Origin of the sequence: Mesorhizobium sp. M0166 (genome assembly GCF_040322255.1) — a bacterium.
In the GTDB taxonomy this organism is placed as follows: Bacteria; Pseudomonadota; Alphaproteobacteria; order Rhizobiales; family Rhizobiaceae; genus Mesorhizobium.
The window spans coordinates 1-55,617 of sequence record NZ_JAMYTD010000019.1; the positions used below are offsets into that span (position 1 = coordinate 1).

57 protein-coding genes, 1 tRNA gene and 1 pseudogene (1 of these 59 only partly in view) are annotated in these 55,617 nt (G+C 63.4%); 27 read left to right on the forward strand and 32 right to left on the reverse strand.

Translation table 11 applies throughout. The features are described from left to right. The 5 genes from NKJ46_RS20370 to NKJ46_RS20390 all read left to right on the forward strand — a co-directional run. Nucleotides 1-2,048: cobaltochelatase subunit CobN (locus NKJ46_RS20370; protein WP_502903422.1), on the forward strand; the 2,048-nt coding region annotated here is incomplete at its 5' end. Next, nucleotides 2,045-3,538 carry a precorrin-3B synthase gene (cobG, locus tag NKJ46_RS20375; RefSeq protein ID WP_352666887.1) on the forward strand — a complete coding sequence of 498 codons (1,494 nt, stop codon included), beginning with the start codon at nt 2,045-2,047 and terminating at the stop codon, nt 3,536-3,538. The genes NKJ46_RS20370 and cobG, both read left to right, overlap by 4 nt. After that, on the forward strand, nt 3,535-4,182 hold the full coding sequence (locus tag NKJ46_RS20380) for a precorrin-8X methylmutase (RefSeq protein ID WP_502903423.1): 648 nt from the start codon (nt 3,535-3,537) through the stop codon (nt 4,180-4,182). Before cobG ends, NKJ46_RS20380 begins: the two co-directional genes overlap by 4 nt. Continuing rightward, a complete protein-coding gene (locus tag NKJ46_RS20385; protein WP_352666892.1) occupies nt 4,179-4,937 on the forward strand; it encodes a precorrin-2 C(20)-methyltransferase in 759 nt (252 codons plus the stop codon). Before NKJ46_RS20380 ends, NKJ46_RS20385 begins: the two co-directional genes overlap by 4 nt. Continuing rightward, on the forward strand, nt 4,934-5,698 hold the full coding sequence (locus tag NKJ46_RS20390) for a precorrin-3B C(17)-methyltransferase (RefSeq protein WP_352666895.1): 765 nt from the start codon (nt 4,934-4,936) through the stop codon (nt 5,696-5,698). The genes NKJ46_RS20385 and NKJ46_RS20390 overlap by 4 nt, the downstream gene beginning before the upstream one ends. Here the strand turns inward: NKJ46_RS20390 and NKJ46_RS20395 are convergent. Then, nucleotides 5,662-6,444: a cobalt-precorrin-6A reductase gene (locus tag NKJ46_RS20395; RefSeq protein WP_352666898.1), complete on the reverse strand. Its 783-nt coding sequence runs from the start codon at nt 6,442-6,444 to the stop codon at nt 5,662-5,664. The two genes, NKJ46_RS20390 and NKJ46_RS20395, sit on opposite strands and share 37 nt — an antisense overlap. A 1-nt stretch (nt 6,445) precedes the next feature. Between NKJ46_RS20395 and cbiE the strand changes: the two genes are divergently transcribed. The 8 genes from cbiE to NKJ46_RS20435 are packed head-to-tail and all read left to right on the forward strand — an operon-like array spanning nt 6,446 to nt 13,553. Further along, a complete protein-coding gene (gene cbiE / locus NKJ46_RS20400) occupies nt 6,446-7,687 on the forward strand; it encodes a precorrin-6y C5,15-methyltransferase (decarboxylating) subunit CbiE (RefSeq protein WP_352666901.1) in 1,242 nt (413 codons plus the stop codon). After that, nucleotides 7,684-8,064 (forward strand): cobalamin biosynthesis protein, encoded by a 381-nt coding sequence (locus NKJ46_RS20405; RefSeq protein WP_352666903.1) that lies wholly within the window; start codon nt 7,684-7,686, stop codon nt 8,062-8,064. Before cbiE ends, NKJ46_RS20405 begins: the two co-directional genes overlap by 4 nt. Further along, a complete protein-coding gene (gene cobM, locus NKJ46_RS20410) occupies nt 8,061-8,825 on the forward strand; it encodes a precorrin-4 C(11)-methyltransferase (RefSeq protein WP_352666906.1) in 765 nt (254 codons plus the stop codon). Before NKJ46_RS20405 ends, cobM begins: the two co-directional genes overlap by 4 nt. After that, nucleotides 8,822-9,628, forward strand: coding sequence for a uroporphyrinogen-III C-methyltransferase (cobA, locus tag NKJ46_RS20415; RefSeq protein WP_352666909.1), 807 nt, complete (start codon nt 8,822-8,824; stop codon nt 9,626-9,628). The genes cobM and cobA overlap by 4 nt, the downstream gene beginning before the upstream one ends. Next, a complete protein-coding gene (locus NKJ46_RS20420) occupies nt 9,625-10,974 on the forward strand; it encodes a cobyrinic acid a,c-diamide synthase CobB (protein WP_352666912.1) in 1,350 nt (449 codons plus the stop codon). Before cobA ends, NKJ46_RS20420 begins: the two co-directional genes overlap by 4 nt. A 3-nt stretch (nt 10,975-10,977) precedes the next feature. Further along, nucleotides 10,978-11,751: an adenosylcobinamide-GDP ribazoletransferase gene (cobS, locus tag NKJ46_RS20425; RefSeq protein ID WP_352666914.1), complete on the forward strand. Its 774-nt coding sequence runs from the start codon at nt 10,978-10,980 to the stop codon at nt 11,749-11,751. A gap of 24 nt (nt 11,752-11,775) precedes the next feature. Continuing rightward, entirely contained in the window at nt 11,776-12,786 is a 1,011-nt protein-coding gene (gene cobT / locus NKJ46_RS20430) for a nicotinate-nucleotide--dimethylbenzimidazole phosphoribosyltransferase (RefSeq protein WP_352666917.1), read from the forward strand. A 26-nt stretch (nt 12,787-12,812) separates the two neighbouring features. Continuing rightward, nucleotides 12,813-13,553: a hypothetical protein gene (locus NKJ46_RS20435; RefSeq protein WP_352666920.1), complete on the forward strand. Its 741-nt coding sequence runs from the start codon at nt 12,813-12,815 to the stop codon at nt 13,551-13,553. Between the two features lie 79 nt (nt 13,554-13,632). Here the strand turns inward: NKJ46_RS20435 and NKJ46_RS20440 are convergent. Together NKJ46_RS20440 and NKJ46_RS20445 are read right to left on the reverse strand one after the other, a co-directional pair. Further along, nucleotides 13,633-13,708: transfer RNA gene (locus NKJ46_RS20440), tRNA-Lys, on the reverse strand. Nucleotides 13,709-13,813: 105 nt separating this feature from the next. Continuing rightward, nucleotides 13,814-14,719: a PhzF family phenazine biosynthesis protein gene (locus NKJ46_RS20445; protein WP_352666923.1), complete on the reverse strand. Its 906-nt coding sequence runs from the start codon at nt 14,717-14,719 to the stop codon at nt 13,814-13,816. Between the two features lie 111 nt (nt 14,720-14,830). Here NKJ46_RS20445 and NKJ46_RS20450 point away from each other — a divergent pair, with 111 nt between their 5' ends. Genes NKJ46_RS20450 through NKJ46_RS20460 form a run of 3 tightly spaced genes read left to right on the forward strand, consistent with a single transcriptional unit; the run spans nt 14,831 to nt 18,053 of the window. Next, nucleotides 14,831-16,123, forward strand: a complete 1,293-nt coding sequence (locus NKJ46_RS20450; RefSeq protein ID WP_352666926.1) for an efflux RND transporter periplasmic adaptor subunit — start codon at nt 14,831-14,833, stop codon at nt 16,121-16,123. 2 nt (nt 16,124-16,125) lie between these two features. After that, the gene (locus NKJ46_RS20455) at nt 16,126-16,833 is read left to right on the forward strand and encodes an ABC transporter ATP-binding protein (protein WP_352666928.1); all 708 of its coding nucleotides are present in this window, start codon (nt 16,126-16,128) and stop codon (nt 16,831-16,833) included. Between the two features lie 2 nt (nt 16,834-16,835). Further along, nucleotides 16,836-18,053, forward strand: coding sequence for an ABC transporter permease (locus NKJ46_RS20460; protein WP_352666931.1), 1,218 nt, complete (start codon nt 16,836-16,838; stop codon nt 18,051-18,053). Nucleotides 18,054-18,075: 22 nt separating this feature from the next. Here the strand turns inward: NKJ46_RS20460 and NKJ46_RS20465 are convergent, their stop codons facing one another. Both NKJ46_RS20465 and NKJ46_RS20470 read right to left on the reverse strand, forming a co-directional pair. Then, on the reverse strand, nt 18,076-18,795 hold the full coding sequence (locus NKJ46_RS20465) for a hypothetical protein (protein ID WP_352666933.1): 720 nt from the start codon (nt 18,793-18,795) through the stop codon (nt 18,076-18,078). 7 nt (nt 18,796-18,802) lie between these two features. Continuing rightward, nucleotides 18,803-19,915 carry an endonuclease/exonuclease/phosphatase family protein gene (locus tag NKJ46_RS20470; protein WP_023720773.1) on the reverse strand — a complete coding sequence of 371 codons (1,113 nt, stop codon included), beginning with the start codon at nt 19,913-19,915 and terminating at the stop codon, nt 18,803-18,805. Nucleotides 19,916-20,098: 183 nt separating this feature from the next. On the opposite strand from NKJ46_RS20470, the gene NKJ46_RS20475 reads away from it, so the two are divergent. Then, entirely contained in the window at nt 20,099-20,683 is a 585-nt protein-coding gene (locus NKJ46_RS20475; RefSeq protein ID WP_352666935.1) for a BA14K family protein, read from the forward strand. Between the two features lie 172 nt (nt 20,684-20,855). Then, nucleotides 20,856-21,140, forward strand: coding sequence for a PilZ domain-containing protein (locus NKJ46_RS20480; protein ID WP_352667134.1), 285 nt, complete (start codon nt 20,856-20,858; stop codon nt 21,138-21,140). A gap of 10 nt (nt 21,141-21,150) precedes the next feature. Here NKJ46_RS20480 and NKJ46_RS20485 read toward each other — a convergent pair whose 3' ends face one another. Then, complete coding sequence (locus tag NKJ46_RS20485; RefSeq protein WP_352666938.1) at nt 21,151-21,774, reverse strand: hypothetical protein; 624 nt, start codon at nt 21,772-21,774, stop codon at nt 21,151-21,153. Next, on the reverse strand, nt 21,767-22,288 hold the full coding sequence (locus NKJ46_RS20490; protein WP_352666940.1) for a hypothetical protein: 522 nt from the start codon (nt 22,286-22,288) through the stop codon (nt 21,767-21,769). Before NKJ46_RS20490 ends, NKJ46_RS20485 begins: the two co-directional genes overlap by 8 nt. Nucleotides 22,289-22,333: 45 nt before the next feature. Between NKJ46_RS20490 and NKJ46_RS20495 the strand changes: the two genes are divergently transcribed. Then, complete coding sequence (locus NKJ46_RS20495; RefSeq protein WP_352666942.1) at nt 22,334-22,729, forward strand: hypothetical protein; 396 nt, start codon at nt 22,334-22,336, stop codon at nt 22,727-22,729. A gap of 46 nt (nt 22,730-22,775) precedes the next feature. Here the strand turns inward: NKJ46_RS20495 and NKJ46_RS20500 are convergent, their stop codons facing one another. From NKJ46_RS20500 to NKJ46_RS20510, 3 genes are all read right to left on the reverse strand, one after another. Then, a complete protein-coding gene (locus NKJ46_RS20500; RefSeq protein ID WP_352666945.1) occupies nt 22,776-23,753 on the reverse strand; it encodes a DUF3592 domain-containing protein in 978 nt (325 codons plus the stop codon). Between the two features lie 157 nt (nt 23,754-23,910). Further along, nucleotides 23,911-24,930, reverse strand: a complete 1,020-nt coding sequence (gene ilvC, locus NKJ46_RS20505) for a ketol-acid reductoisomerase (RefSeq protein WP_023676662.1) — start codon at nt 24,928-24,930, stop codon at nt 23,911-23,913. A 67-nt stretch (nt 24,931-24,997) separates the two neighbouring features. Beyond that, nucleotides 24,998-25,720, reverse strand: coding sequence for a TetR/AcrR family transcriptional regulator (locus tag NKJ46_RS20510; RefSeq protein ID WP_352666948.1), 723 nt, complete (start codon nt 25,718-25,720; stop codon nt 24,998-25,000). Between the two features lie 155 nt (nt 25,721-25,875). Here NKJ46_RS20510 and NKJ46_RS20515 point away from each other — a divergent pair, with 155 nt between their 5' ends. Continuing rightward, the gene (locus NKJ46_RS20515) at nt 25,876-26,304 is read left to right on the forward strand and encodes an anthrone oxygenase family protein (protein ID WP_352666951.1); all 429 of its coding nucleotides are present in this window, start codon (nt 25,876-25,878) and stop codon (nt 26,302-26,304) included. Between the two features lie 37 nt (nt 26,305-26,341). On the opposite strand, the gene NKJ46_RS20520 is transcribed toward NKJ46_RS20515, so the two are convergent. Continuing rightward, nucleotides 26,342-26,794, reverse strand: coding sequence for a MarR family winged helix-turn-helix transcriptional regulator (locus NKJ46_RS20520; RefSeq protein WP_352666953.1), 453 nt, complete (start codon nt 26,792-26,794; stop codon nt 26,342-26,344). Nucleotides 26,795-26,894: 100 nt separating this feature from the next. Here NKJ46_RS20520 and NKJ46_RS20525 point away from each other — a divergent pair, with 100 nt between their 5' ends. Both NKJ46_RS20525 and NKJ46_RS20530 read left to right on the forward strand, forming a co-directional pair. Next, the gene (locus NKJ46_RS20525) at nt 26,895-27,200 is read left to right on the forward strand and encodes a Rieske (2Fe-2S) protein (protein WP_352666956.1); all 306 of its coding nucleotides are present in this window, start codon (nt 26,895-26,897) and stop codon (nt 27,198-27,200) included. A 1-nt stretch (nt 27,201) separates the two neighbouring features. Next, entirely contained in the window at nt 27,202-27,927 is a 726-nt protein-coding gene (locus NKJ46_RS20530; protein ID WP_352666958.1) for a glutathione S-transferase family protein, read from the forward strand. Here NKJ46_RS20530 and NKJ46_RS20535 read toward each other — a convergent pair. Both NKJ46_RS20535 and NKJ46_RS20540 read right to left on the reverse strand, forming a co-directional pair. Next, a pseudogene (locus NKJ46_RS20535) lies at nt 27,875-29,112 on the reverse strand (FAD-dependent oxidoreductase). The gene NKJ46_RS20530 and the pseudogene NKJ46_RS20535 overlap by 53 nt on opposite strands. Nucleotides 29,113-29,186: 74 nt before the next feature. Further along, nucleotides 29,187-29,597 (reverse strand): winged helix-turn-helix transcriptional regulator, encoded by a 411-nt coding sequence (locus tag NKJ46_RS20540; RefSeq protein ID WP_352466906.1) that lies wholly within the window; start codon nt 29,595-29,597, stop codon nt 29,187-29,189. Nucleotides 29,598-29,733: 136 nt separating this feature from the next. Between NKJ46_RS20540 and NKJ46_RS20545 the strand changes: the two genes are divergently transcribed. Beyond that, nucleotides 29,734-30,624: an SDR family oxidoreductase gene (locus NKJ46_RS20545; protein ID WP_352666962.1), complete on the forward strand. Its 891-nt coding sequence runs from the start codon at nt 29,734-29,736 to the stop codon at nt 30,622-30,624. A 42-nt stretch (nt 30,625-30,666) separates the two neighbouring features. Here the strand turns inward: NKJ46_RS20545 and NKJ46_RS20550 are convergent, their stop codons facing one another. The 3 genes from NKJ46_RS20550 to NKJ46_RS20560 all read right to left on the reverse strand — a co-directional run bounded on the left by NKJ46_RS20550 (nt 30,667) and on the right by NKJ46_RS20560 (nt 35,494). Continuing rightward, nucleotides 30,667-32,586, reverse strand: coding sequence for a potassium transporter Kup (locus NKJ46_RS20550; RefSeq protein ID WP_352666964.1), 1,920 nt, complete (start codon nt 32,584-32,586; stop codon nt 30,667-30,669). A gap of 156 nt (nt 32,587-32,742) precedes the next feature. After that, the gene (locus NKJ46_RS20555) at nt 32,743-34,656 is read right to left on the reverse strand and encodes a potassium transporter Kup (RefSeq protein ID WP_352666966.1); all 1,914 of its coding nucleotides are present in this window, start codon (nt 34,654-34,656) and stop codon (nt 32,743-32,745) included. 97 nt (nt 34,657-34,753) lie between these two features. After that, entirely contained in the window at nt 34,754-35,494 is a 741-nt protein-coding gene (locus tag NKJ46_RS20560; RefSeq protein WP_352666969.1) for a pyridoxine 5'-phosphate synthase, read from the reverse strand. Nucleotides 35,495-35,608: 114 nt separating this feature from the next. On the opposite strand from NKJ46_RS20560, the gene NKJ46_RS20565 reads away from it, so the two are divergent. Next, on the forward strand, nt 35,609-36,013 hold the full coding sequence (locus NKJ46_RS20565; protein WP_352666971.1) for a SpoIIAA family protein: 405 nt from the start codon (nt 35,609-35,611) through the stop codon (nt 36,011-36,013). A 10-nt stretch (nt 36,014-36,023) separates the two neighbouring features. On the opposite strand, the gene NKJ46_RS20570 is transcribed toward NKJ46_RS20565, so the two are convergent. From NKJ46_RS20570 to NKJ46_RS20625, 12 genes are all read right to left on the reverse strand, one after another. Next, nucleotides 36,024-37,151 (reverse strand): ATP-dependent DNA helicase, encoded by a 1,128-nt coding sequence (locus NKJ46_RS20570; RefSeq protein WP_023720791.1) that lies wholly within the window; start codon nt 37,149-37,151, stop codon nt 36,024-36,026. 147 nt (nt 37,152-37,298) lie between these two features. Next, nucleotides 37,299-37,631: a nitrile hydratase accessory protein gene (locus tag NKJ46_RS20575; protein ID WP_352667136.1), complete on the reverse strand. Its 333-nt coding sequence runs from the start codon at nt 37,629-37,631 to the stop codon at nt 37,299-37,301. Between the two features lie 19 nt (nt 37,632-37,650). Next, entirely contained in the window at nt 37,651-38,310 is a 660-nt protein-coding gene (nthB, locus tag NKJ46_RS20580; RefSeq protein WP_352666974.1) for a nitrile hydratase subunit beta, read from the reverse strand. Beyond that, the gene (gene nthA / locus NKJ46_RS20585) at nt 38,307-38,912 is read right to left on the reverse strand and encodes a nitrile hydratase subunit alpha (RefSeq protein WP_352666977.1); all 606 of its coding nucleotides are present in this window, start codon (nt 38,910-38,912) and stop codon (nt 38,307-38,309) included. The genes nthB and nthA overlap by 4 nt, the downstream gene beginning before the upstream one ends. A gap of 56 nt (nt 38,913-38,968) precedes the next feature. After that, nucleotides 38,969-42,127 carry an efflux RND transporter permease subunit gene (locus NKJ46_RS20590; protein ID WP_352666979.1) on the reverse strand — a complete coding sequence of 1,053 codons (3,159 nt, stop codon included), beginning with the start codon at nt 42,125-42,127 and terminating at the stop codon, nt 38,969-38,971. Then, complete coding sequence (locus NKJ46_RS20595) at nt 42,124-43,371, reverse strand: efflux RND transporter periplasmic adaptor subunit (RefSeq protein ID WP_352666981.1); 1,248 nt, start codon at nt 43,369-43,371, stop codon at nt 42,124-42,126. Before NKJ46_RS20595 ends, NKJ46_RS20590 begins: the two co-directional genes overlap by 4 nt. A gap of 168 nt (nt 43,372-43,539) precedes the next feature. Beyond that, a complete protein-coding gene (locus NKJ46_RS20600) occupies nt 43,540-44,136 on the reverse strand; it encodes a LysE family translocator (RefSeq protein WP_352483004.1) in 597 nt (198 codons plus the stop codon). Between the two features lie 60 nt (nt 44,137-44,196). Continuing rightward, nucleotides 44,197-44,769, reverse strand: a complete 573-nt coding sequence (gene ilvN, locus NKJ46_RS20605; RefSeq protein WP_023676680.1) for an acetolactate synthase small subunit — start codon at nt 44,767-44,769, stop codon at nt 44,197-44,199. A 66-nt stretch (nt 44,770-44,835) separates the two neighbouring features. Further along, nucleotides 44,836-46,587 carry an acetolactate synthase 3 large subunit gene (locus NKJ46_RS20610; protein WP_352564512.1) on the reverse strand — a complete coding sequence of 584 codons (1,752 nt, stop codon included), beginning with the start codon at nt 46,585-46,587 and terminating at the stop codon, nt 44,836-44,838. 276 nt (nt 46,588-46,863) lie between these two features. Next, nucleotides 46,864-47,388 carry a GNAT family N-acetyltransferase gene (locus NKJ46_RS20615; RefSeq protein ID WP_352666983.1) on the reverse strand — a complete coding sequence of 175 codons (525 nt, stop codon included), beginning with the start codon at nt 47,386-47,388 and terminating at the stop codon, nt 46,864-46,866. Between the two features lie 21 nt (nt 47,389-47,409). Further along, a complete protein-coding gene (locus tag NKJ46_RS20620) occupies nt 47,410-47,721 on the reverse strand; it encodes a hypothetical protein (RefSeq protein ID WP_352666985.1) in 312 nt (103 codons plus the stop codon). Between the two features lies 1 nt (nt 47,722). Continuing rightward, nucleotides 47,723-48,289, reverse strand: a complete 567-nt coding sequence (locus NKJ46_RS20625) for a helix-turn-helix domain-containing protein (RefSeq protein WP_352666988.1) — start codon at nt 48,287-48,289, stop codon at nt 47,723-47,725. Nucleotides 48,290-48,442: 153 nt separating this feature from the next. On the opposite strand from NKJ46_RS20625, the gene NKJ46_RS20630 reads away from it, so the two are divergent. Continuing rightward, nucleotides 48,443-50,269 carry an ATP-binding protein gene (locus NKJ46_RS20630; RefSeq protein ID WP_352666991.1) on the forward strand — a complete coding sequence of 609 codons (1,827 nt, stop codon included), beginning with the start codon at nt 48,443-48,445 and terminating at the stop codon, nt 50,267-50,269. A 36-nt stretch (nt 50,270-50,305) separates the two neighbouring features. Here the strand turns inward: NKJ46_RS20630 and NKJ46_RS20635 are convergent, their stop codons facing one another. From NKJ46_RS20635 to miaA, 3 genes are all read right to left on the reverse strand, one after another. Next, on the reverse strand, nt 50,306-50,692 hold the full coding sequence (locus tag NKJ46_RS20635; RefSeq protein ID WP_352666994.1) for an ester cyclase: 387 nt from the start codon (nt 50,690-50,692) through the stop codon (nt 50,306-50,308). 132 nt (nt 50,693-50,824) lie between these two features. Beyond that, nucleotides 50,825-51,619: a GGDEF domain-containing protein gene (locus tag NKJ46_RS20640; RefSeq protein ID WP_352666995.1), complete on the reverse strand. Its 795-nt coding sequence runs from the start codon at nt 51,617-51,619 to the stop codon at nt 50,825-50,827. Nucleotides 51,620-51,723: 104 nt separating this feature from the next. Beyond that, nucleotides 51,724-52,692 (reverse strand): tRNA (adenosine(37)-N6)-dimethylallyltransferase MiaA, encoded by a 969-nt coding sequence (gene miaA / locus NKJ46_RS20645; protein WP_352667139.1) that lies wholly within the window; start codon nt 52,690-52,692, stop codon nt 51,724-51,726. Between miaA and serB the strand changes: the two genes are divergently transcribed. Together serB and NKJ46_RS20655 are read left to right on the forward strand one after the other, a co-directional pair. Next, nucleotides 52,682-53,569: a phosphoserine phosphatase SerB gene (serB, locus tag NKJ46_RS20650; protein WP_352666997.1), complete on the forward strand. Its 888-nt coding sequence runs from the start codon at nt 52,682-52,684 to the stop codon at nt 53,567-53,569. The genes miaA and serB overlap by 11 nt on opposite strands. Beyond that, nucleotides 53,566-54,138 (forward strand): GNAT family N-acetyltransferase, encoded by a 573-nt coding sequence (locus NKJ46_RS20655; protein WP_352667000.1) that lies wholly within the window; start codon nt 53,566-53,568, stop codon nt 54,136-54,138. The genes serB and NKJ46_RS20655 overlap by 4 nt, the downstream gene beginning before the upstream one ends. Nucleotides 54,139-54,185: 47 nt before the next feature. Here NKJ46_RS20655 and NKJ46_RS20660 read toward each other — a convergent pair whose 3' ends face one another. Then, a protein-coding gene (locus NKJ46_RS20660; RefSeq protein ID WP_352667002.1) for a DegQ family serine endoprotease crosses the window boundary here: on the reverse strand, nt 54,186-55,617 show its 3' portion. 86 nt of this gene lie beyond the right edge of the window; 1,432 of the gene's 1,518 nt are visible here — the last part of the coding sequence; the start codon falls outside the window, past its right edge; the stop codon is at nt 54,186-54,188.

Genomic DNA, 55,617 nt, shown 5'->3' on the forward strand with positions numbered 1-55,617 from the left:
GGGGGGGGGGGGTGGTGCCCTCGCCCATACCCCCCCCGGCGCCCGCCCCCCCCCCCCCCCCGCCCCCCCCCCAGCGGCGCGCCCCCACAGAGGGGGGTGTTCAAGCGCCTGCCGCCGCAAAATTCGCCTTCCGCGCAGCCACCTTCGGCAACGTCACCGTGACACTCGCGCCTGACCGCGGGCGCTCAGTTGACCGCCGCGCCGACTATCACGACCCGACGCTGCCGCCGCGCCATGCGCTGGTTGCCTTTGGCCTCTGGCTGCGCAAGTCGCTCGGCATCCATGCAATTGTCCATGTCGGCGCCCACGGCACGCTGGAATGGCTGCCCGGCAAGACCGTCGCGCTCAGCGAAAACTGCTTTCCCGAAATCGTCACCGGCGCCCTGCCCGTCATTTATCCGTTCATCGTCTCCAACCCCGGCGAGGCAGCACAAGCCAAGCGGCGCATTGCCGCCGTCACGCTTGGCCATCTGCCGCCGCCGCTGACCGGCGCCGGGCTGGACGAAAACCAGCACAGGCTTGAACGACTGGTCGACGAATATGCCCAGGCCGACGGGCTCGACCGCCGCCGCCGCGACCGCCTGGCCAAGCTGATCGTCGAGACGGCGGAAAAGACGGGCCTCGCCTCAGAGGCCGGCGTCGCCAGGACCGACGCAGCCGACGAGGCTTTGCGCCGCATCGACGCCTGGCTCTGCGATCTCAAGGATTTCGCCATCAAGGACGGCCTACACATTTACGGCCGCTCACCAGAAGGTGAAACCGATCCGTTGCGCCGGCAAAGCGCGGCAGCTGAAAAGGCCGCACTGCTTGCGGCTCTCGACGGCCGTCACGTCGCCGCCGGTCCGGCCGGTGCACCAGCGCGGGGCCGGCGCGATGTGCTGCCAACCGGCCGCAATTTGTTTACCGCCGACCCGCGCACCATGCCGACGCCGACCGCCTATGATCTGGGCAAGGTGGCAGCGGAAGAAGTCGTCCGCGCCTACATGCAATCGCATGGCGACTGGCCGCGCTCGCTGGTTATCGACCTCTGGGGCTCGGCCTCGCTGCGCACCGGCGGCGAGGAGATCGCGCAAGGCCTGGCGCTGATGGGCTGCCGGCCGCAATGGGATTCCGCCACCGGCCGCATCACCGGCATCGAGGTGCTGCCGCCGGCAACGCTCGGCCGTCCGCGCGTCGACGTCACCTGGCGCATATCAGGCCTGTTCCGCGACATGTTCCCGACCCAGATCGCGCTGATCGATGCCGCGGCCAACGCGGTCGCCGCCCGCGAAGAGGACGATTCGGAAAACCCGCTCGCGGCGAGAACCCGTGAAGACGGCAAGATCAGCCCGCGCATTTTCGGCACCTCACCGGGCACTTACGGCGCCGGCGTCGAGGATTTGTTGTCGAGCGGCGACTGGGCCGCGCGCGAAGAGATCGGCCGCACCTATCTCGCCGCCACCTCGCACGCCTATGGCGGCTCCGAGGGCGAAGGTGTCTCGGCGCCCGGCGCTTTTGAGGGCCGCATCGCTGAGGCCGACCTTCTGGTACATACCGGCGACGACCCCGGCCGCGACATCCTCGAAGGCTCGGCCGACGTCGCCTTCATCGGCGGCTTTTCGGCAGCACTTGCCGCGCTCGGCAAAAACGCCGATGTCATCGTGCTCGACACCACGGACCCGCAAAAGCCGAAGCCGCGCTCGGTTGGCGACGCCGTATCCCGGGTAGTTCGCGCCCGCGCGGTCAACCCGCGCTTCATTGCCGGCCAGATGCGGCACGGGCCGCGCGGTGCTTCGGAATTCGCCGAGACGGTCGACCGGCTTGTCGGCTTTGCCGAAACTACCCATGCCATATCGGGCACGCTGATCGAGGCCGTGCACGACGCCTATCTTGGCGACCCCTTGGTCCGCGCCTTCATCCTGCGCGAGAACCCGGCAGCGGCGAAGGTGATTGCCGAGCGTTTCCTCTCGGCCCGGCGGCGCGGGCTCTGGCACCCCCTGCGCAATTCGATCGATGACGATCTCGCCGCACTGATTGCCGAAGCCCAGGCGCTTGGAGTGGCGGCATGAACGCCTTCTCCCGACGCGGCGCCTGCCCTGCTTTGTCCGCGCCGATGCAGACCGGCGACGGGCTGCTGGTGCGGCTCAATCCGGTCGCTGGAGGATTGTCGCCAAAGTCGTTGATCGGACTCGGCGAATCCGCCCTGCGGCATGGCAACGGCATCATGGAAGTGACCGCGCGTGGCAGCCTGCAGATACGCGGCCTGACGGCGGAGAGCGCGCGGCTGCTGGCGATGGAGGTCGATGCGCTCGGCATCGCGGTGCGCACCGGCGTGCCGGTCGAGACCGGCCCGCTGGCCGGGCTGGATCCCCAGGAGATCGCCGACCCGCGTCCGCTGGCTGAGCGTATTCGTGCTGCGATTGGAGAAGCCGGGCTGGCGCAGCGCCTCGGTCCGAAGGTTTCGGTGGTTGTCGATGGCGGCGGGCAGTTGGCCATGCATGCGGTGACGGCCGATGTGAGGCTGGCTGCGATGCGGACCGGTGCGCGAACGCAGTGGCAGGTGGCTGTCACTGACGACGGTCAGACTGCGATGCTACTCGTTATGGCCGAGCAAGATGCGGCTTGTGACATCGCCATCGCCATTCTCAGGATGATTGCCGAAAAGGGCCGCGATGCTCATGCGCGGGATTTGACGGAGAGGCAGCTGAGATCTCTGGCAAGCTGGCGTTCCTTCGCACCCCCCTCTGTCCTGCCGGACATCTCCCCCGCAAGGGGGGAGATTGCGCCCTCATCTCGGTTTTCGCCAATTTCTGCCGAGGAAGAGCTGGCGGTGAAGTTGCCGATCTCCCCCCTTGCGGGGGAGATGTCCGGCAGGACAGAGGGGGGTGTGCAGGATCGCCTGCCCCTTAAACTGTCCGAGTCAACGCCTTCGCCGATTGGCCTCTTCCCTCTCAACGGCAGCGCAATCGCCCTCGGCATCGGCCTCCCTTTCGGCAGTATGCCAGCGCAAAAGCTCATCGGCCTGACGCAATACGCCCTCACCCTCGGCGTCACCGAAATCCGCCTGGCGCCAGGTCGCGCGCTGCTTTTGCTTGGCCTCTCCCAAGCCGCATGTCTTTCACTCCAGAAAACCGCCGCAACCGTCGGCTTTGTCACCGACGCAGCTGATCCGCGCACCAGGATCGCCGCCTGCCCCGGCGCACCCGCCTGCGCCTCCGGCCGGATCGCCACCCGCGACATCGCCGAGATCATCGCTACAGAAAACCGCGACCTCCTCGATTCCTCGCTCACATTGCACATCTCCGGCTGTGCCAAGGGCTGCGCCCGTCCCGGCCCGGCGGCGCTGACCCTGGTCGGCGGCGAAAACGGAGCCGGACTTGTCGTGGACGGGACGGCAAAGGCATTGCCCGCCGGATACAGGCCGGGCTACGACGCTGCGCACGGCATCGGCCGCATTGCAGCGGCGATCCGCAGCGCACGACATCCCGGCGAAACTGCTGCTGCTTGCCTCGCAAGGCTCGGCGCGGCCGGCATCACCGAAATCTACCGACAGGAATGAGCATGCCCGCCCAGAACGCCTACGACTACATCCATGATGGCACGGCGATCTACGAGCGCTCCTTCGCCATTATCCGCGCCGAGGCCGACCTGTCGCGCTTTTCCGAAGCCGAGGCCGACGTCGCTATCCGCATGATCCACGCCTGCGGCCAGGTCGAGGCTGCGCGGCATTTCGTTTTCTCGCGCGATTTCATTGCCGCTGCGCGCACGGCGCTGGGCGCCGGCGCGCCGATCTTCTGCGACGCGCAGATGGTCTCGCATGGCGTCACGCGCGCCCGGCTTCCGGCCGGCAACGAGGTGATCTGTACGCTGCGCGATCCGCGGACCGCCGACATCGCGAAAAAGATCGGCAACACCCGCTCGGCCGCGGCGATCGACCTGTGGGGCGAGCGCGTGGCCGGTTCGGTCGTCGCCATCGGCAATGCGCCGACAGCCCTTTTCTATTTGCTGGAAAAGCTGCGCGACGGCGCGCCAAGGCCGGCGGCGATCATCGGCATGCCGGTCGGGTTTGTCGGTGCCGCCGAATCGAAGGATGCGCTGGCCGAAAATTCCTATGGCGTGCCTTACGCCATCGTGCGCGGTCGGCTGGGCGGCAGCGCCATGACCGCCGCCGCACTCAACGCTTTGGCGAGGCCGGGCCTATGAATGCGATCGCAAAAGGTCGGCTGGTCGGCGTCGGCACCGGTCCTGGCGACCCGGAACTTTTGACGCTGAAGGCAGTGCGTGCTCTGGCCGAGGCCGATGTTGTTGCGCATTTCGCTAAGCGCGGCAACAACAGCAACGCCCGGGCCATCGTCGAAACCCATTTTCGCCCCGATTTGATTGAACTGCCGCTGCTCTATCCAGTGACGACCGAAATCGACAAGGATCACAGCGATTACCGCTCGCAGATAACCAATTTCTATGAGCAATCGGCCGAAAAGCTTGCCGAGCACCTCAGCGCCGGCAGGATGGTCGCGGTACTCTCGGAGGGCGACCCGCTTTTCTACGGCTCCTATATGCATCTGCATGTCAGGCTGGCGCACCGCTTTCCGACCGAGGTCATTCCCGGCGTTACCGCCATGTCCGGCTGCTGGTCGGCGACCGGCCTGCCGATCGTCCAGGGCGACGATGTGCTGACGGTGCTGCCGGGCACCATGAGCGAATTCGAGCTGACGCGCCGCCTTGCCGACACCGATGCCGCGGTGATCATGAAAGTCGGGCGCAACCTGCCCAAGATCAGGCGTGCGCTGGAGGCAACCGACAAGCTGGCGCGGGCAATCTATGTCGAGCGCGGCACCATGCCGGGCGGTGTCTCGATGCGGCTTGCCGACAAAAAAGACGACCAGGCGCCCTATTTCGCCATCGTGCTGGTGGCCGGCTGGTCGGGCCGGCCAAATGCATTGAGAGCCGAAGCATGAGCGGCCGCCTGACCGTCATCGGCCTCGGGCCAGGCAATGCCGACCAGGTGACGCCGGAAGCCAGCCGCGCCGTTGCCGAGGCGAAATTCTTCTACGGCTACCAGCCTTATCTTGACCGGCTCGACCTGCGCGCGGACCAGACCCGCATCGCCTCCGACAATCGCGAGGAACTCGCCCGCTCCAGGGACGCGCTGATGAAGGCTGCGGAGGGCCACGATGTCGCCGTCGTGTCGGGCGGCGATCCCGGCGTCTTCGCCATGGCGGCGGCTGTCTGCGAGGCGATCGAGGCTGGCCCGCCCGAATGGCGCGCGGTCGACATCGCTATCGTGCCTGGCATCACCGCCATGCTCGCCGTCGCCGCCCGCATTGGCGCGCCGCTCGGCCATGATTTCTGCGCCATCTCGCTGTCCGACAATCTGAAGCCGTGGGACCTGATCGAGCTGCGCCTGCTGGCGGCAGCCGGCGCCGGCTTCGTCATCGCGCTCTATAACCCGATCAGCAAGGCGCGCCCATGGCAGCTAGGCCGCGCCTTCGAATGCCTTGCTGCGATCCTGCCCGGCACCACGCCGGTGATCTTCGGCCGTGCCGCCGGCCGTCCCGACGAGCGCATCGAGGTTTGTCTACTGGCCGACGCCGATGCCGCGAAGGCCGACATGGCGACCTGCATCATCATCGGCTCGCCGGAAACCAGGATCATCAAGCGGGGTGACAAGGCCGCCCTGGTCTACACGCCGCGTTCGGCAGCGGGCCCAAGAACATGACCGACCAGAAAATGATCGACCATCGCGGCAAGTGCATCGACGGTCTCGGCCGACGCGACGTCCGGCAGCGCCGGCCTGCGGATCATGACCACCTCGATTCCCAGCGCTCGCGCTGCCGCGATCTTGCCGTAGGTCGCCTCGCCGCCGCTGTTTTTGGAAACAACGACATCGATGTGGCGTTGCAGAAGCAGTGCATGTTCGTCGACTTCCCGGAATGGCCCGCGCGCCAAGAGATAGGTCGCGTCGGGCACAGCGAGCCTGGGCTCGACCGGGTCGACACTGCGGATGAGATAATGATGCTGGGGAGCTGCCTCGAAGGCAGCGACCTCCTGCCGCCCGAGCGCCAGGAACACGCAGCGCGGCACCGATCCCAGAGCCGTCACCGCGCTGGCAACACTATCGACCAACATCCAGTGATCACCCTCGACCGCCTCCCATCCGGGGCGCCTGAGCGCAACGATAGGCACGCCGGTCATGCGCGCTGCTTCCGCCGCATTGGCGGAGATTTGCGCCGCATAGGGATGCGTGGCGTCGATCAGCAGGTCGATCTGGTTCTGGCGGAGATACCCCGCCAGCCCGCCGGCACCGCCGAAGCCCCCGGCCCGTACCGGCACCCCTTGCGCGGCCGGGCTTTCGGTGCGGCCGGCCAGCGACAGCATGACCGAAATATCCGCGCGCGCGGCCACCTTTCCGGCCAGTTGCCGGGCTTCGGTGGTTCCGCCGAGGATCAGAATGCGGTGGGTCATCATGCCTGCTGAAGGTCCGCGCGGCGCCAAGCTCACCTCAAAGTGGCTCACGATCATCGGCATCGGCGAGGACGGTGTAGCGGGTCTCGGCGACGAGGCCAAGCGGTTGATCGCGGAGGCCGAATTCGTCTTCGGCGGCAAGCGCCACCTTGCCCTCGTCGCGTCGCTCGCCAAAGGTGAAGCGTGCACCTGGCCGACGCCTTTCGATGCCGAGCTGCGCGACGTGCTGGCGCTCTCCGGCAGGCGCGTCTGCGTGCTGGCCTCTGGCGATCCCTTCCACCACGGAGTCGGCGTCACCCTCGCCCGCAAGGTCGCGGCGGAGGATATGCGGGTGATCCCCGCGCCCTCGGCCTTCTCGCTGGCCGCCTCACGCCTTGGCTGGGCGCTGCAGGACGTCGAGACCATTTCGCTGCATGGTCGCTCGCTCGACCTGATCCGGCCGTTGCTGCATCCTTGCACCCGCATTCTCGCGCTGACCTCGGACAGCGATGCGCCGGGAGCGATTGCCAGTCTGTTGACAGAGCTCGGCTTCGGCGCCTCGCGGCTGACGGTTCTGGAGGCGCTTGGCGGCCCGAACGAAAGGCTGCGCTCGGCGAGCGCCGGCACCTTCGACCTCGCAAAGATCAATCCGCTCAACGTGCTCGCGATCGAAGTTGATTCGACTCTGCAAGCACGCATCCTGCCGCTGACAGCGGGACTTGCCGATCATTTGTTCGAGCATGACGGCCAGATCACCAAGCGCGAAGTACGCGCCGTCACCCTGTCCGCTCTCGCGCCAAGGCGCGGCGAACTGCTATGGGACATCGGCGCCGGCTCCGGCTCCATCGGCATCGAATGGATGCTGGCGCATCCGTCGATGCGCGCCATCGCCGTCGAAGCCGATCCGGCCCGCGCCGCGCGCATCCGACGCAACGCCGGGGCCTGCGGCGTTCCCGGTCTCACCGTCGTCGAAGGTTCGGCACCGCAAGCGCTTGCCGGCCTGGAAACGCCGACGGCGATTTTTATCGGCGGCGGCGGCGGCGATGCCGGCGTGCTGGAAAGAGCCCTCGGTGCCTTACCTGCCGGCGGCCGCCTCGTCGCCAACGCGGTGACGCTGGAGATGGAGGCGCTGTTGCTTTCCCGTCACGCTGCGCTCGGCGGTGAACTCAACCGCATCGCTGTATCCCGTGCTTCGCGGGTCGGTTCGATGCAGGCCTGGCGGCCAGCTATGCCGGTTACCCAATGGAGCTGGGTCAAACCATGATGGTCGCGGGCATCGGCAGCCGCAAAGGCGTCAGCGCAACGGACGTGCTTGCCGCGGTAGAAACCGCGCTGGAGGCGCACGGGCTTGCCTTGCCCGCGCTTTCGGCCCTCGCGACCGCGTCTCTCAAGCAGGATGAAGCGGCAATCTTCGCCGCCGGACGCGAACTCCGCCTTCCGGTAATCGTTGTCGAGCAGGACGAACTCAAAGCTGCATCTACGACCAGCCACTCCGACCTATCGCAGGAGCACGCCGGCACCCCGTCGGTTTCCGAAGCCTCGGCGCTTGCCGCCGCCGGCAAAGGCGCAAAACTGCTCGGGCCGCGCACCGTGCTCGGTGCTGTCACCTGCGCCATCGCCATCAGCGGAGATGCGCCATGACCGTCCATTTCATCGGCGCCGGTCCGGGTGCCGCCGACCTGATCACCTTGCGCGGCAGCCGCCTGCTCGGCAGTTGTCCCGTCTGCCTCTATGCGGGATCGATCGTTGCGCCGGAGCTGTTGCAGCACTGCGCGCCCGGAACGAGGTTGATCGACACCGCACCGATGTCGCTCGACGAGATCGAGGCAGAATATCTGGCCGCCCACGCGGCCGGCCATGACGTCGCCCGCCTGCATTCCGGCGATCTTTCGGTCTGGAGCGCCGTTGCCGAGCAGATCCGCCGGTTGGAAAAGCACGGCATCCCTTACACGCTGACGCCTGGAGTGCCGTCTTTCGCCGCTGCGGCGGCAGCGCTGCGCCGCGAGCTGACCATTCCAGAAGTCGCGCAAAGCCTGGTGCTGACCCGCATCTCCGGCCGCGCCTCGAAAATGCCTCCCGGCGAAACCCTGGCCGGCTTCGGCCGCACCGGCGCCACGCTCGCCATCCACCTCGCCATCCATGCCGTCGACCGCGTCGTCGCCGAGCTGACGCCGCATTACGGCGCCGACTGCCCGGTCGCGGTCGTTTTCCGCGCCTCCTGGCCGGACGAGCGCGTGCTGACCGGCACGCTGGCGACAATTGAAGTGCAATTGGCCGCCGATCCGATGGAGCGCACGGCAATCATCTTCGTCGGCCGCTCGCTGGCGGCGGAAGGCTTTGGCGAAAGTTCACTGTATGACGCGCACTACCAGCGGCGCTTTCGCGGACGGGACGGATTGTGAGCGGCAGCAATAGAAACACTACGGTCGAGCAGGCGCTCACCCGGCTGAACTTCAAGCCGCGCCAGCTTGAGCCCGGGCATGTCTGGCTGGCTGGCGCGGGCCCTGGCGATCCCGGCTGCCTGACGCTGGAAGTGCTGGCCGCCCTCGGACAGTGCGACGCGCTGGTCTATGACGCGCTGGTCTCGCCGGAAGTCGTCGCCGTCGCCGAGGGCGCGCAACTGTTCTATGCCGGCAAGCGCGGTGGCAAGCCCTCGATGAAGCAGGACGACATCACCGCCTTGCTGGTCCGGCTGGCGCGCGCGGGCCGGCGCGTCGTCAGGCTGAAGGGCGGCGACCCCTATATTTTCGGGCGTGGCGGCGAAGAGGCGCTGGCGCTGGCCGGGGAAACTATCCCGTTCCGCATCCTGCCCGGCCTGACGTCCGGCCTCAGCGCGCTGGCCGCGACCGGCATTCCCGGCACCATGCGCGGCATCAACAAGGCGCTGATCCTGGCGACCGGCCATGCCGCCGGCACCGATGACGATCTCGACTGGGCGGCCATCGCCCGTACCGGCCAGCCGGTGGTCATCTATATGGGTATGGCCAACCTGTCGCTGATCGCCGCTTCGCTGCTCGAGGGCGGCCTGCCATCTTCGACACCCGCCGCGGTCATCGTTGCCGCGACGACGCCGCAGGAGCGTATCGTCGTCGCCACGCTCGCCACAATTGCCGAGGAAGCGGCGGCAGCCGGCTTGACCTCGCCGGCGTTGATCGTCGTCGGCGGCATCGTCGGGATGCGCGCGGCACTGGCGGGTGAGCCATGACCCGCGCCATCATCATCGGCGCGCCGCGCTCGGGCTCGGGCAAGACCAGCGTCACCATCGGCATCTTGCGCGCGCTCGCCCGGCGCGGGCTGAAAGTGCGCGGTGCCAAATCCGGCCCGGACTATATCGATCCCGGCTTTCACACCGCCGCCACTGGCCTGTCCGGCATCAATCTCGACAGCTGGGCAATGCCACCCGCCCTGCTCAACGCACTGGCCGGCGAAGCGACCGAAGATGCCGATTTTATCTTGCTCGAAAGCGCCATGGGCCTGTTCGACGGGATTCCGGCTGCTCCAGGTCGTTCCGGTTCGGCTGCCGATCTCGCCCGGCTCTACGGCCTGCCAGTGCTGCTTGTACTCGATGTCTCCGGCCAGTCGACCACGGCAGCGGCCGTCGCCAAGGGTTTTGCCACCTATGACCCGGATGTACGCATGGCGGGGGTCGTGCTCAACCGGCTGGGCAGCGAGCGCCACCGCCGGCTATGCGGCGATGCCATCGAAGCACTCGGCTTGCCTGTCGTCGGCGCCATCCTGCGCGATCCCTCGCTCAACCTGCCCGAGCGCCATCTCGGCCTCGTCCAGGCCGGCGAATATGAGAATCTGATGGCGCATCTCGACCGGCTGGCCGACATGGTCGAGCGCTCGCTCGACCTCGACGCGATTATGGCGCTGGCGGCGCCATTCACGCCGGCGCCGGGCAATTTCGGCGACGCGCTGCCGCCGCCCGGCCAGCGCATTGCACTCGCCGAGGACGCCGCCTTCACCTTCCTCTATCCGCATGTCGCCATGCATTGGCGCAAGGCCGGCGCCGAGATCGTTCCGTTCTCGCCGCTCGCCGATGAGGCGCCTGGCGACAATTGCGATGTCTGCTGGCTGCCCGGCGGCTATCCCGAGCTTCATGCAGGCCGCCTCGCGGCCGCGGCGAATTTCAGGGCCGGCATGGCGCGGTTCGCCGCCACGCGGTCGGTGCATGGTGAGTGCGGTGGCTTTATGGTGCTCGGCGAGGCACTCGAGGACGCGTCGGGCGAGACGCATCGGATGCTTGGCCTCCTCGGCCATTCGACCAGCTTCGCCAAGCGCAAGATGAATCTCGGCTACCGCGAGGCGCGGCTGCGGTCCGGCTGTCCGCTCGGCGGCCAAGGCACCCTGATCCGCGGCCATGAATTCCACTACGCGCAGATGATTGCGACCGGCAATGACGAGCCGCTGGCCGATCTCGCCGACGGACAAGGCAATCCGCTCGGCGCCTCTGGCTACCGGCGCGAAAATGTCAGCGGCACCTTCTTCCATGCCATTGCGAGGGGCGAGAGCATGATCCCGAAAAGTGGTAGCCGGTTTTCGGAATAGATCATGCTCAAACTCCAGATCCCCTCGCAACAGCAAATTCTCGATGATATCGCGCTTTGCCTCGTCTTCTTCACCCGGCTGCCGCTGCCGAGAGCCGACTTCCGTGGCCGCAGCCTTGCCGCTGCGATCTGGGCAGCACCCGTTGCCGGTCTCGCCGTCGCTCTGGCCGGTGCGCTGGTCTACGCCGTCGGCACAGGGCTCGGCCTTGCCGCTGGCCCTGCTGCAGCGTTGACCCTTGCCGCAATCTTGCTTGCCACCGGCTGCCTGCATGAGGACGGGCTTTCGGACGTCGCCGACGGCTTTGGCGGCGGAAAGACGCGCGACAGGAAACTGGAGATCATGCGCGACAGCCGCATCGGTGCCTACGGTGCCTGCGCGCTCGGCATCTCGCTGCTGATCCGCTGGAGCGTGCTCTCTGGATTCGCCGGCCCGGCTCATGTCCTCTGGGCCCTCATTGCCGCACAAGCGGCTTCGCGCGGCCTGCCCGGCGCCTTCATGCACCTGCTGCCGCCGGCTCGCAGCGACGGCCTCTCGGTTGATGCAGGCGCAGTCACGGCCGAAACCGCCGGTATCGGTGCCGTACTCGGTGCGATCGCGCTGCTGGCGCTTGGGTTCGGCGCCGCCGTTTTCGCCCTCATCCTGCTTGCGATTTTGTTTGCCGCCTTCCGCACGCTTTGCCTCAACCAGATCGGCGGCCAGACCGGCGACACCGTCGGTGCCCTTCAGCAGCTGGGCGAGATCGCGATCCTGCTCGTCGCTTCCGTTTCCCTTTCTTGACTCTGTTTCGGAGATTTTGCCCCCATGCCTTTCAAATCACTCGATGAACTGCGCGCCGCCTGCCTCGACCTGCCCAGTGGCAGCGACGCCGCGGCCATTGCCGTCGCCCGCCGCCAGGACACGCTGACCAAGCCGCAAGGCAGCCTCGGCCGGCTGGAGGCAACAGCCGCCTGGCTGGCGCGCTGGCAGGGCCGCGACATGCCAAAGCTCGACCGCGTCAAGGTCTTCGTCTTCGCCGGCAACCACGGCGTCACCGCGCAAGGCGTGTCGGCCTTCCCCTCGGAGGTCACCGTGCAGATGGTGGCGAATTTCGCCGGCGGCGGCGCTGCCATCAACCAGCTTGCCCGCATCGCCGGCGCGGAGCTGGACGTCATCCCGCTCGACCTCGACCGTCCGACCGGCGACTTCACGCAAGAGCCGGCGATGGACGACGAGGCCTTCCTCACCGCCGTCTCGGCAGGCTACGACGCGATCAGCAGGGATCTCGACCTAGTCTGTTTCGGCGAAATGGGTATCGGGAACACCACGCCGGCGGCAGCCATCTCGACCGCGCTGTTCGGCGGCGGCGCGGAAAGATGGACTGGGCGCGGCACCGGCGTCGACGACGCCGGCCTCGTGCGCAAGATCGTCGCCATCGAGGCCGGCCTGAAGCGCCACGCCCCGGCGCTGGCCGATCCCCTGAAGATAGCGGCAGCCCTCGGTGGGCGCGAGCTCGCCGCAATACTTGGCGCGACGCTGGCCGCGCGCCATCTCGGCGTGCCGGTGCTGCTCGACGGCTTCGTCTGCACCGCCGCCGCGGCACCCTTGGCCGGGCTGCATCCCGCCGGCCTTGCCCACACCATGGCCGCTCACGTCTCGGCCGAGTCCGGCCACCGCCGCCTGTTGGAGGCGCTCGGCCTGCCGCCGCTGCTCGATCTCGGCATGCGGCTCGGCGAAGGCTCCGGCGCCTGCCTCGCGGTCAACATCGTCCGCTCGGCATTGGAGTGCCATGCCCGCATGGCAAGCTTTGCGGAGGCGGGGGTTTCGGAGAAGTAAGCGCTCGCAAAGTTCGGGCTGCGTCGATGAACCAACCTTCACAAATTTTCGGAGACCCCAAACAGGGGCTTCGCGATATTCTTGCTCGGATTATCGGAGATTTCGACAGCAAGAGCGGAGCTTTTGCCGGGCTGAAATACAATTCGCCGTGGATAGTGGCCACGGAGGATTGGGCAGAGCGATCAGGCCATACGGTCGAAGAGCTGTGCGAGATGATTTCTCGATGGCGGATTTCAGTCCGCTCTGGGAATCCGACGAATCCGCGAATCGTCCAGATTTTTGAAGATCTTCGCAATGCCGCAGAAGAATGGCGAGCAGAAACCGGCTATTACGATCCGCCAACCCATCTAACTCCAGAAATGACGAAATTCCCTAATCGCAAAGAACTGAAAGCCCATACCCTGAAGGCATGGAGTTCTTTGGGATTGGCGAGGCAATGGCATAACTACAATGCCAGGGACCTTGGTTTCTGCGGAATTTTTGAGGACAGATTTGGTCACAATGTTACAGTCAGAATGACCTTCAAGCTTGGATATGGTGGGGCGATTCAGCTGAATTTTCACTTTCCTTACTACGCAGACGATGAACCTACATTCTTTGAACTGGGCGGTCTCTCGGGCGAGGCGCTATTCCATGCACTTCGACTGCCCAGGCATCCTGAACTCGAATGGATCGCTGGCAAAAGCAAAACGAGTTTCGAAGCTGTCGATGGCGTCCTCGCCATAACGCGGGCGATCCTCAGCTATCTGCGGCCAACTATCCAATAAAGGCCGAATGAGTGCAGCCACCGGGTGGCAGCGAAACATCCCGCTTTCAGGGTCTTTTCCACCAAGTCTTTGAAGAATTTGGTGGGTGCGCACAGGATTGAACTGTGGACCCGCTGATTAAGAGTCAGCTGCTCTACCAACTGAGCTACGCACCCACTCGGCCGGAAAAACCGGCGTTGGCGGGCATATAGCCGCCGACATCCGCCATGTCCAGCCCCGTGGGATTCATTTCCCGACAAATCGCCGAAGTGCCGCGCCCGTCAAACAAAAAGCCTGCCTTCCGCCACCTTGACTGCATGGCCGCCGATGCGGGCGGCCGCCAGTTTGCCACCTTCGACATTCAGTTCGAGGCGAATGCGCGAAGGCCGGCCCATCTCCAGCCCCTGCTCGATCCACAGTTGTGAAACGCCGTCGGTCGGGCCGTCGAAATGCATGATCGCGCCGGCGAACGCGGCCGCCGCCGAGCCGGTCGCCGGGTCTTCGTAGGACGGATTGCCGGGCACCATCATGCGGACATGGAAGGCACTGTCGTGGTGCACCGTCTCGCGGCAATAGATGTAGGGGCTGGCGAAGGCCCATTCGCTTTTGCGCGGTGCCAGTTCCGACCACGCTTGGTTGTCCAGCCTGATCCGGGCAGCCGCCTCCAGGTTGGCGACGGGGATGGTCACGTAAGGCACTCCAGCCGACCAGAATGAAACGCGGTGGTTCTCGAAGCCGATCTCGTGCGGCCCAAGGCCAAGGGCCGCGCCGATCGCCTCGGGATCGGCCGACAATTCCAGCTGCGCCGGCAGTTTCGCCAGGTCGAACTCGGCAAAGGTCGAACCATCGTGCTTGCTGACAGCGCAGCGCACCGGGCCGATATTCTCCTCCAGCACGAAGATGCCGGCGGCCTCTCCCGCCATTTCGGCGAGCGCTATCGCGGCGCCGACGGTTGGGTGGCCGGCGAACGGCATTTCATAGTCGGGCGTGAAGATACGGATGCGGGCCCGGTGCTTCGGGTTGTCCGGCGGCAGCACGAAGACGGTTTCGGACAGGTTGAACTCGCGCGCCACCGCCTGCATCGCCGCAACGTCCAGCCCGTCACAGTCGAGCACCACGGCCAGCGGATTGCCGGCCAGCCGGTTGGTGGTGAATACGTCGTAAAGCAAGTAATTCCGCGGCTGCATCTCAGTAAGTCCTCTGCCTCATTCCCAACATGAGCGAAATTTAATTTGAATTTTGAATCATTAAGCCTGATTTGTGCACTGATGGGATATCACTGAACATAGGGGTCCGGCGTGGACCAGATTGTCAATCTGCCAAAGACGGAATCCGCTTCCGCCATCGAGACGGCGCTCGGGCTCGACCACCAGGGCCTGAAGACAAAACGCCGTCGCGGTTGGCTTTACGCAGTGTTCGCACTGCTTGCCGTCGCAGCGAGTGTCGTCGGCTACCAGTGGTATGCGGGCTCGCCCGCCAAGATCGAGTATACCACGACACTGGCCGCCATGGCCGACCTTACCGTCGCGGTCTCGGCTACCGGCACGCTGCAGCCCCTCACCCAGGTCGATATTTCCAGCGAACTCTCCGGCGTCGTCCGCTCGGTCTCGGTCAACGAGAATCAGCTGGTGAAGAAGGGCGATGTGCTGGCCGCGCTCGACACCGCCAAGCTGGAGGTGCAGATCGAGCGCGCCCAGGCCTCCGCCAAGGCAGCGGCGGCGAGTGTCGAGGACGCCACCGTGACCCTGGCCGAAAACGAAAAGGCGCTGGTGCGCGCCGCGCAACTGACCAAGCGCGGCATGGCGACGGACCAATCGCTTGAAGCCGCAACCGCCACGCGCGACCGCTCGAAGGCAGCGCTCGATATCGCCAAAGCCAACCTCGCCATGGCCAATGCCGATCTCAAGGCGCAGCAGACGGATCTTGCCAAGAGCACCATCTACGCTCCGATCGACGGCATCATACTGACGCGCTCGGTCGATCCAGGCCAGACGGTCGCCTCCTCGCTGCAGGCGCCGGTGCTGTTCGTCATCGCCGCGGATCTGAAGAACATGGAGCTGAAGGCTGCAGTCGACGAGGCCGACATCGGCGCCGTCAAACCTGGCCAGCATGCGCGCTTCACCGTCGACGCTTTTCCTGAACGGCCATTCGACGCCGAGATCCGGGACATTTCCTATGCCTCGGTCACCACCGACGGCGTCGTCACTTACGATGCAAGGCTGGATGTCGACAATAGCGAGCTTCTGTTACGGCCCGGCATGACTGCCACCGTCTCGGTCGTCACCAAGCAGGCCAAGAACGTGCTCACGGTGCCATCGATCGCCTTCCGCTACCGGCCGGCGCAGACGGCGGAGCGCGGCTGGAGCCTCACCGACCTGTTCACCGGCCGCATGGGACGCCCCGGCGGCAACCGCCAGCGCCAGGCGGCGACGAAGCCCACCGACGGCTCGCGCACGCTCTACGTGCTGGAGAATGGCCGGCCGCATCCGGTCAACGTCAGGGTCGGCTCGACAGACGGCGAACTGACCGAGATCGTCTCCGGCCTGGAGGAAGGCGCACAAGTCATTACCGCCTCGCAGCAGCGGAGCTGATCGTGGCATCGGGCGCGACCCTCATCGGCTTCGACAAGGTCTGGAAAAGCTATGGCCAGGGCGAGGCCCGGGTGCATGCGCTGGCCGGCGTCGACCTCGCCATCAGGCGCGGCGAATTCGTCGCCATCATGGGCCCGTCCGGTTCGGGCAAATCGACGGCCATGAACATCATTGGCTGCCTCGACACGCCGACGGCCGGGACCTACAGCTTCGAAGGCATCGACGCCGGCCGTCTCGACCGCAACCGCCGCGCCCTGCTGCGCAACCTCTATGTCGGCTTCGTCTTCCAGGGCTATAATCTCTTGCCGCGCACCACGGCCGCCGAGAATGTAGAACTGCCGCTGATCTATCGCGGCGTCGGTGCCCGCGAGCGTCGCAGCCTTGCCATGCAGGCACTTGCCGAGGTCGGCCTTGTCGGCCGCGAGCATCATACGGCGGCCGAGCTGTCCGGCGGCCAGCAGCAGCGCGTGGCGATCGCCCGCGCCATCGTCACCAGGCCGATGCTGCTCGTCGCGGACGAGCCGACCGGCAATCTCGACACCGCCCGCACGCACGAGATCATGGAACTCCTAACGCAGCTGAACAGTGAGCTCGGCCTGACCATCGCTATGGTCACGCACGAAGCCGATGTTGCCGGCTATGCGCAGCGCACGATCCGTTTCCTCGATGGCCATGTCGCCTCCGACACAGCCAGTCTCGAGATGGCCTAGCCATGATCTGGGAAACCGTCCGCCTCTCGCTACGCTCCATCCGCCGCAACGTGCTGCGCTCGTTCCTGACGTTGCTCGGCATCGTCATCGGCGTCGCCGCCGTCATCGCCATGCTGACCATCGGCTCGGGCACCACCGAAAAGGTTAAGTCCGATATTTCCAAGCTCGGCAGCAATCTCCTCGTCATCCGTTCCGGCCGTCCGGCCGGGCCTGGCGGACCTGGAGGGCTCGATCAGGTCGTCCGACCGCTCGGCGACAAGGACCTCGCAGCGCTTGTCGCGCATCTGGATGGCGCGCGCGCCATCTCACCGGCGTCGCAAAAGCAGGTGCGCGTCATTTTCGGCACCGAAAGCCTGACTTCGGGCGTCACCGGAACCGACAGCGCCTATCTCGATGCCCGCGACTGGAAGCTGGTTTCGGGCCGCCCGTTCAGCGATTCGGAAACCCGCTCGGGTACCGGCGTCTGCCTCATCGGCGAAACGGTGCGCCAGCAGTTCTTCGGCGCCGGCGACCCCGAAGGCGAGATCATCCGCGTAAACCGCACTTCCTGCAAGATCATTGGCTTGCTCGAACCGAAGGGCTATACCGGCTTCGGCCAGGACCAGGACAACGTCGTGCTGATGCCGCTCGCCGCCTATCAGCGTCGCATTGCCGGCAACCGCGACATCGAGTCGATCTATGTCGCCGCCGACGACCGTACGCCAACCACGGTGCTGCAGCAGCGCGTTGAGGACATCTTGCGAGACACGCGCCGCATCACGCCCGACCGCGACGATGATTTCTCGATCCGCGACATGACCCAGATCGCCGATGCCATGACCAGCGCCACCACCACCATGACGGGCATGCTCGGCGCCGTCGCCGGCGTCAGCCTGCTCGTCGGCGGCATCGGCATTATGAACATCATGCTGGTGTCGGTAACCGAACGCACGCGCGAGATCGGCATCAGGCTCGCCATCGGCGCCCACGAAAAGCATATCCTCATCCAGTTCCTGGTCGAGGCAACCGTGCTGTCGCTGCTTGGCGGCATCATCGGCATCCTGATCGGCCTGGCCCTTGCCGGCCTCGCCTCGGTGACGCTGACGATCCCGTTTGCGCCGAGCCCGGCGGTCATCCTGCTTGCGGTCGGCTTCTCCGCGCTGATCGGCATGGTGTTCGGCTTCTTCCCGGCGCTGCGCGGCGCACGGCTCAACCCGATTGACGCGCTGAGGCATGAGTGAGCAGGTTGCGGAAACGGCTGACCTAATCCTGGCCCCGCGCAAAGTGCCATTCGATCAGCGGTCTCATATGCGGCATCAACCCGTCCGGCAGGTCGGCTGCATTGCGGATGATCACCGGGCCTTCGATTTCTGGCTCTGCCTCGGTGGCGACGAAAGCGCTGATCCGCTGTGCCAGGTCGTCGGCGGAGGCCCTCTCGCGGTAGCGGCGAAAGATCACCGTGCCGCTTGTCGTCGACAGGGCGTAATGGCGCCTGCCGCGTGTCGCGCCCGACAGATCGAGGCCAGTCTCTTCGCGCACCTCGCGGATCATGTTGAAGTCGACGTCGACAAGGCCGTCGCGGAAATCGGTTGGCTCGAACGAACCGGCGGCGAAGTAGATGCGCCCGGCATTGACCGTATGCGGCGCCATTCGGATCGCCACCAGCGCATTGTCGCCGGCGACCAGCATGGCATGCGCATAGGCATGCTCGGCCCCGGCCACCTGCCGATTGCCGCGCCAAAGCATGAAGGTCGAATAACGCACCGCATGGCAGCGGCCGACGAGGCGATTGTCGCGATAGCTGAGCGCGGAAAGCAGCACCACGGTGCCGTCGAAAAGCGCCGGCCTGGCTGCGGTCTCACGCCGCCAGTTCACCGCGATCGCCTCGGCATTGTCGCGCTCGAACGGATGCGGGCCGGGATCGAGCCTGACATCGATGGCATCGACCGGCAGGATGACGTTGCGCGGCAGGTCGAAACTCACGCCGGTCTCACGCCATGTCGAGGGCAATTGCTACCGGGCAATGGTCGGATGCCTTCGGCCGGTCCCACCCGGCGCGTGGGAAGCGCTCGACCTCCTGGCCCGCCGGAAATATGGTCCGCCAGGGCTGGCCATTGCGGATGATATCGGGAACGGCGGTGGCGTTCTGCCTGGCTAGCGCCCTCGACAAAAGGATGTAGTCGAGCTGGCAGAGATGCCGCTCTTCCGGTCCGCGTGTGTGATAGAAAGTCCAGCGGTCCATTTCCGGCCGCCGCTCGACCGCGTTTTCGCAAAAACCGCCGGCAGTGAGCACGTCGATGCAGGACCGGGTCTCGTCGATGACCTCGAAGCGATAGCCGTCGACGGCATCGCCGGTAATCTTCACGCGCTGCCGGTAGTCGTTCATGTCGCCGCAGATTGCCCAGCGCTTGTCGGCGGCATGGTCCTTGCCGAAGCGCTCCTCGATGATCCGGCGCACCGCTTGCGCCTCGGCGATGCGCAGCGGCATTGTTGCTTCACGGCCGTCGAGGCCGTTGCGGGGAGAGCCCATCGATTTGAAATGCACGAGATAGAGCGTCAACGGCGCTCCAGCCACCGTCAGATCGATTTCCAGGCAGTCGCGCCGGAAGATGCGCTCATTGGCCTGATGTCCAAGTGCTGCCAATTCCGCCGTGTGCAGCCCGAATTGCTCGAACGTGACATAGGCGTAGCTGGTCATGCGCACGAATTCGATCGGCTGGCCCTGCGCGGTCTCGTTGCGCATCATCACGGCGACGTCGATGCCGCGCGAATCATTGCCGGCGGTGGTGTATTTCTGCCGGTAGCCTTGCCCCACCATCTTGAATAGATAGCCATATTCGAAGGCCCTCAGCGCCTCGATATTGTCGACCTCCTGCATGCAGATGATGTCGGCGCGGGTGGCCGCGATCGCCAGTGCCGTCAACTGCCGCGTGTCGTCAGACTGCGCGATCGCCCGCGCCTGCTCGAGCATCTTGTATTCGGCCTCGCTCTGGATGTCGAAAAGCGCCAGCGTGCGATCTTCGTTGAGCTGATTGCGGTATCCGGAATAATCAAACCTGTTCATCAGGTTTTCGACGTTGAAGGTGGCAAGGCGCAGCGACATGGCTTTGACCTTTGCCCGCAAGCGCGCCCGAAAACAAGGGTGCCGAAACCGGCTCTGATTGATCGCGCGCTCGCCATGGTTGACGGAACCTTTTTGTTCATCTTCCGTTCAGATGGAAAGTTCCATCAATAGGCCCTTCCCCGGGGTATTCTGGGCGTGGGGCCTGAATCTTCGGAGAGTGCGATGAAACCGCTCTTTTTATCTTCCGTCGGATCCGGGCTCATGGCCCTCGGTCTGATAGCCGGCCTCTCGGTCCCCTCGCTTGCCGGGCCGATGCCCAAACCCCTGCTGCCGGTGGCGGGCAATGCCGCCGACATCGTGCAAATTCGTGAAGATTGGGCAGGCGGCAACGACAGGCAGATCTGGCGATGGCGCAACCACGGCTTCCGGCAATGGCACGGCGGCGACGATTGGAGATGGCGGTCCCACAATTTCCGCGGCCGTCATTTCTCGAGACACTGGGACAATGGCGGCTGGGACGACAGCTGGCGTTGGCGCCACCATCGCCGCCATTACCGCGGCGGCTACTATGATGATAGTGCGGGTGCCGCGATTCTTGGCTTGGGCCTGGGGCTCGGCCTTGGCAGCCTGTACAACAACTACAACTACTACGACGCGCCGCCACCGCGCCGCTACTATCACGCAGGGCGGCTTTCCAGTGCACATGTCCAATGGTGTTACAATCGCTACCGGTCGTACCGCGCCTGGGACAACACCTTCCAGCCCTATAATGGGCCGCGCCAGCAATGCTATTCGCCCTATAGCTGAGCAGGCCGACAACAAGCATCATTCGGCGCCGTGCTTCGCGGCGCCTTTTTCTTCCCGCCAGGAATCTCGAAAATCGCCAGTCTCACTGGTGATAACGTTATTTTTATCAGGCAGGTCTAATAGTCCTCCCGATCAGAACGCCCGAGACGCGAAGATGGCTGGATTGCGTGCAATGGCCGAGGACGAACAGAGGGACAAACGCCGGCAGCGCGTCTTCAAGGGCGCGACGATCCTGACCAGCATGACCAACTCCGAGGTCACATGCACGCTGCGCAACATGCATGCCGGCGGCGCCGAATTGAAGGTCTCGATCGACGCGCGCGTGCCCGATGAGTTCCTGCTCTATGTTCCGACCGACGGAATTGCCTACAAGGCCGTGGTCCGCTGGCGCCGCGAGGATCGAATTGGGGTGATGTTCACCGGCATCGAACCAAAGCCCAGTTGGCACTACGGCTGAGATCCCGGCGTTACCCGGGTGGCAGGACTTGCAGTGTCTGCTCGTCAAACAGCGGCTCTTCCTGGCCGACGCGAACGAATAGAAGCTTTCGCAGGTCGGGTGATTGCACCTCGAAATACTGAATGCCGTCCGGGGCTTCGCCCCATTCGCCGCAAGGCGGTTCGCCGACCTCGTCAGGGTTGGCGACGGTCTTCAATTCCTCACGATAGGCGGCATCGGGACTGAAAACATACCGGAGGATGCGCGCGGGCGTCGCCCCTTCGGTGTAAGGCATGAGCACGCAACGTGTGCTGATGGCTTTCTCGGTCTTCTGCGTAAAAATGCGCTGCAACGCAGCGTCGGCGGCCTCGCCCGGCAGTATATCGAAGACTTCGACGACGGGATCGGCTGGCCCGCCGTCGCTGTATTTGATGGCAAGAGCATTGCCGCCAAGCTCGAAATGAATCTGGCGAAAACCGAAATCGCACCGCTGCACCCAGGCAGCCAGCCCGACATCCTTGTCCGCCAGCCGTTCCCAGCTGCATTTGTCGATAGGGGGATGCGACGGCTTGCTTTGGTCGGCACGAGCCCCGGTGGCCATGGCCATAAGGACCGGCAGGGCGCAGACGTAGGCCGGCAGTCTCTTGCTATTCATCGCTGCAACCCGACAAGGTAAAGGCATCCCAGGCTGAACCATCGGGATTGGCATTGGCGAAATCGGGCCATTCGGTAAAAATCGCGCCGAAGTCAGGCAACAGCAACCCTGCCGGTGCCGGCGAGGCTTCGCGGGAGCTCAACTGCTCGGCACCGCCTGCATTGAACGCATAGACCTGCCCATCCCACACTCTGCACAGCCCGGTGCCGTCCTCGAGACCCGCCTCACGATCGTCGTCGGTGCAGGTGTGCCGGATCGTGCCCACAGGAAACGAGTACTTGCCATTGGTCCAGGTGATGTCCGACGGCAGACGAAGGTCGGTGTTGGGCACGATCAGCGAAAAGACCTCGGTCGTCAGCGCGGCCGGCTCGTTGTCTGTGGGCCGGAACTGTATCGTCGCTCCCGAACGCGGCTCGCGATACGTCGCATGGCTGAGCGAACATTCTGTTGCGTTCGCTGCTTGCAACAGGCTCAGCATGCTCAGAACAATAGCTGCTGCTTTGCGGATGATCATTTAAGTCCCTTGGAGCAGCAGCATTGTGAAGTTTGATGCTTTAGCATGGCCCAAGGCCACGTCGAAAAGAAAGAATCGATGATGCGAAATCTCTTGATGCTCATTTCGATCCTAGGATTTTCGTGCGGCCACGCCTTCGCCGCGGAACAGTATGTGGGCACATGGTCCGGGAACAGATCGAACTGTACCGCCGTTGCGGATGTTCAACGCCAGACTGTCTACACATTGTATCGCGACGCGCTGTCGGTCCCTGCTCTCGGCTGCGAACACGCAACGTTCCTCAAGACGCCAACGGGCTGGGTGGCGCGGGCCAGCCAATGCTACGGATCCAACCCGTCGGCCGAAGAGCCGTTCTCCCGCGTCATCCATATTGTTGTCGACGGGGCGACGGTGAGATTGACATGGCCTGGCTTCGACAGCGGAATTCTTCTCAGATGCTGACGACAGGTGCCTTCCTCCGCTGGATATGCAGCGTAGGACAGCAGCTTCAGATGACGCCTACCAGCAGCGCGGCTCCACCGAGGAAGCCGGCGGCGCAGACCCACAGGAGCCAAAGCCCGCTCACCCTGCATTCGAGAACCGCTGCAGCCGGATTGGCGGGGTCGTAGTGGACCTCGACCTTGTCGCCCTCGAGATAGCGCTGCGATTGACCGCTGACGAGGCTCGGCAGCGAAGCCGTCACGTTTGCGCCGAAAGCGATGCGATCGGCGGCGTAGCGCTGGCCGGCAACGCTATAGCTGTAGACGATGCGGGATTTGAAAACTGTGTGCCAGGGCCGATAGCCGCCTCCGGACCTGTCGCGGGTCTCGAATTTCTGCAGGCCCGAAGCATCGATGCGTCCTGCCGTGATGGGCCATTTGGCCGCCTGTTCGGCCAGTGACTTCTGGGCAAAGCCCATGCGCAGGACAAACAATCCCATGAAAAGCAGCAGGGCAGCGGCGCCGAGGTTCTGCGGCTTGGGCAAATACGGCCGGATCGCTTCGAGGATGCCGCCGACGGAGAAGACCAATACAAGCGCGCCGACCACCAGCCCGGCCGAAAGCTGGACCATGAACTTGAAGGAGCCGTCGGGCATGGTGCGTTCGATCACGGCCTTGGCTGGATCGGCCGGATTGTAGAAGACGGTTACGCCGGCCCCGTTTGGAAATTTCGCAAGGGTTTCCGCCACGGCAAAGTTTCCAAGGTTCTCCTGCACGCTGTAGTGCGAACTGCGAAATGTCTTGCCGTTCACCTTGTATTCGAAGGTGATTGCCGGGAAGTTGCGCATCTCGGTCGACCCTCTGCTGTCCGAACCGGATCCCGAACTGGTCACCTCGCGAGCCTCGACCCGCGACGAGATGATCTTTCCCGGCGTCGGAGACCAGCGGCTGGCCGCCCTCACCTCCCACCACTTCAAGAAGGTGACGAGGGAGAGCATGCCGGCAACCGCGCAGGCAAACCCGACCAACAGAAATTTGAGTTCCAACGCTCACCCCCTTGGCACTTTGGTGCCATGCCCCGCACAGGCATATCACGGTGATCAGGAGAGTGCGCCTGTCCAGAAGCCTGGAAACCACAATCTTGATGCAAAAAGGCCGGCGGATCGCTCCGCCGGCCTTTCTTGATCGGCAATGAAATTGCGATCAGTTCTTGGCCTTGTCGACCAGCTTGTTCTTGGAAATCCACGGCATCATCGCGCGCAGCTTGGCGCCGACTTCCTCGATCTGGTGGCTGTCGTTGTTGCGGCGGATGCCCTTGAAGCGCGACATGCCAGCGCGGTATTCCTGCATCCATTCCGAGGTGAACTTGCCGGTCTGGATATCCTTCAGCACCCGCTTCATCTCGGCCTTGGTTTCGGCGGTGATGATGCGCGGGCCCGAGACGTATTCGCCCCATTCGGCGGTGTTCGAGATCGAATAGTTCATGTTGGCGATGCCGCCTTCGTAGATCAGGTCGACGATCAGCTTGACCTCGTGCAGGCACTCGAAATAGGCCATTTCCGGCGCGTAGCCGGCTTCCACCAGTGTCTCGAAGCCGGCGCGGATCAATTCGACCAGGCCGCCGCACAGCACCACCTGCTCGCCGAACAGGTCGGTCTCGCACTCCTCGCGGAAATTGGTCTCGATAATGCCCGAGCGGCCGCCGCCAACGCCGCAGGCGTAGGAAAGCGCCAGGTCGAGCGCGTTGCCCGAAGCGTCCTGGTTGACCGCGACCAGGCACGGCACGCCGCCGCCCTTCTGGTATTCGCCGCGCACCGTATGGCCGGGTCCCTTCGGCGCGATCATGACGACGTCGACGGAGGCTTTAGGCTCGATCAGGCCAAAATGCACGTTGAGGCCGTGGGCGAAGGCGATTGCCGCGCCATCGCGGATGTTTGGCGCGATCTCGGATTTGTAGATGTCGGCCTGCAGCTCATCCGGCGTCGCCATCATCATCAGGTCGGCCCACTTGGCGGCATCGGCTACGCTCATCACCTTGAGCCCGTCGGCCTCGACCTTCTTGGCGGTCGCCGAGCCGGCCTTGAGGCCGATGGCGATGTCCTTGACGCCGGAATCCTTGAGGTTGAGCGCATGCGCCCTGCCCTGGCTGCCATAGCCGATGATGGCGACCTTCTTGCCCTTGATCAGGTTGAGATCGGCATCGCGATCGTAATAGACACGCATTTTTCTTCCTTCCCGTTTTAAATTCAGAGCATGATGCCGAAAAGTGTGAAGCGGTTTTCGGACGACATCATGCTCCATCGTTTAGTGTAGAGTCGGATTCAGATTTCAGGTCGATTCGACCTGAAATCATCCGGCTCTGTGGGCCTTGCGGCCCGATTTTTGCCCCGTAAAGAGCGAGAAACTGCTGCGTCGCCCGGACGGCATCGCCGCCGATCGCCGCATCAGTCAATTCCAGCCGGTCGCCAAGCAGCAGGCGGATCTGCACGTCACGGGCGACCAGCCCGAAAAAGGTGCGGAACGCCGTCTCCGCGTCGGAAAATTCAAGGAACCCGGCCTGTCTCCCGGCCTCCAGCACCGGCTTAAGGCGCCTGGCCAGCGCGAAGCGGCCATTTTCCAGCACGATGGCGCCGAGATCGTCCTTCCCCGAACTAGCATGGCCGACCGCCACCCGGTTCAGCGCGATCGAGGTGTCGCTCGAAATTACCGTGAGCCAGTCCGAAGCGAAGCGTTCGAGGCTCGCCGCCAGCGAAGCAAGGTCGAGCCCCTTGCGGTCGACCGGCACCACCCGGACCTTGGACGCCTGCCATTGTACCGTCGCGGTCAACAGCCCGTCGCGATCGCCGAACCATTTGTAGAGCGTCTCCTTCGAGCAGCTCGCCCGCCGCGCCACGGCGGTCATGGTCAACTGATCGCCCTCTTCGACCAGCAGGCGAAGGGCGGCGTCGAGCACGTCCTTCTGCCGCTCCGTCAGCGCCTCGCTGGTGTCGATGTCGGTCACAGCATGCAACACAGTCTTTCCTCAGGACGCAAACTCACCCGCAGTTCAGATACGAGCTCGACGGCGTACCGTACGTTACGGTTCGGCTTATGGCGCATTGCCCGACCCGGCGCAAGCCCTTATTTCTGTAGCGCGCTCCATACGGGGCATCACGGGAGACACGCATCATGCTCGCCGGATTGCTTGCCTTGGCCGTTGCCGCAGTGTTCGCGGGCGCGGCTATCTACGTCAGCGTCGCCGAGCAGCCGGCGCGGCTTCGCCTCGATGACAAGGCATTGCTGCAGGAATGGCAGCCTTCCTACAAACGCGGCGCCGCCATGCAGGCCTCGATCGCCGTCATCGCCTGTATTCTGGGCCTCGTCGCGTGGTGGCTGACCGGCAATCTCGCTTATCTGGTCGGCGCCGTGCTGATCATCCTGCCTTGGCCATGGACGCTGCTGGTGATGATGCCGGCAAATAGGTTGCTGGAGGCGATGGACGCGAACACCGTCAATCCTGAAGCTCGGACATTGATCGTCAAATGGGGCAATCTGCATATGGTCCGCGTCGGGCTTGGCGTTCTGGCGACGCTGGCATTCCTCTTGGGCAGTGCCTGACCTCGCCAATCGGCGCCATCTCCGTCATGAGGGCGCGTCACTCCAGGGCGGGCGGATCTCGCAGGCGCCCAAGCAGAGCTGACAGCCCATCGAGCTCATCATTGGAAAGCCGGGAGCCGACCAACTCCGCGATCGACCGGCCGTAGACAGCCCACATGCGGCGGCGCGTCTCGCGTCCCTTGTCTGTGACGCGGATTGTTTGCCCGCGGCCGTCATCGGCAACGGGAAGCTTCTCGACCAGCCCGTCCGCTTCGAGCCGCGCCAGCAGCCGGGAGATGTTGTATTGCGCAAACAGCGTGCGCTCGGTGAGCTGGAACGGCCGCAATCCGCCCTCGCCCGCCTCGGCAAGCTCATGCAGGACGTCGTACCAGGCAAGCGGCGGCAGGCCACTGTCCTTCAGCGCGTCCTCGGCTCGTTCCACCAACTGGCGCGAAACCCGCATCAGGCGGGCCCAGGCCTTGATGGCTGGAGGTGAAGGAATCCCGGTCATGATTGCATCGTAGGCGATAGATGCAATTGCATCAAGCTTGACGATCGATGCAAATGCATCTATATAGATGCAATCGCATCAATCATGAGAGGCAATTCCGATGAAGCATGAAATCTGCAAGATCGCCGACATTCCGGAAACAGGCAGCCTGATCGCTCCGTTTTTCGGCCGCGAGGTCCATGTCTACCGCAGCGGCGAGCGTATCCGCGCCGCCGCCAACGTCTGCCTGCATTTCGGTGGCCCGCTCGACTGCAAGGACGGCAAGCTCGTCTGCCAGTGGCACGGCGCCTCGTTCGACATGGGAAACGGTGATCGCCTCGAAGGCCCGGCGCCGAAGGGCTCCCGCCTGATGTTCCTCTCCACCCGCGTCGAGGACGACGTCTTGAACTATGTCTGGGGAGAGTGAGGTGACCGACAAGCTCATCCTCGTCAGCCATCATCTTTGCCCCTATGTGCAGCGCGCGGCGATTTCACTTCGCGAAAAGGGCGTGCCGTTCGAACGCATCACGGTCGATCTCGCCAACAAGCCTGCCTGGTTCAAGGCAATATCGCCGCTCGGCAAGGTGCCGCTGCTTCGCGTTGAGCATGACGCCCAGGAAACGGTAATCTTCGAATCGGCGATCATCCTCGAATTCCTCGAGGAAACCCAGCCCAATCCGCTGCATCCCACCGACCCCTATGCCCGTGGCCGGCATCGCGCCTGGATCGAGTTCGGCTCGGCAATCCTCAATGCCATCGGCCGCTTCTATTCAGCGCCGACCGAAAGCGCCTTCCGCGCCGAAAGCGGGGCTCTGTCGGCAATGTTCGATCGCCTGGAAGTGGAACTGGCGAACGGCGCGGCCGGGCCATGGTTCGCCGGCGAGCGCTTTTCGCTGGTCGATGCGGTCTACGGGCCGATTTTCCGCTATTTCGACGTCTTCGACCGGATCGGCGATTTCGGCATGCTGGACGGAAAGCCGCATGTCGAGGCCTGGCGCGAGGCATTGCACGAACGCCCATCCGTAAAGGATGCGGTCGCTCCCGACTATGCGCAGCGCCTCCATGCATTCTTGCAGGCCAAGGGTTCGCATCTTTCGGAAATCATCCGTCAAGGCGATTCGACCATAGCGCTTCCGCAAGCCCGATCGGCTTGAACGGATTGATCACCGTTCCTGTGACCATAGAAGCAAGAAACTGCGGCGCCGGCGGGACTTTTGCCAGCGTCGCCACCAGCCTGTCGCGAACGAACGGCATCACATTCGAATCCGATTGATAAAACGGCGTCAGCACCAGCGACAGCGCCTGGAAGACCCGCACATGCCATCGCCGCGCCCGGACGTAGGTTTCCAGCGCAGTATCGATACGGTCCGTTCCTATGAGTGCGTGGTTGAGCGCTGCCGCATCGAGCAGCGCCATGTTCGCGCCCTGGCCGAGCTGCGGGCTCGTTGAATGAGCCGCATCGCCGATAACGGCCAATCGCCGTCCGGCTGGCGTCTTCATCGTGTGATGCCCATAGCGCGCCAGCGAAAGCTGCTCGAAACTGTCGATCTGGTCGATGAAGGCCGCGCATTCAGGCCATAGCCCGACCAATCTCGCCTTCCATGCCTCGAGACCTGCCGCCAATACGCACTCGGCATCCGCCGGCTTCAGGCTCCAGAAGAATGCCGCCATCTTCCCGGCACCGGGCTCGGGCCGGCCGATCGGCAGCACGCGATCATCACGCTCGCGCTGTCGTAGCGCTGCAGCAGCGCGTGCTCGTCGAAACCCTCGCCGCGCCAGCCGAGCGATGCCCAGAACGCCCCATAGGCGAGCGATCGCGGTTCGCCCGGATTGTTCACGCACCGCCGCAGTTTGGAGCGCGAACCACTGGCATCCACTACCAGGTCGAACGGCCCTATCCGTCGTCCGTTGCCGCAGACCAATGTTGCCCGTTCGCCGGTTTCCAGCGTCTCGAGCTCGATACCTGTCTCGATGGTGATCGCTTGGCGCCGGACGGCGCGGAAAAGCACGCCGAACAGAGCCGTGCGGTGCACCGCCAGCCCGAAACGACCGCCCCGCCGGGCATCATAGCGGACGTCGAGTACGGTGCGGCCGGTCTTGGCGTCTGCACCATGCAGGCGATCTATGCGGCTGCCCAGCGCCAGAATGTCATCGAGCAGGCCGAGATCGGCAAGTACCGTCAGCCCGGTCGGCTGCAGGATCAGCCCGGAGCCGACCGGCTTTGGCTGCTCGAAGCGCTCGAAAACGGTAACCCGATGTCCGGCGCGCTTGAGATAGAGCGCGGCGGCAAGTCCAGCCGGCCCGGCGCCGGCAATCGCGATATCCAGAGAATTGCCCATTTGCCCGACCCAGCCCAGGCCGGACAATCCTTCAGCGCTGTCGCTAAATCAAGCCGCCGTCTCGGCCTGGAGGCTCAGCCTTCGGCAGCATCGAAAACCTTCCGCGCCTCGCGTACAGCGCCGTGATTGAGCTCGGCCCATTGGATCAGCTGATGCAAGGGTCCAAACATCGAGCGCCCGAGATCGGTGAGGCTATATTCGACGCTCGGCGGTTTGGTCGGAAACACCTGGCGATGCACATAGCCGTCGCGCTGCAGATCGTGCAACGTCTGGGTGAGCATGCGCTGTGAAATATCGGGCACGAGGCGCCGCAACTCGCCAAAGCGGTACGGCTTCTCGGCCAAGGCCTCCATCAGCAGCGAACTCCATTTATTGCTTATGCCCTGGATCACGTCGCGAACCGGGCAATCCGCAAGGTTTCCGCCACCGCTGCCTGCTTTATATATCTCGAGCTTCGATCTCAGATTGACGATCTTGCCGTCCATGGCTGGTTCCCTGGGTGTGCCTACCTCCCGCAAAACTGCCTTCTTTACGAGGATGGGTCAATTCCTATTTTAGTGCTGGTCTCTTTTTGAGACTAACATATGAACCCGCCGCTCCGGCGCAACGTCAGGACCTTTCATGACCGACACCCTTCTTGTCACCGGCGCCTCCGGCCAGCTTGGCCGCGGCGTCATCAATCATCTGCTTGACACGCTCAAGGTCTCGCCTCAGCGCGTCATCGCCGCTACCCGCAATCCGGAAAATCTGGCCGATCTGGCAGCCCGAGGCGTCACCATCAGGACGGTCGACTTCGACGACACCGCATCGTTGGCCAGTGCATTTACCGGCGCCGACAGGGTTCTGATCATTTCGACGAACGAGCTCGCCGTTCCGGGCAAGCGCCTGAAGCAACATGAGACCGCGGTCGCCGCCGCAAAAAGCGCCGGCGTTTCGCATCTGCTCTACACATCGATGCCCAATCCGGAGCCGGGATCGCCGGTGCTGTTTGCGCCCGATCACCACGGCACCGAGCAGGCGATCAAGGCGAGCGGTATCCCCTACACCATCTTCCGCAACGGCTGGTACCAGGAGAACCTGTTCATGGCGCTGCCGCACGCCGTCGCCTCTGGGCAGTGGTACACATCCGCTGGAGACGGCCGCATTGCCCATGGCGCGCGCGACGACATGGCCGGGGCGATCGCCGCCGGCCTCGCTTCGGGAGCAACCGAAAGCACCACATACACGCTGACCGGTCCGCAGGCCTATACGGTCACCGAGATTGCAGCCCTCGTCACCGAGGTTACCGGCAGACCGATCGAAGTTGTCCATCTTTCGGATGAAGCGCTGACCGAGGGATTGAAGGCAGCCGGCGTTCCCGAGGCTTTCGCTCCCATCGTCGTTTCCTTCGACACCAACACCCGCTCGGGCCGGATCGGCATGGTGACCGACGCGGTCGAGACGCTGTCCGGCAGGAAGCCGCAGCCGCTGAAGCAATTTCTTGAAGCAAACACGGCGGCTCTGGTGAGCTGAGCCTGACAATTGCCGTGCCCTTCGAAGGGCACGGCCGTTTGTTCAGATAGCCACCTGCGTCCCGATCTCGACGACGCGTCCGGTCGGGATCTGGAAATATTCCGTCGCATCTGCCGCCGTGCGCGCCAGCCCGATGAACAGCTTGTCCTGCCAGGCCGGCATGCCGGAATTGGGCGATGCCTTGAGTGAACGCCGCGACAGGAAGAACGACGTCGTCATGATGTCGAACTTCCAGCCCTGCTTGCGGCAGATAGCCAGCGCGCGCGGGATGTTGGGCTGCTCCATATAGCCGAAGGTCAGCGTCACGCGCATGAACAGTTCATTGACCGTCTCCATCTTGACGCGCTCGCTGTCGGGCACGACAGGCTGCGGCGCCGTCACCACCGAAAGGATGACATTCTGTTCGTGCAGCACCTTGTAGTGCTTGAGGCTGTGCATCAGCGCGGTCGGCGCGCTCAGCGGATCGCTGGTCAGGAACACCGCGGTGCCCGACACCAGATGCGGCTTCTTCTTCAGCAGATTGCCGGCAAGGAAATCGAGCGGAATCTCGTTCCGGCGCGTCTTTTCGAACAAATAGCGGCTGCCGCGGATCCAGGTCCACATCGCCAGCACAATGGTGAAGGCCACCGCCAGCGAAGCCCAGCCACCTTCGAACACTTTGACGATGTTCGAGGCAAAGAAGCCGATGTCGATGAACGCGAATACCACTGTCAGGGAGATGGCCAGCCAGAGCTGCCATTTCCAGATGCGGCTCATGATCACGTAGAGCAGCACCGTCGTCACCAGCATGTTGCCGGTCACCGAAATGCCGTAGGCTGAGGCAAGCTTGCTGGATTCGCCAAAGCCGACCACCAGCAGCATCACCACCAGCGCCAGTAGCATGTTGACGCGCGGCATGTAGATCTGGCCGGACTGTCTTTCCGACGTATGCAGGATTTCCAGGCGCGGCAGCATGTTGAGCTGCACCGCTTGCCTGGTCAGCGAGAAAGCGCCGGAGATCACCGCCTGGCTGGCGATAACGGTCGCAGCTGTGGCCAGGACGACCATCGGGATAAGCGTCCAGCCTTCGTTCATTTCGAAGAAGGGATGACCGACCACGCCGTTTTTCGCCAGCACGAATGCGCCCTGCCCGGCATAGTTCAGCAACAGGCAAGGGAACACGATTGCCAGCCAGGCGAGAACGATCGGCTTGCGGCCAAAATGGCCGAGGTCGGCATAGAGCGCTTCGGCGCCGGTGACGGCGAGGAAGATGGCGCCGATCGTCACGAAGGCGACGTCTGGTGAATTGATCAGGAACGCGACGATGTAATGCGGGCTGACTGCCAGCAGGATCTCTGGATCGGCGATGATGTGGTTGAGGCCGGAAAGGCCGATAGCCAGGAACCAGACCGCCGTGATCGGGCCGAAGATCAGGGCGACGCCGCCGGTTCCAAACCGCTGTGCCGAAAACAGAATCGCCAGGATGACCAGCGTCAACGGCACCACATAGGGCTGGAAGGTCGGCGTGACGACGTTCATGCCTTCGACCGCCGACAGCACCGAAATCGCCGGCGTGATGACGGCGTCACCGAAAAACAGCGAGGCGCCGACGATGCCGATGCCGAGGATCACCGCCGAGCGGGTCGGGAAACTGTTGCGCGCCAGCGCCATCAGCGACAGCACCCCGCCCTCGCCGCGATTGTCGGCCCTGAGCACGAACATGATGTATTTGATGGTGACGATGATCGTCAGCGACCAGATGATTAGCGACAGCACGCCGAGGATGTCGCCACGGTTGGCGACTTCGCCCCCCGACGATGCCACCAATGCCTCGCGGAAAGCATAGATCGGGCTGGTGCCGATATCGCCATAAACGACACCGAGTGCGCCCAGCATCAGCACCTTGGTGCTGTGCTGCTCGACCTCAGAATGGCTCGATTGTTCGACGGGTTCTGCCTCGTTACCAGCATTGGTAAGGGCCATGGACGACACTCCGATAAGCGCGCGGTGCTCTACGCTTGCTGCACTGCAATATCAAGTGCCGTCACGTAATGTCTGCGTGTCGGTATTGCGAGTCTTCCCGGCCTGGCAGGCTCGACCCCCTCGACAGACTGCCTGAAACGCTGCAACAGGCACGTTCTAAATAGCCACCTGCGTCCCGATCTCGACGACACGTCCGGTCGGAATCTGGAAATATTCCGTGGCATCGGCCGCCGTGCGCGCCAGCCCGATGAACAGCTTGTCCTGCCAGACCGGCATGCCGGAATTGGGCGATGCCTTGAGTGAACGCCGCGACAGGAAGAACGACGTCGTCATGATGTCGAACTTCCAGCCCTGCTTGCGGCAGATCGCCAGCGCACGCGGGATGTTGGGCTGCTCCATGTAGCCGAAGGTCAGCGTCACCCGCATGAACAGCTCGTTGACCGTTTCCATCTTGACGCGCTCGCTGTCGGGCACGACAGGCTGCGGCGCAGTCACCACCGAAAGGATGACGTTCTGCTCGTGCAGCACCTTGTAGTGCTTGAGGCTGTGCATCAGCGCGGTCGGCGCGCTCAGTGGATCGCTGGTCAGGAACACCGCGGTGCCTGATACCAAATGCGGCTTCTTCTTCAGCAGATTGCCGGCAAGGAAATCCAGCGGGATCTCGTTTCGGCGCGTCTTGTCGAACAAATAGCGGGTGCCGCGGATCCAGGTAGACATGATCAGTCCCATGCCGCAAGCGACCGTGATCGACACCCACCCGCCTTCGACGATCTTGACGACGTTTGCGAGGAAAAATCCGGTATCGATCGTGCCGAACAGGAGGGCCAGCGCGGCAGCGAGGGCAAGCTGCCATTTCCACCGGAACCGCATCACCACGAACAGCAGGATGGTTGTCATCAGCATTTCGCCGGTCACCGAAATGCCATAGGCGGAAGCCAGCGAACTCGAACTGCCAAAGCCGACCACCAGCAACATTACGCCCAGCGCGACCACCAGATTGACCCGCGGCATGTAGATCTGGCCGGATTGCATCTCGGACGTATGCTGCACCTCGATGCGCGGCAGCAAATTGAGCTGCACCGCCTGGCGGGTCAGCGAGAAAGCGCCGGAGATCACCGCCTGACTGGCGATCACCGTCGCTGCCGTGGCTAGCCCAACCATGGGCATCAGCGCCCAATCGGGCAGCATCTGGAAGAATGGATTGGTGGGTTTGCCGCCGTTGGCCAGAACGAACGCACCTTGTCCGAAGTAGTTGAGGAGCAGACAAGGGAACACCACCGAAAACCACGCCAGCACGATCGGCCTGCGCCCGAAATGGCCGAGATCGACATAGAGTGCCTCGGCTCCGGTGACCGCCAGGAACACCGCCCCGACGGTGACGAAGGCGCCGGTGGGCGTATTGGCCAGGTAAGCGACCGCGTAATAGGGATTGATCGCCAGCAGGACCGACGGGTCGTCCAGCAGATGGTAGACCCCGGCGGCGCCGATCGCCAGGAACCACACTGCCGTCACCGGTCCGAACACCGCCGCCACCTTGCCGGTGCCAAAGCGTTGCACGGCAAAAAGCATCGCCAGGATGATCAGCGTGATCGGAACCACATAGGTTTCCAGCGTCGGGGTCACCACTTCCAGGCCTTCGACCGCCGAAAGCACGGAGATGGCCGGCGTTATGATGGCATCGCCGAAAAACAGCGCCGCGCCGCAGAGCCCGATCCCCAGGATGAGCTTGGCTCCATTGGGATAAGCGCTGCGCGCAAGCGACATCAGCGACAGCGTGCCGCCCTCGCCCTTGTTGTCGGCTCTGAGAACGAAAGCGACGTATTTTATCGTGACGATGATCGTCAGCGCCCAGACGATAAGCGACAGCACGCCGAGGACGTCGTTGCGCGCTACCGGTCCCGACGATGCGTGCAGCGCTTCCCGAAACGCATAGATTGGGCTGGTGCCGATATCGCCGTAAACCACGCCCAACGCGCCCAGCATCAGCACCTTGGTGCTGTGCTGCTCGACGGTGGAGTGGCTGGATTGCTCGATGGGTTCTGCCTCGCTACCAGCGTTGGCAAGGGCCATGGACGACACTCCCATAGACGTGCGGTGCCCTATGCTGCGGGGATGGAAAGGACGCGCTGCCATGCCCGGAACCCACGGCCTATCGGCTCGCCTCTCTCTACCAGCCACAAGCCTTCAGAAACCGCCTGACCGTTGCGGCCATGCCATACTCCAACGCATCGGCTGTCAACCCATGTCCGATCGACACTTCGGCCAATGCCGGGATGCGCCTGGCCAGCGCCGGCAAATTGCTCACCACAAGGTCGTGCCCGGCATTGACCTGGAGCCCTGCGGCCAGTGCGGCATCCGCCGTCTTTCCCAATTTCTCCAATTCCTTCGCCGCTTTTGCCGAATCGGAATGATAGCTGCCGTATGGACCCGTATAGAGTTCGATCCGGTCGGCACCGGTGTCGCGAGCGGCATTCACGCCATCGGGGTCCGGATCTGAAAACAGCGATACGCGAAAGCCTCCCTTCTTCAGGCGCTTGACGACCGGTGTCAGGAACGCAGCCTCGGCCGCGAAGTTCCAGCCATGATCGGAAGTCGCTTGCGCCGGGTCGTCGGGCACCAGCGTCACCTGCTCGGGCTGATGCTTTTCCACAAGCGCCAGGAATTCCCCGGTCGGATAGCCCTCGATGTTGAATTCCGCATTCGGGAACTCGTCGTCGATCAGCGCCCTGATCTCAGGCAGATCGGAATGCCTGGTGTGCCGCTCGTCGGGTCGCGGGTGCACCGTCAGCCCATGCGCACCGGCGGCAAGGGCGATGCGTCCGAGCCCCGTCACGCTTGGCCACGGCAAGTCCCGCCGGTTGCGCAGCATGGCGATGGCGTTGAGGTTGACGGAAAGCTTTGCAGGCATTTGCACGGTTCCAGGCTGATCTCGGCGCGCATCTATACCGTCTTTAAGGGGAACAGACAGAGGGTTTCAGGTGTTCCAAGGGAACGAAGAAAATCGAGCGCAAGGAGTTCCCTGTTGAATTTTCTCGATGCCGTACCGGCGATCCGCCGCATCGATACCGATCGCGAAGACCTCTTCGCCATCGATGTCGTCGGCCATGTCGCAGCGGCCGACGCCGAAAACCTGTTCGGATTGCTGGAGGCAGCCTACGCGCTGCACCCAAAAATCGACGTGCTGGTGCGCCTGATCGATCATGAGGGTGTCGACTGGACCGATGTATCGGACGAGACGGTCGAACAGGGCATAGCTCATGCAGTGCAGCATATCGGACGCTGCGCGGCGGTCGGTGAGCCGGACTGGATAGTGGAAGCAAGAGCCTTTTTGCCTGCCTCCTTGCCTATCGAACTCCGGCATTTCGAGGCCAAGGACGAAGCCGCCGCCTGGGAATGGCTTGGCGCCAACCCGATCGCCCAGCGCTGATACGGCCGCCCTATCGGACGATCGTCAGCCGTTCGGCCGCGCGCGTGATGGCGGTGTAGAGCCAACGCTGCCGTGTTTCCTTGAACGCCCAGCTTTCGTCGAAAAGCACGATCTCGTTCCACTGCGAGCCCTGCGCCTTGTGCACGGTCAGCGCGTAGCCATAGTCGAAATCGTCGAACCGTTTCTTCTGCTGCCAGGGAATGTCGGCGTCGGGATCTTCGAATGCCGCCTTGAGCAGCTTGATCTTGGCGACGCCGCGATCCGGGTCGTCTTCCTCCGGCGAAACCAGCAGATTGATGCCGGGCTTGACCGTCTCGCGCGACGAGGTCATCACCTTCCACAGCGAGCCGTTGAGCAGTCCCTTGGCCGGATCGTTGCGCAGGCAGACCAGCTTGTCGCCGGCTTGCGGATAATCGGCGTTGAACCCCTTCAGCTCGCGCAGCCGCTGGTTATAACGGCGGCGCGTACGGTTGGTACCGACCAGCACCTGGTCCGCCTTCAGCACCAGTTCCTGGGTGACGTCTTCCTTGCCGATCACTTGTGCCGCGCCATAGTCGCCGCGCATGAACTCGCGGCCCTCGCGCACGTCAAGCGCAAGCCGGATGATCGGGTTGTCTCGTGCCTGGCGATGGATTTCGGTGAGCAGAATGTCCGGCTCATGGTCGGTGAAGAAGCCGCCGCCGGAGATTGGCGGCAACTGGCCGGGATCGCCGAGCACCAGGATCGGCGTGCCGAAGCTCATCAGGTCACGGCCGAGTTGCTCGTCGACCATTGAGCATTCATCGATGACGACGAGCTTGGCCCGCGAGATCGGGCTCTGCCGGTTGAGCGAAAATGTCGGCGACATCGATGTCTTGCCGGTCACCTCGTCCGCTACCGATTCTTCGCCCTTCGGCCGGTAGATCAGCGAATGGATGGTGCGGGCATTGACCGCGCCCTTGGAACGCAGCACCTGCGCCGCCTTGCCCGTAAACGCGGCGAACTGCACCTGGCCATCGACATGCTCGGCGAAATAGCGCGCCAGCGTCGTCTTGCCGGTGCCGGCATAGCCGAACAGCCTGAACAGCTGCGGCTTGCCGGCTTTCAGCCAGCCGGCCACCGCCTTCAGCGCCTCGTCCTGTTGAGGAGAGAATTCCATCAGCGCGACAGACCGGATTCGCGAGGGAAAGACAAGGTGACTGCCGTCACCATCAATTTTCATCGCCGGCAATTACGCCGCTGCGACAGTGTCAGGCTATCAGTGACGAACAGGAACGTAAAGAGAACAAGACCAGGCGACCGCAGCTTACATAGCCTGCTGTGGATCGTTCTCCAGAAGGATCGGCTTGCCATGCGGCGTTGCGTGCGCGGCGCGCTCCCAGGCAGCGGCGATCGCGTCCACATCGGTCTTCGCGGCCAGACCTTTCGAAGCAAGCAGCTTTTCCAGCGCCGCCAGCCAGTGCTCGTAATAATCGCGGCCGTCGCGCGCGGCGCCCTGCCGCTTCACCTCCGCCGACAAAGCATCCGCCCATTCGCTCCACGAAAACAGCCCGTTATCGTGCAGCGCCACCGTCATGGCAAAGGCCTCGGCCTCCCACGGCTCGGCAAACACACGCGCCTCGACACCGGCGGGCAGCATGGCGACGACTGAGCCCGTCTCACGCCGGCTCAAGGTAGCTCTCCCAGGCATCGATCGACACGACAAGTGTCGGGTCGGCGCCCTCGCCCCAGATTTCCTCGCCTGTGAAGGCCACGGTATAGACCCATTGCGGGTTTTCGCCCTGGCCGTGCGCACTGGTGTCGGGAAAGACAAAGCCGTCGCGTACCGCCTCGACGACGCCTTGTTTGCCGCGTGCATAGCGCGGCAGCCTGGTGTGGCCGGTCGGATGAAAATTCCTGGTTCGCACGAGGTCGCCTGCCTTGAACCGCGCAGGCGCGGCGACAGGCCGGTCGCAAGGCCCGCCCTTGGCCAGCACCGCCGGAACATCCTTAGCCTTGAGCACCCGTTTGGGTGTCGCTGCCGGGTCGACCGCGTCGCCCGTAGCCAGGTCGCGGTCGCTGACGAAACCATGGCGTTTGAGCAGCACCTCCAGCGCCTTGATCCATATCTGATAATAGCTGGAGGCATAATAATCCGCTGGATGCAGCGATTCTCGCGCGTGCCGACTCTCGTCGATGGTCCAGGCGCCCATGGCGCCGGCGCACAACGTTACGCCCAGCGCCCGCCTTTCCCAATCGGCATGGAAATAGGGTTCGTCCGGTTCGGGCGCGACCGGCCCGAAACCCATCTGGCCGCCGAGATCCTGCGGCCCGTTCATGCCGGCTCCTGCGCCAACGCCGTTCCGATCATGGCATCGCGCGTCACCAGATCGGCGAGCCGCGCCTCATCCCAGCCCTCGGTGCCCCTTGGGCGCATCGGCACCACCAGATAGCGCAGCTCGGCGGTCGAATCCCACACCCGGATTGTCGTCGCCGCCGGCAAGGTCAGGCCGAATTCCTCGAGCACGCCGCGCGGATCGATCACCGCGCGCGAACGGTAGGGCGGCGCCTTGTACCAGACTGGCGGCAGGCCAAGCACCGACCACGGATAGCAGGAGCATAGCGTGCAGACGACGAGGTTGTGAGTGTCGGCCGTATTGAAGACCGCCTGCATGTGCTCGCCTTGCCGGCCGGTATAGCCGAGCGATTCGATGGCCGCCGTCGCATCACGCTTCAGCCATGCGGAAAACCCGGGATCAACCCAAGCCTTCGCCACCACTTTTGCGCCGTTGCGCGGCCCGATCTTGGTCTCGTAGGTGTCGACGATGACGTCGATCGCCGCCGGATCGATCAGGCCTTTGCGGGTGAGAATCGTCTCCAGTGCGCGCACACGCGCCGCAAAGGGATCAAGCTCGTTGTCGTGGTCGTGATTGTGCGGCATGGCGTCAAATTACGATCGCGGCCCCCCGGCCGCAAGCACCACGGCTTAGGCCAGCGCTATTCCGCTGCCGCCTTCTGCGGCACCGGTTCTTCCTCCTCGTCGAACAGTGACGGCTGGTCGACCGCTTCGACCGGGCTCGGCTCGCCCCGGCGCCCCGCCCACAGCCTGACCAGCCAGCCGGAAAAATGCTCCATGTAGACGTAGATGACGGGCGTGACGAACAGCGTCAGTGCCTGCGAGGCGACAAGACCGCCGACCACCGCCACGCCGAGAGGCTGGCGCAATTCCGCGCTGGCGCCGGTGCCGAGCGCGATCGGGATGGTACCCATCAGCGCGGCAAGCGTGGTCATCATGATCGGCCGGAAGCGCATCAGGCAGGCCTTGTGGATGGATTCGACAGGCGACATCCCCTCGCGCCTAAGCTCGAGCGCCACGTCGATCATCATGATGCCGTTCTTCTTGACGATGCCGATCAGCATCAGGATGCCGATCACAGCGATCACCGACAAATCCATCCCCGCGAGCCGCAGTGCCACCAGCGCGCCAAGCACCGCCGACGGAAGCCCGGTCAGGATGGTGAGCGGGTGGATGAAGCTCTCATAGAGCATGCCGAGCACGATATAGATGGTCAGGATCGCGCCACCGATCAGCAGTCCCTGGTTGGAAAGCGAATCCTGGAAGGTCTTCGCCGTGCCCGAGAAAGTGGTCGAGATCGTCGGCGGCATGCCGATCTTTTCCTTCAGCGCATTGATGTGGCTCACGCTGTCGCCGAGGGCCACGCCTTGCGGCAGATTGTAGGAGATGGTCACTGCCGGAAGCTGACCGAGCTGATTCACGGTCAGGGTACCGGCGGTCCGATCGACACGCGCGAAGGCGCCAAGCGGCACCAGGCTGCCGCTCGCCGTTCTCACCTTGATCGCCAGCATCCGTTCGGGCGACCACTCGATCTTCGGGTCGAGCTCCATGACCACTTTATAGCTGTCGGCCGAACCGAAGATGGTCGACACCTGCTGGGTGCCGAAACCGCCATAGAGGCTGGAACGCAACGTGTCGGTATCGACGCCAAGCGTCGATGCCTTGTCGCGGTCGATCACCAGCGTCGCCTGCAACGCGTTGTTCTGCAGGTCATTGGTGACGTCGGTGAAGGCGCCATGATCGGCGGCCATCGCGTCCGTCAGCCTTTGCGCCCAGACGTTCGTCAGGCCGGTATCGAGGCCCTGCACGGCAAGCTGATAGGCACTCGCCGAAGCGCGCGCGCCGAGCCGCAGGTTCTGCACCGGCTGCATATAGGTTTCGATACCGGGCACATTGGCAAGCTGGCGCCGCAGATCCGAAAGCACCTTGTCGATGTTCGGTCGCTGGTCCTTGTCCTTCAGCTGCACAAACAGCTGGCCCTGGTTGAGCGCATTGTTTCCACTGCCCGCCGACCAGCCGACATGGGCGACGTAGGGCGAATGGGTGAAGACATCCGCCACTTGGCCCTGAAGCTTCACCATGGCGTCGAACGAAATATCCTGGCGCGCGATGGTCGTCACCGAGACCTGGCCGATATCCTCCTGCGGGAAAAAGCCCTTCGGCGAGATCTGGATCAGCCACACCGACAGCCCGGCGGTTACCAGGAAGACAAGGAAAACCAGGAAATTGTGGCGCAGGCAGAATGTCAGCAGCCGGTCATAGCCCCGCATGAAGACGTTTTGCCTATGGCCTTCACCGTGCGCTGCTTCCCGCTCGCCCTTCGATAATGACAACAGCCGCGAGCACAGCATCGGCGTCAACGTCAACGAGACAAACATCGACGCCAGGATGGCGACCGTCACCACCACTGCGAATTCGTTGAAGATGCGCCCGATCACGCCGCCCATCAAAAGCACCGGAATGAACACGGCGACCAGCGAGATCGAGATCGAGATGATTGTGAAGCCGATTTCGCGGGCGCCCTTGAGCGAAGCCTCGAGGGCCGAGACTCCGTCCTCCTCCATATGGCGGAAAATATTTTCCAGCATGACGATGGCATCGTCGACGACAAGGCCGACCGCCAGTGTCAGCCCCATCAATGAGACGTTGTCGATGGAAAAGCCGAACAGGTACATCACGCCCAGCGTGGCGATGAGCGAAATCGGCACCGCCACGGCGGGGATGACCGTCGCCGTTACCCGGCGCAGGAACAGGAAGATCACCATCACCACCAGCGCGATGGTGAGCAGCAGCGTGAACTGCACGTCGTCGACCGCCTCGCGGATCGACGTCGAGCGGTCATTGAGCAACTGGATGCTCGCCGCCGCAGGCATCTGACCCTCGAAGGAAGGCAGCATCGCCTTGACGCGGTCGACGACATCGACGGTGTTTGCATCCGGCTGGCGCTGCACGGCCATGATGATGGCGCGGGTACCGTCGTACCAGCTTGCGGTAGTCGTGGTCTCGACCGAATCGATGACGCGGGTCACCTCGCCGAGCCGCACTGGATGGCCGTTCTTGGTGGCGATGATGATGTTGGAGAACCCCGCCGCATTGGTGAGCTGCGTGTTCGCGGTAATGGTTAGTTGCTGTTTGTTGTTCTTGAGCACGCCGAGCGGCGTGTTGCTGTTGGCCGAGGCAATGGCCGTCTGCAGTTGGTCGATCGAGATGCCGCGAGCGGCGAGCGCCGTCGGATCGATCTGGACGCGCACGGCATATTTCTGCTGGCCGTAGATCGAAACCTGCGCAACGCCGTCGATCGTCGACAGCGACGGCGAGATCACATTCTCGGCAAATGCGTCTAAATCGGTCAGCGGAATGGTGTCGCTGACCAGCGACATCAGCAGGATTGGCGCGTCGGCTGGATTGACCTTGCGATAGCTCGGCGGGCTGGTCATCTCCGGCGGCAATTGTCGTTGTGTGCGTGCGATCGCTGCCTGCACGTCGGCGGCGGCCGCATCGATGTCGCGGTTGAGCACGAACTGAATGGCGATCGAGGTCGAGCCGAGCGAGTTGGTCGTCGAGATCGAATCGATGCCGGCGATAGTGGCAAACTGCTTGATCAGCGGCGTTGCCACCGAGGTCGCCATGGTTTCCGGCGAGGCCCCAGGCAGCGAGGCCGAGACGTTGACAACCGGGAATTCCGCGCTTGGCAGCGCCGCGACCGGCAGGAATTTGTAAGCAAATAGCCCGCCCAGAACCAGGGCGAACGACATGAGCAGCGTGGCGACGGGCCTGCGGATGCAGAATTCGGAAATCATGGCTGTGTTCCGCCCGTCCGGTCAGCCTCGGCAACCTTCGGAGCCGCCTGATCGCCGGTGCCGGTGGAAGCCTTGCCTTCGCGCACTGCCGCGCCGTTCTTCAGTTTGGTCTGACCCTCGACGACGACACGCTCGCCGCTTTTCAAACCCTGACTAATCGCGGTGTTGGCACCTTCCGTCAGCGCGACCTGCACCGGCCGCATTTCAACGGTGTTGTCCGGCTTGATCACATAGACGAACGGGCCCTTCTGGCTGGGCTGGACGGCAACCGTCGGAACCGACGTCATTTGCGGCATGATGCCGGCCTCGAGCACGACGTTGACATATTGGCCCGGCCACAGCGAAAGATCGGCGTTGGGCACGCTGGCCCGCGTTGCGATCGTGCCGGACGCCGTGTCCACGCTGGAATCGACGAAATCCAGCGTTCCCTCGCCGATCGGCTTCGGGTCGCCGTCCTTGGTCAGCGTTACCGCACCTTGCTGGGGCGCCGCCAGCGCCTTGTGCAGCAAGGCAAGATCGCTTTCCGGGAGATTGAAGTTCACCTGCAGCGGGTCGACCTGCGTGATCGTCACCAGTGGAGTCGACGTGCTGCTGCCGTTGCTGGTGGTGACGAGATCGCCGACCGCGACGCTGACTGCGCCAAGCCTGCCGGAGATCGGCGCCCTGATCGTGGCGAAGCCAAGCTGGATTTGGTCCGCATCGATCGTCGCCTTGTCGGCGTCGACGGTGGCCGCGGCGGATTTCTGCGCCGCGACGGCCTGATCATAGGTCTGCTGTGTTCCGGCCTGCCTGGCGACGAGATTTTTGGCGCGCTGAAGATCGGCCGTTGCGCTGGCAAGCAGCGCCTGGTCTTTCGCGAGCGTCGCCTGATCGCGTGCCAGTTGCGCCTTCAACGAGCGATCGTCCAGCGAGAACAGAAGGTCGCCAGCCTTCACCATCTGTCCGTCCTTGACCGCGATTGCGACGATCTGACTCGATATCCGCGCGTTGATGCTGACCACGGCAGGAGAGGACACAAAGCCGATGGCATAGCGCCGGACCGGGAAATCGGCTGTCGTAGCGGTGGCGGCAACCACCGAAGTCGAACGCGCGGCATTTGCCGCTGCAGCGGGCTTGTCCGCCGCCGCCGTCTGCTTCGCCGACAGCATCTGCTGAAGACCGCTCATCACGCTGGGCGAAAGATAGAGCCACGTCGCGGCAACGCAGGCTGCAGCGATCACCGCAAATACGATCTTTCCGCGCATCGACAAAAGGCCTCTCGATCCGACACGCCGTTCTCCGGTGGCGGTAGTCTAGCTCAACTCGCAGCCTCTTGCCGCGCTTTTGCCAGATAATAGAGGATGCCGAAGGCGAAAAAGGGCCAAAACCCGTCATTACGAAGATTTAATGTGCAGTGCACAATAAAACGGCAGCTAACGCAGCATCGGCCACAGCGTCGCCGCCAGCATCACGCCCATGGCGATGTTGAACCATTTGAGCCGCACCGCATCCGCCAGAAAACCGCGCAGCGCCATGCCGAAACCGGCCCAGGTCGAAATGCTCGGCAGCATGACGACGGCGAACGCGGCCGCGATCAGCACCACGGACACAAACGGGCGTTCCGGATTGGTATAGACGGCCATGGCTGTAATCGCCATCACCCAGGCCTTGGGATTGACCCACTGGAAAGCCGCAGCCTCGATGAAGCGCATCGGCTGGCCCTTCGCCTCGCCTTCGCCGCCGAGCGAGCGCGACATGGCGATCTTCCAGGCGAGATAAAGCAGGTAGAGGCCGCCGGCGATCTTCAACCCGGTGTGCAGCACCGGAAAGGCCGTCAACACGGCGCCAAGCCCGAAGCCTACCGCTAGCAACAGCACGAGGAAGCCGAAGCCGATGCCGAGCATGTGTGGTACGGTCTTGACCAAGCCGAAATTCACGCCCGATGCCAGAAGCATGAAGTTGTTCGGACCCGGCGTGATCGAGGTCACGAAGGCATAGACCAGCAGGGCGAAGAATGCGTCGAATGTCATGCCGTTCCCCTAATCAATGCGATCGGTGGCGAAGCGACGAGATAGAGCCAAGCTGGATGACTACATCCCTTGCGGGCCGCGGTTCATCGCCGCCACCCCGGTACGGCAGATCTCGACGAGCCCGAGCGGTTTCATGATGGCGATGAACTGATCGAGCTTGGAGCCCTTGCCGGTGATCTCGAAGATGAAATGCTCGGTATTGGCATCGATGACGCTGGCGCGGAATGCATCGGCGAGCCGGAGCGCCTCGACGCGGGCTTCACCGGTGCCGGCGACCTTGACCAGCGCGAGTTCCCGCTCCAGTGGCCGCTCCTGTCCGAATTCCTGCGACCGCACGGTGAGATCGACGACGCGGTGCACCGGCACGATGCGCTCGAGCTGGTGCTTGATCTGCTCCAGCACGTGCGGCGTGCCGCGCGTCACGATGGTGATGCGCGACAGGTGCTTTTCGTGCTCTGTTTCCGAGACCGTCAGGCTCTCGATGTTGTAGCCACGTCCGGAAAACAGGCCGATGACCCGCGCAAGCACGCCCGGCTCGTTGTCGACGAGGACCGAAAGCGTGTGGTTCTCTGGTTTTTCCGTCTCCTTGGCGATGAAATAGGCCGAGCCGGTCGGTTGCAACTGTGCGTTCATGACATGAATCTCGATTTCAATCTTTTGCGCTAATTCGCTGTTTTCGCACAGCTTCCTTGAACCAGGCTACACCAGTTCCCTGCCCTTGGCGTCGATCGCGTTGGCCACAGCTTCGTCCGTCGCCTCGTCAGGCAACAGCATCTCGTTATGCGCCTTGCCCGACGGGATCATAGGGAAGCAGTTGGCGAGCGTCGCCACGCGGCAGTCGAACAGGACGGGCTTCTTGACCGCGATCATCTCCTTGATGGCGTCGTCGAGCTCGTCCGGCTTGTCGCAGCGAATGCCGTGGCCGCCATAGGCTTCGGCGAGCTTGACGAAATCCGGCATCGCCTCGGTGTAGGAATGCGACAACCGGTTGCCGTGCAGCAGCTGCTGCCACTGCCGCACCATGCCCATATACTGGTTGTTGAGGATGAAGATCTTGATCGGCGCCTCGTGCTGCACTGCCGCGCTCATCTCCTGCATCGTCATCTGCACCGAAGCGTCGCCAGCGATATCGATGACCAGCGCATCCGGGTGCGCGATCTGCACGCCGAGCGCGGCCGGCAGGCCGTAGCCCATCGTGCCCAGTCCGCCAGAGGTCATCCAGCGGTTCGGCTTCTCGAAGTGATAGTGCTGTGCCGCCCACATCTGATGCTGGCCGACCTCGGTGGTGATGTAAGTGTCGAGGTCCTTGGTCAGCGCATAGAGCCGCTGGACGGCATATTGCGGCATGATCACCTCGTGGTTCATCTTGTAGGCGAGCGAATCCCGGGCGCGCCATTTGGCAATCTGCTCCCACCACGGGTGAAGCGCTTTCTTGTCGGCCTTGGCGGTTGCCCGCCACAGCCGCACCAGATCCTCCAGCACACGCCCGACATCGCCGATGATCGGCACGTCGGTGTGGACGTTCTTGTTGATCGACGACGGGTCGATGTCGATGTGGATCTTCTTCGAATTCGGCGAAAACGCCGTCAGCCGCCCGGTGATGCGGTCGTCGAAGCGCGCGCCGATGCAGAGCATGACGTCGCAATCGTGCATCGCCATGTTCGCTTCATACGTGCCGTGCATGCCCAGCATGCCCATCCAGTTCTTGCCCGACGCCGGATAGGCGCCGAGGCCCATCAGCGTCGAGGTGATGGGAAAGCCGGTGAGGTCGACCAGCTCGCGCAGCAGATGGCTCGCCTCCGGGCCGGAATTGATGACGCCGCCGCCCGAATAGATGATCGGCTTCCTGGCGCCGGCCATCAACTCGACCGCCGCCTTGATCTTTTCCAGGTCGCCCTGGACCTTCGGCTGGTAGCTGGTGCGCGGCGCCGTCTGCGGTGGGACATAGATACCCCTGGCGAACTGAACGTCCTTCGGGATGTCGACGACGACCGGACCGGGGCGACCCGTCGTTGCCACATGGAAGGCCTCGTGGATCGTTGCCGCGAGCTCGTTGACGTCTTTCACCAGCCAGTTGTGCTTGGTGCAGGGCCGCGTGATGCCGACCGTGTCGCACTCCTGGAACGCATCCGAGCCGATCAGCGAAGTCGGCACCTGGCCGGTCAGGCAGACCAGCGGGATCGAGTCCATCAGCGCGTCCTGCAATGGCGTCACCGCATTGGTGGCGCCCGGCCCGGAGGTCACCAGCATGACGCCGGCCTTGCCGGTCGAGCGCGCGTAGCCTTCCGCCGCGTGGCCCGCGCCCTGCTCGTGGCGAACGAGGATGTGCTCGACCTCGTCCTGCTGGAAGATTTCATCGTAGATTGGCAGAACCGCGCCGCCCGGATAGCCGAAAACATGCTTGACGCCATTGTCCTTCAGCGCCTGCACCACCATTTCGGCGCCTGTCATTTCAGTTTTTGGCATTTCGCCCCGCTCATTCTGTCCACTGCTCATCGGTCTGGTCCCATACTGTTCGCCGTCGGGCGATTGCTGGTCGTTTAGTCGTATTTCGGGCAATAAAAAAGGCCCCCGAGGGAGCCTGTGTCTTGCGCATGGGAGGTCACCGCCCGGCGGTTACACCGCCTTGCCCACGCGCTTTCCTACGAGAATGAGTGCCTTTTTCATGGTGGCGGACAATAGAATTGGTTTGACGCCGCTGTCAACGGCGAATGTGCACGGGCCGGATCAGGCTGCACCAATGCGTTTCCAATAGATGAGGGTGGCTGTGAGCCCCCCATGCGGCTTCAGCGCATAATCCGGTATTTCGCCGGCCAGCGTGAAGCCGAGCTTTTCATAGAGGCCGGAAGCCCCCTCCTCTTTTGCCGTGTCGAGGATCAACAGGGTGCGGCCTTTCTCCATGGCAACGACTTCCGCCGCCTCCATCAGGCGGGTTGCTATGCCCTTGCCGCGGTAATCGAGGCGGGTCATCAGCTTGGCGATCTCGGCCCGGTGCGGCTGGTTGGGAGGGCAGGCGAGCAGCAAGGTGACGGTGCCGACCAGCGCCTCGCCGTTCCAGGCTCCAAGCACCGCCCTTTCGCCTCTGGCGGCCGCTTGAAGCGACTTGTTCCAGAAGGCCGCGGCCGTCTCCGGCGCCAGCAGATGCATGAAGCTGACCGAGCCGCCGGCAGCGACTGTACCGATCAGCAGATCCGCCAGCATTTTTTGCGTCCCGTCAGTACCGGTGAGTGGCCTGATTTCGATCGAACTCATGTGGTTCCCCTGCGCCGTCTATCACTCGAAATGACTGGTCCGCTTCCGCTTCCTGGCCCGGCGGATTTCCGCGATGCGATCGGCGTCTTCCTCTTGCAGATGTCGCCCGCGTTCCAGCAGTTCGAGCGTGTATTCCTCATAGGTCAGGCCCAGCCGCTCGGCCTTGTCCAGCCGCATCAGCATGACCTCGCGGCTCGGCACTTTCCATGCCTGGGCATAGGCGGTCCGCCAGGCAAGAAAGACATAGGGATCGCCCTTGCCCCAGGGCGGACCGTTATAGTCGTCGAGCGGCGGACCGCCATTGTCGGAGCGTTTCGGACGACGCGCCTTCACCTCAGCTCCTGGCCAACGCAACCAGATAGTCGGCGGCGTCCGGGCCCGGAGCGTGAAAGACGCAATCGGATGGCGCGCCGAGCGCCAGGCAGTCGCCGGGTTCGAGCCTGTGAACGATTTCGCCCTCGGTGAATTCCAGCCGCCCGGAGATCATCCAGATCTGTTGCCTGATGAAGGCATAGGACGCCGCCGGGAAACTTACCTTGGCGCCCGCCGGCAGTTGGACTCGGATCAGTTCGAGCGGCATGTCCGAAACCGGCGAAAGGTGCCGCCGCACATAACCGGTAGCCGGATCGCTCCAGACCGGCTGGTCACGTTCGCGAAGCAGGCCACCGCCTTGCAATTCCGCCCTTGCTATCAAAGTGGAGAGCGTCATGCCGAAGGCGGCCGCAATGCGCACGAGGAGTGCCGCCGTCGGGCTGGTCATGCCGCGCTCTATCGTGCTCAGCATGGCTTTCGAGACATCGGACCGCTCCGCCAATTCAGCCAGGGACCAGCTGCGAACCACCCTTTCGGCATGTATTCTTCTGCCGATGGACGAAGATATATCGTTCGCTATATCATCCATTAATCCGATATATCGAAAATTCTTCTACGAAGCAACGACCGTTTCGTCCAGTTTTCGCAAACTCCTTAATGTCCGCTAAACCATCCCGCCTCATCCCACCTTAACCCCGTTCGCCTAGGCTCATCGCTTGGGAAAAGGGGACCCGGCCTGTCCATGCTCGTTGAACGCGAAGCCTCCATTGGAGAACCGACTTTGCTGGAGCGCCGCAGGGCGGAGCAGAACGACAAGCGGATTCTGGGCAATGTCGTGCAATGCGATGGCGCGCGCGCCACCATCAGCGCCTATGCCGACGATATCGAAGGCACGGTCACCGGCCTGTGGAGCGTCGGCAAGATGATCTCGATCAATCTCGGCACATCACGAACCGTCGGCCTCGTCTACGAAATCGGCAAGTCGGATCGTGCCTGGAGCAGCGAGGGCCAGAATCCGATCGAGGTCAGCATCGAATTGATCGGCGAGGTGCGCGACGGTGCCGAACCCGGCGCGAAGCCGGTCTTCGACCGTGGCATCACGACCTATCCGCATATCGGCGCCATTGCCCATCGAATCCGCAGCCGCGACCTGCAGGCCGTCTACGATCTCGCCGGTCGTCATTCGATCACCATCGGCACGCTGTCGCAGGACGAGGCCATCGACGCCAATATCGCCATCGACGATACGCTGGCGCGCCATTTCGCCATTGTCGGCACCACCGGGGTCGGCAAATCGACCGCCGTGTCGCTGCTCTTGCGCAAGTCTATCGCCGCCCGGCCCGACCTGCGCGTGCTAATCCTCGATCCACACAACGAGTTCGCCGCGTCGTTGCCCGAATATTGCGTCAGGGTCGATTCGACGACGCTCGACCTGCCCTTCTGGATGTTCAAGCTCGAAGAATTTGCCGAAGTGCTGTTTCGCGGCCGCGAGACGGTCCCGGAAGAGGTCGACGCCTTGCGCGATCTTATTCCCGCGGCCAAGAACCTCTACCGCAATCCTAACTCCGGCAACTTTCTACGGCGCAGCACCGATGCGCTGACCGCCGACGCGCCGGTGCCCTATCGCATTGCCGACCTCATCAAGCTGGTCGACGAGCGCATGGGATTGCTGGAAAGCAAGAACGATCGCCCGACCCTCAGGTCACTGAAGACACGCATCGAATTGGCGGCATCCGATCCGCGCTACCGTTTCATGTTCAACTCGCGCCTGATCGAAGACACCATCCACGAGACGATCGGCAACATTTTCCGCGTGCCGCATCACGGCCGCCCGGTGACCTGCTTCGAAATGGCCGGCATGCCGTCCGAGGTGGTCAATTCCGTTTGCTCGGTGCTGGCGCGGCTGGCCTTCGACCTGGCATTGTGGAGCGAAGGCCGCCTGCGGCTGCTCTTCCTGTGCGAGGAAGCGCATCGCTACATGCCCGCCGATCCGCGCCTCGGTTTCGCGCCGACACGGCACGCGCTGTCGCGCATCGCCAAGGAAGGCCGCAAATATGGCTGTTATCTCGGCGTCGTCACCCAGCGCCCGGGCGAACTCGACCCGACCATCCTGTCGCAGTGCTCGACGTTTTTTGCCATGCGGCTCGCCAACGAGCAGGACCAGGCGATCATCCGCTCGGCGATCGCCGATTCCTCGGCTTCGACGCTGGCGTTCCTGTCTTCCATGGGCCAGCGCGAGGCCATCGCCTTCGGGGAAGGCGTGGCGACGACGATGCGGATGAAGTTCGAAAAGCTCTCCGAGGATTTGATCCCCGGCACGGCCAAGCGCGAGAATGCCTTGCCGTCCGAAACCGGCGACGAGGTCGACCTCGTGGCGATCGTCGAACGGCTGCGCAACGTGCCGAAATCACAGCAGGCAATGCCTTTCGCGGAAGTCGTCGATCCGGGCCGGCAGGCCGGCGATTCGGACTACCGCAAACCGTCGGCCGCACGCACCCAGCGGAACGACGATTTCGACTTGCGCTACGGCCTCAAGCCGGCGACCTTCGGGCTGCGTCCCCCAGAATGATTGAGCCGAGCGACTTTTAGGCAGCGCTCGCAGATATCACAGCTGAGCTTCGATGGCTGTCTTGTCTATAATTGACCACACCTGGCGAATTTTCCCTCTCTGAAACTCATAGAATACGTTCTCGGCAAACGAAATTCTCTTCCCGCTTACATCGAGCCCAAGGAACGTTCCCCTTGGCGCGCAGTCGAAGCTTAGCCGGCTCGCTATATAAGGCGGATCGGCAACCAATAGCTGAATGTCGAAGTAAAGGTCCGGAATTTCGTCGAAGTCTCTCACCAACATTTCGAGATAGCCGGACAATCCGAGCTTGCGACCGTTGTGAGTCACCTCATCATGAACAAACCGCCCCAGATTTGGCCAATCCTGCTTGTTTAGACATGCAATATAGCCCCGGTAAAGATCGGAGAGGTCGGATTTAGTCACGGCAACACCTCTATTTCCGGCAAGCTCCGCAAAGGCAGCATCTCAGCTTGACTGGGTGACGTCGGTCTGCGTGCATCGGAAACGCAGAAAACGATACCAGACGGCCAGCATCACGAATTCAATGACGGAATTTCAGGCGCAGACGCGGTTGCGACCTTGCCTCTTCGCCTCATAGAGCTGGCGATCGGCGCGGCGATAGAACTCCTCGGCGGTTTCCTTGCGATCCCAGACGGCAAGCCCGACGCTGGTGGTGATTTTCAGTCGGACATTGCCTGTCAGCACCGACATGTTGGCGATCGCCTTGCGGATGCGCTCGGCGAATTTGGATAGCAGCTCGGCGTCCATATTGGGCGTGACCACCGCGAACTCCTCGCCGCCCAGGCGCGCCACCACGTCGTGATAACGTGTCATGTCCTTGAGACAGTTGGCGACGGCCCGCAACACCTCGTCGCCGACATCGTGGCCGTGGCTGTCGTTGACCTGCTTGAAATGGTCGAGGTCGAGGATCATCAGCCCTACTGGTTTCTCGATGCGACGGAACTCTTCGAGATATTCCTTCAGCGCATCGTCGAAGTAGCGCCGGTTCTGCATGCCCGTGAGGCTGTCGGTGAGCGCCGCATGCTCCAGCGTCTCCGAACGCGCGCTGAGCGAAACGGTCATGGCGCGCAGCTTGCCTTCTTCCGTCGCCTGCTTTCGGATCAGCGGGTAGATGAAGAAAATGCCGAAGAACAGCGCAGTCGTTAGCAGCACGCCGGTCGCAAACAGCAGCTTGTTGAGATAGATGATTTCATCGAGTTCCGAAGGCGTATTGCTAATGTCGGCGGCCAAGGTTTGCAGGAGCCCATAGGCGTAAAGCGTCACCAGGCCGGCGGCCAGGATCACAAAAATAAATACGAAAAAGGCTGATTCCGCCTTGTGGAAACGCATCTGCTCCCCGTTGGAAAGTTCCTATCGATCTTATGGCATGCGCGAACTTACGGACAGTTAACCTGGACAACTTCAACGCGAAATGTCCCCTCGGCGTCGACTTTTCAGGTTGCGCTCGAAGGAGGGGGTGAGAGCATCGAGTCGATCCCCTTACCAGGACGCAATCTCCGCCATTCCGGGCCTAATTGGTGCCTGAACCAGGTCGCCTGCCGTTTGGCATATTGCCGCGTGGCGATTTTCGCACGCTCGATGGCCTCGGGAAAACTGATGGCGCCGGCCAGCGCGGCCTGAAGCTCGCGAACACCGATTGCTTTCATCGCCGGCAGGTCGGGATCGAGGCCGAGCGCTGAAAGCTGTTTCACCTCGTCCAGTGCCCCCTTGTCCAGCATTCGGTCGAAGCGGGCATCGATCCGCTCCACCAGCGCCGCTCGCTCCGGCTCGATGACGAAAAAGCGCGCGCTGCTCCTGTCGATCAACGGCCGGCCACGCGCGGCCTGCCAGTCCAGGATGGAACGGCCCGACGCGTCGAGCACCTCCAGCGCCCGCACGATGCGCTGGCCATCCGTCGGCTTCAGCATCATGCCGGCCGCAGAATCCTCGCGCAACAGGATGCGGTGCAATCTCACTGCACCCTGTTCCTGGAGCTCGTAGCGCCAGCGATCACGGATCGATTTCGGAATGTCGGGCATCTCCGAGATACCTTCCGTGAGCGCCCGGAAATAAAGCCCGGTGCCGCCGACGAAAATCACTGGCCGCCCCGAAAGCGTGCCGTCGTCGATCAGCTTTATGACATCACGCAACCAAGCGCCGGTGGAATAGGCGGTGGACGGGTCGACGTGTCCATAAAGAAAGTGGGGGACGCGGGCGAGTTCGGCAGGACCAGGCCGTGCCGTCAGCACGTCGAGCACCGAATAGCCTTGCATGGAATCGGTGTTGATGATGACACCGCCATTGCGCTCGGCGAGGTCGAGTGCGAGCGCCGACTTGCCGCTGGCGGTCGGCCCGGCTATCAGGATCGCGTTCTTCACGCGGCCTTCGCCCGCCTGTCCGCTGGAATTTTCGATGCCGCTGATCGCCACGCTTCTATCCCATCCCGCCGGCCGCGCATTGACGTCGACGCTAGCGAATATGGCCTCGCGGTCGGTCGGCGCAAGCGCTGTTCGCTGGCTGGCCGAAGGCATCGCCTGCGAACTCGACTTGCCGGAGACCGCCGACGCTTCCGAAATAACGGCGCGCCTGCAGGCCGCGCTTGCTTCCGAACCGATCGACGTGGCCGTCCAGCCGGCTGAGAACAGGCGCAAGAAGATCCTGATCGCCGATATGGATTCGACGATGATCGACCAGGAGTGCATCGACGAGCTTGCCGACGAGATCGGCGTCAAGGATCGTGTCGCCGCCATTACGGCGCGATCGATGAACGGCGAGATCGCATTCGAGCCGGCCTTGCGCGAGCGCGTGGCGCTGCTCAAGGGTCTCGATGCCGCAATCATCGACCGCATCATCGACAATCGCCTGACGCTGGCCTCCGGCGGCCGCACGCTCGTCCAGACAATGGCGGCCAGCGGCGCCTGGACGGCGCTGATTTCCGGTGGTTTCGACATCTTCACCACCCGCATCGCAGCATTGCTCGGCTTTCACGAAAATCACGCCAACCGCCTGATCGAGCAGGATCGCCGCTTCACCGGTTTGGTCGCCGAACCGATCCTCGGCCGCGCCGCCAAGGCCGAAGCCCTTATCGAGATTTCCGCCCGCCTCGGCCTGACGCCTGCCGATGCCATTGCCGTCGGCGACGGCGCCAACGATCTCGACATGATCCGTCTTGCCGGCATCGGCGTCGCCTTGCATGCCAAGCCGGCCGTGGCAGCCGAGGCAAAGATCCGCATCGACCACGGCGACCTCACCGCCTTGCTTTATCTGCAGGGTTATCGCCGGGAGGAATTTGTCGAATGACGCCGATCCGCACCGAGCGCCTGATCCTGCGCAACTGGGAAGATCGTGACCGCGATCTCTTCCATCGCATCAATTCCGACGAGCGCGTCATGGAATTCTTTCCGTTTCGGCGCGACCGTGCCCAGGCTAACGCCAAGATGGATGAGTTGCGCGCGGCTATCGATCGCGACGGCTTCGGCTTCGCGGCCGCTGAGATCGCAGCCACAGGTGAATGCATCGGCTTCGTCGGCATAACCCGAACCGATCATTTGCCATTCCTGCCGCCCGGCACGATCGAGATCGGCTGGCGGCTGGCACCCGAATTCTGGGGCCGCTTCTATGTCACCGAAGCAGCCGAAGCCTGGCTCACCTATGGCTTTGAAAGACTTTGCCTCGACGAAATCGTGTCCTTCGCAGTCAAGGATAACAGCCGGTCCACTGCCGTCATGGAGCGCCTGGGCATGATCGCCGACCCGGCCTCCGACTTCGACCATCCCGGTGTTCCGGACAGCCACACCGCACTCAGGCGACATGTCTTCTACAGGCTGCCACGCACAGACTGGCAGGCAAGAAAAAAGGCGACCCGCTAGCCGCCCTTTTCCTTTTCAACATCAGAGTGTTGCAGGCGCTTCCGGACTCAATCCATCCGGATTGTCACAAACCTCAGCTCGCCGGTCTTCGACGCCAGCATCAAAAGCGCGTTCTTGCGCCCCTGCTCCTTCAGCGCACCGATCCGGTCCATGACGTCCTTGGGCGTCGCGACCGATTCCTGCGCGATCTCGGTGATCACCTCGCCCGGCTGGATGCCGCGTTCGGCCGCCGCCGAATCCTTGGTGACGTCGGTCACGACGACGCCGGAAACGTCGGCGGCGATGCCGAATTTCGTGCGCGTCTCGTCATTGAGCTCGCCGATCGTCATGCCGAGCACGGAAGCCGTCGAAACCGCAGGTGCCTTGTCGGCATCATCCTGGTCGGTGTTGCCGTTTTCACCGCCGCTGGCGAGCTTTTCGCCGTCTTCGAGCCGGCCGAGCGTCACCTTGACCGTCTGCTCGACTCCTTTGCGCACGATGATCACGTCGACCGCCTTGCCGACCGGGCTTTCCGCCACGACGCGCGGCAGGTCGCGCATTTCATGGATGTCCTTGCCATCGAACTTGATGATGACGTCGCCGGCCTGGATGGTGCCGTTGTCGACCGGCCCACCCTTGATGACGCCGGCGACCAGCGCGCCCTTGGCGGTCGCCATGCCCAGGCTTTCGGCAATGTCGTCGGTCACCGGCTGGATGCGCACGCCGAGCCAGCCGCGCCGCGTCTCGCCGAACTGGCGAAGCTGGTCGACGACGCCTGAGGCAAGCTGCGACGGGATCGAGAAGCCGATGCCGATCGAGCCACCCGACGGCGAGATGATTGCCGTGTTGATGCCGATAACCTCGCCGCTGCTGTTGAACAGCGGTCCACCGGAATTGCCGCGGTTGATCGCGGCATCGGTCTGGATGAAGTCGTCATACGGGCCCGAATTGATGTCGCGATTGCGCGCCGAGACGATGCCGACTGTCACCGTGCCGCCGAGACCGAACGGATTGCCGATCGCCATTACCCAGTCGCCGACACGCATCTTGTTGGAATCGCCAAACTTCACAGCCGTCAGCCTGTGCCCTTTCGGATCGACCTTCAGCACCGCGACGTCGGTCTTGGTGTCGGTGCCGACCAGCGTCGCCTTGAGCGTCACACCGTCGGAGAAATTCACCTCGATGTCGTCGGCATCGGCAATGACGTGGTTGTTGGTCACCACGATGCCCTGCTCGGCGTCGACCACAAAGCCGGAGCCTAGCGACTGCACCTTTTGCCCGCCGCCGCCCTTGTCGCCGCCACGGTTCTTGAAGAAATCGTCGAAGAAGTCCTGGAAGGGTGAGCCTTCCGGGAGCTGCGGCATCGGCACCGCGCCCGGCCCCTCAGTGCCCTTCACCGTCTGCGAAGTCGAGATGTTGACCACCGCGCCGAGCAGGCCGGCGGCGAGATCGGCAACCGAGGGCGGCCCGTCGGCTGCCATCGTCGGCGTCACGAAAGAC

Bases quoted from the DNA above. Each gene is read 5' to 3' on its own strand.
- ilvC (WP_023676662.1), bottom strand. From the start codon at position 24,930: ATGCGTGTCTATTACGATCGCGATGCCGATCTCAACCTGATCAAGGGC.
- NKJ46_RS20625 (WP_352666988.1), bottom strand. From the start codon at position 48,289: ATGGATGATATAGCGAACGATATATCTTCGTCCATCGGCAGAAGAATA.
- NKJ46_RS20395 (WP_352666898.1), bottom strand. From the start codon at position 6,444: ATGACCCACCGCATTCTGATCCTCGGCGGAACCACCGAAGCCCGGCAA.
- NKJ46_RS20640 (WP_352666995.1), bottom strand. From the start codon at position 51,619: ATGCGTTTCCACAAGGCGGAATCAGCCTTTTTCGTATTTATTTTTGTG.
- nthB (WP_352666974.1), bottom strand. From the start codon at position 38,310: ATGAACGGGCCGCAGGATCTCGGCGGCCAGATGGGTTTCGGGCCGGTC.
- NKJ46_RS20600 (WP_352483004.1), bottom strand. From the start codon at position 44,136: ATGACATTCGACGCATTCTTCGCCCTGCTGGTCTATGCCTTCGTGACC.
- NKJ46_RS20515 (WP_352666951.1), top strand. From the start codon at position 25,876: ATGCTCGCCGGATTGCTTGCCTTGGCCGTTGCCGCAGTGTTCGCGGGC.
- NKJ46_RS20540 (WP_352466906.1), bottom strand. From the start codon at position 29,597: ATGGACGGCAAGATCGTCAATCTGAGATCGAAGCTCGAGATATATAAA.
- NKJ46_RS20435 (WP_352666920.1), top strand. From the start codon at position 12,813: ATGAACCAACCTTCACAAATTTTCGGAGACCCCAAACAGGGGCTTCGC.
- NKJ46_RS20655 (WP_352667000.1), top strand. From the start codon at position 53,566: ATGACGCCGATCCGCACCGAGCGCCTGATCCTGCGCAACTGGGAAGAT.
- NKJ46_RS20485 (WP_352666938.1), bottom strand. From the start codon at position 21,774: ATGAATAGCAAGAGACTGCCGGCCTACGTCTGCGCCCTGCCGGTCCTT.
- NKJ46_RS20460 (WP_352666931.1), top strand. From the start codon at position 16,836: ATGATCTGGGAAACCGTCCGCCTCTCGCTACGCTCCATCCGCCGCAAC.
- NKJ46_RS20615 (WP_352666983.1), bottom strand. From the start codon at position 47,388: ATGAGTTCGATCGAAATCAGGCCACTCACCGGTACTGACGGGACGCAA.
- NKJ46_RS20475 (WP_352666935.1), top strand. From the start codon at position 20,099: ATGAAACCGCTCTTTTTATCTTCCGTCGGATCCGGGCTCATGGCCCTC.
- cobS (WP_352666914.1), top strand. From the start codon at position 10,978: ATGCTCAAACTCCAGATCCCCTCGCAACAGCAAATTCTCGATGATATC.
- NKJ46_RS20555 (WP_352666966.1), bottom strand. From the start codon at position 34,656: ATGGCCCTTGCCAACGCTGGTAGCGAGGCAGAACCCATCGAGCAATCC.
- cobM (WP_352666906.1), top strand. From the start codon at position 8,061: ATGACCGTCCATTTCATCGGCGCCGGTCCGGGTGCCGCCGACCTGATC.
- nthA (WP_352666977.1), bottom strand. From the start codon at position 38,912: ATGCCGCACAATCACGACCACGACAACGAGCTTGATCCCTTTGCGGCG.
- NKJ46_RS20495 (WP_352666942.1), top strand. From the start codon at position 22,334: ATGGCCCAAGGCCACGTCGAAAAGAAAGAATCGATGATGCGAAATCTC.
- NKJ46_RS20390 (WP_352666895.1), top strand. From the start codon at position 4,934: ATGAGCGGCCGCCTGACCGTCATCGGCCTCGGGCCAGGCAATGCCGAC.
- NKJ46_RS20420 (WP_352666912.1), top strand. From the start codon at position 9,625: ATGACCCGCGCCATCATCATCGGCGCGCCGCGCTCGGGCTCGGGCAAG.
- NKJ46_RS20520 (WP_352666953.1), bottom strand. From the start codon at position 26,794: ATGACCGGGATTCCTTCACCTCCAGCCATCAAGGCCTGGGCCCGCCTG.
- cobG (WP_352666887.1), top strand. From the start codon at position 2,045: ATGAACGCCTTCTCCCGACGCGGCGCCTGCCCTGCTTTGTCCGCGCCG.
- NKJ46_RS20405 (WP_352666903.1), top strand. From the start codon at position 7,684: ATGATGGTCGCGGGCATCGGCAGCCGCAAAGGCGTCAGCGCAACGGAC.
- NKJ46_RS20575 (WP_352667136.1), bottom strand. From the start codon at position 37,631: ATGCTGCCCGCCGGTGTCGAGGCGCGTGTGTTTGCCGAGCCGTGGGAG.
- NKJ46_RS20570 (WP_023720791.1), bottom strand. From the start codon at position 37,151: ATGGAATTCTCTCCTCAACAGGACGAGGCGCTGAAGGCGGTGGCCGGC.
- NKJ46_RS20380 (WP_502903423.1), top strand. From the start codon at position 3,535: ATGAGCATGCCCGCCCAGAACGCCTACGACTACATCCATGATGGCACG.
- NKJ46_RS20560 (WP_352666969.1), bottom strand. From the start codon at position 35,494: ATGCCTGCAAAGCTTTCCGTCAACCTCAACGCCATCGCCATGCTGCGC.
- cobT (WP_352666917.1), top strand. From the start codon at position 11,776: ATGCCTTTCAAATCACTCGATGAACTGCGCGCCGCCTGCCTCGACCTG.
- serB (WP_352666997.1), top strand. From the start codon at position 52,682: ATGCCGCTGATCGCCACGCTTCTATCCCATCCCGCCGGCCGCGCATTG.
- cbiE (WP_352666901.1), top strand. From the start codon at position 6,446: ATGCCTGCTGAAGGTCCGCGCGGCGCCAAGCTCACCTCAAAGTGGCTC.
- NKJ46_RS20470 (WP_023720773.1), bottom strand. From the start codon at position 19,915: ATGTCGCTGCGCCTTGCCACCTTCAACGTCGAAAACCTGATGAACAGG.
- NKJ46_RS20525 (WP_352666956.1), top strand. From the start codon at position 26,895: ATGAAGCATGAAATCTGCAAGATCGCCGACATTCCGGAAACAGGCAGC.
- NKJ46_RS20630 (WP_352666991.1), top strand. From the start codon at position 48,443: ATGCTCGTTGAACGCGAAGCCTCCATTGGAGAACCGACTTTGCTGGAG.
- NKJ46_RS20385 (WP_352666892.1), top strand. From the start codon at position 4,179: ATGAATGCGATCGCAAAAGGTCGGCTGGTCGGCGTCGGCACCGGTCCT.
- NKJ46_RS20590 (WP_352666979.1), bottom strand. From the start codon at position 42,127: ATGATTTCCGAATTCTGCATCCGCAGGCCCGTCGCCACGCTGCTCATG.
- NKJ46_RS20610 (WP_352564512.1), bottom strand. From the start codon at position 46,587: ATGACAGGCGCCGAAATGGTGGTGCAGGCGCTGAAGGACAATGGCGTC.
- NKJ46_RS20595 (WP_352666981.1), bottom strand. From the start codon at position 43,371: ATGCGCGGAAAGATCGTATTTGCGGTGATCGCTGCAGCCTGCGTTGCC.
- ilvN (WP_023676680.1), bottom strand. From the start codon at position 44,769: ATGAACGCACAGTTGCAACCGACCGGCTCGGCCTATTTCATCGCCAAG.
- NKJ46_RS20490 (WP_352666940.1), bottom strand. From the start codon at position 22,288: ATGATCATCCGCAAAGCAGCAGCTATTGTTCTGAGCATGCTGAGCCTG.
- NKJ46_RS20445 (WP_352666923.1), bottom strand. From the start codon at position 14,719: ATGCAGCCGCGGAATTACTTGCTTTACGACGTATTCACCACCAACCGG.
- NKJ46_RS20545 (WP_352666962.1), top strand. From the start codon at position 29,734: ATGACCGACACCCTTCTTGTCACCGGCGCCTCCGGCCAGCTTGGCCGC.
- NKJ46_RS20550 (WP_352666964.1), bottom strand. From the start codon at position 32,586: ATGGCCCTTACCAATGCTGGTAACGAGGCAGAACCCGTCGAACAATCG.
- NKJ46_RS20480 (WP_352667134.1), top strand. From the start codon at position 20,856: ATGGCCGAGGACGAACAGAGGGACAAACGCCGGCAGCGCGTCTTCAAG.